We start from the raw sequence: 57,671 nt of genomic DNA, 5'->3' as shown, positions 1-57,671 counted from the left end.
AATTCGGATACGAACAGTTCGAGCCTTATCGCACAAGAGCGTATGAACTTCTATTTGATCACGGGCTACGTGTTCGATCTAAAGAACAACGTAAAGTTTAAACCTGCTGCACTAATAAAGGCGGTAAAGGGAGCACCATTACAGATAGATCTTAGTGCGAACTTTTTGTTCAACGACAAGTTCTCTTTGGGAGCAGCGTACAGATGGGACGCGGCACTCAGCGCACTGTTCGGTTTTCAGCTGAACGACCAGTTCATGTTGGGTCTTGCATATGATAAGGAAACGACCGATCTTGGAGCTACAAGGTTCAACGACGGCTCTTTCGAGATTATGCTGAGATATGAATTTTTGAACAAGTACAAACGAGTGATCACCCCAAGATTCTTTTAATAAAAAACGACATGAAAAAAACAGGATATATTTTTTGTGGCTTGGCGGTAATGGCTATGATGGCGAACGCACAGGACAAGAAGATAAAAAAAGCGGATACAAAATTCACGAACTACGCCTATGCCTCTGCGATACAATCGTACGAGCAACTGGTAAAGGACGGGTATACCGAAGAAGAGGTATACAAGAATTTAGGCAACGCGAACTATTTGAACGCGAACTACGAAGAGGCATCGAGCTGGTACGGTAAACTGTTCGCACTTGAAGGAGCGGATATCGACCCGGAATATATGTACCGCTACGCACAGACACTAAAATCTTTAGAAAACTATACAGAATCCGACACTTGGATGAACAAGTTCAAGAGTGCAAAGGCGAACGATCAACGTGCCATCACTTTTGGAGAGAACCAAGATTACCTGGAACAGATCGAGGAACGCTCGGGCAGGTACGAACTGAAGAACATCGGGCTGAACTCGAAGGTATCGGACTTTGCACCCTCGTTCTATGAAAAAGGACTGGTGTTCTCCACGGCAAGAGACAGCGGACTGCTAACGAAGAACATCCATAAATGGAACAATGGTTCCTTTTTAAATCTATATAAAGCGGAACAGGACGACCAAGGTAACTTTACCGATGTGGACAAGCTATCGAAAAAGCTGAACAAAAAGACCCACGAATCTTCGACGGCATTTACCAAGGACGGACAGACGATGTATTTTACACGTAACAACTCCGATGACGGTAAGTTCGAAAGGGACGAAGAAGGAGTCAGTAGACTTAAGATATACAGGGCGACCAAAGAAAACGGCGAATGGAAAAATATCGAAGAACTGCCCTTTAACGGGGACAGCTATTCGGTAGCACACCCGACCTTGAACAATGACGAGACGAAGCTGTACTTCGCTTCCGATATGCCGGGTACGAAAGGGGAATCCGATATCTACGTGGTAGATATCAACAAGGACGGTACCTTCAGTACACCACTGAACTTGGGAGAACGAATCAATACCGAGGCAAGGGAGACCTTTCCGTTCGTGACCCAAAGCGATATTCTATACTTTTCATCCGATGGACACCCGGGACTAGGAGGACTTGATGTCTTCGCGACCGACCTGAAGAACGAAAGGGGAGAAGTGCTCAATGTAGGACGCCCTTTGAACGGGGAAGAGGATGACTTCTCGTACATCATCAACGAAGAGACCAAGAAAGGCTTTTTCGCATCGAACCGAAAAGGAGGACAAGGAAACGACGATATCTACAGCTTTGTAGAAATGACCCCGCTCGACTTCACCTGCCATACAAATATAACGGGAATCGTAAAGGATCAAAAAACCAATGCACTGTTAACAGATGCATCGGTAACGGTATATGACAAGGATAACAAGGTAGTATCAAGTTCACAGACCGATGCCAACGGAGCGTTCGAGATGGAAGGTAATTGCGCAGAGGGCAGTTATAAAGTAGTAGCGACCAAGCCCGATTATGAGGAAGGCAACAAGACCTTCATGACGGTAAAGGCGGAAGATGCCATGGGCATAGAAATCGTACTGGCACAGGTAGACCCATCGGCACCGATAGGTACCGACCTTGCGAAATACCTGAACATAGAACCGATCTACTTCGATTTTGATAAGTACTTCATCAGGGAAGATGCCAGGATCAGTATCAACAAGGTATTGGCATATTTGAACGAATACCCGACTGTAAACGTACAGGTACGTTCGCATACCGATTCAAGGGCTAATGATAGTTACAACATGCGATTATCGGCGAACAGGGCAAAGGCCACGGCTGATTACCTAATAGCAGCGGGTATCCCTAGCAACAGAATCTCATACGAAGGCTATGGCGAAACGGAACTTACAAACGGCTGTAGCAATGGTGTTCCATGTAGCAAAGAGAACCATCAACTGAACAGAAGATCAGAGTTTATTGTGGTAGAATAACCAACATAAATCAAATCATATTGAAAAGGGAAGGAGCTATGCTCCTTCCCTTTTTTTGTTACATAAGTATAAATATGATATTGGTCATATTTATGTAGGGTACTCAATAATACATTTGTTTAAATCTTAGATTGGTTATTTTAATTTGAATTAAAAGTCAAATACTTCATATTCATTGTTTAAACAATAAATATCTTAGGTGCTATTTTAAGATTTAGTTTGTAATAAGATCTTTCTGATGCTATAAAAATAGATTTTTCAGAAGAATCTACAGATCAATTATAATGGCAGAAAAACTTACAGATAGCGATCTCTTTCAAGGTATATTTGAATCTTCTGTAGAAGGTATTCTTGTTGTAAGCGAGAATGGTAGTATTATAAAAGCCAATTCTTCAGTTGAAAATATATTCGGTTATGAATCAGGAGAACTGAATAACAAAACGGTAGAAGATCTTATTCCTCATCAATTTAAAAAATCACACAAAAACCATAGAAAAGATTTTGCGAAAACACCTGCAAAAAGAGCAATGGGTAAAGGCGGTGATTTGTGGGGTATCAAAAAAGACGGTGCTAAAATACCTTTAGAAATAAGCTTAAGTCCAACTAAAATACGAGATAAAAATGTCGTCGTAGCGTTCATCATTGATATAACCGAAAGGACATTGGCTTTGAAAAAAGCAGCTGTCAATATAGAAAAAATGAATGAGGCTCAAAGTTTAGCCCATGTAGGTAGTTGGGTTTGGAACTTGCAGACAAATGAAAGAGAATGGTCTAATGAGTTTTATAGAATTTGTGGTTTGGAGCCAGGCGATGAAAGACTTACACCAGAAAATGCATCTGAATTTATTCACCCAGATGATCGTCAAGCTACTTTAGAAGCCGTAAACTATGCTATTGAAAATCATTCCTCATTTTCTTTAAAGAAAAGAATAGTTAGGGCCGATAAATCAATAAGATATATAATAGCCAATGGTAAAGCATCTTATGATGTCGATGGTTGTCCATTGCAGTGGTTTGGTACCATTCAAGATATTACAGAGCAAAGAGAAACCGAAAAGCAATTAGAAGATAATTTATCTAAAAATAAGGCATTGTTAGAGGCGCTGCCCGATATGATGTTTATACTAAATCATGATGGTGAACTTATAGATTGTTATACCACAGAACCAGAGAAACTGTTCGCTACACCTGCAACTTTAATAGGAGCTAATATAAAAGAAATATTACCGCATCATATTTATAATGAGGTACGTAGAGGAATGGATAAAACCATTGAGAGCGATGAGCTTCAGTTTATTGAATATGATTTTGAAGGAGAAACCGGTCGACAATTTTATGAAGGTCGTATTGTTCCCATGAACAAAAATCAAGTTTTAACTATTTTAAGAGATATTACTGAAGAAAAAGTAATAGAAAATGTGCTATATGTTCGTAATCGTGCCCTTGCAGTAACTGCTAATGGTATTATTATTTGTGATGCAAGAAAGAAAGATTTTCCCATTATTTATGGTAATGAAGCTTTTACAAAAACTACAGGTTATGAACAGGAAGATTTTATAGGAAAGAATTGTCGTTTTTTACAAGGTGAGGATAAAGGTCAGCCTGAAATTCAACTAATGTCCGATGCTGTTAAAAAGGGCATAGAATGCCGGGTAGTTTTAAGAAATTATAGAAAAGACGGGTCTTTGTTTTGGAATGAGATTAGTATAACTCCTATTTACAATTCTAAAAAAATATTGACTCATTTTGTAGGTATACAGAGCGATGTTACTGCCCATAAAGTTGAAGAGTTTTTCAAAATAGGTCAGTCTCATGTTATGGACATGATTATTCGGCACGAGCCCTTAAAAAGTATTGGCTATAAAATCATAGAAACTATAGAAACGGCTATACCTAATTGTAAAGGTTCTATTCTTTTGTTGAACAATGTTTCTGGTAAATTAGAAAAATTAGCAGCGCCAAGTCTTTCTGATAATTATACGACGGCAATTGAAAAAATGGTCATTGGTCCGGTTAATGGATCTAGTGGTACAGCTGCTTTTTTTAAGGAGGAGGTAATAGTTTCGGACACCATCAATGATCCATTATGGAAAGATTTTCAAGGATTGGTTGTAAAAGATAATATAAAGGCTTGTTGGTCTTTTCCGATATGTTCTTCTAACAAAGAGTTATTAGGAACTTTTGCAATTTATTTCCCCATCTCAAGAAAACCTCTTGATACAGAGAAAGAAATCATCAATATCATAACACAGGCAATAAGTGTGGCAATTGAACAGCATAATGGTAATGTTGCTTTATATGATAGTAGAAAAGAATTAGCCACCTACGCAGAAGCTTTAGAAAATAAAGTTAATGATCGTACGGTAGAGCTAAAAGATATGGTTCAGAAGTTAGTAGAATCTAATCTGAGCTTAGAAGAACAAATTCTATTTACAAAAGAAGCAGAGAATAATGCTATTGCTAGCCGTAAGCTTCTAGAATCTATTTTTATTAATTTTCCTGGTGGTTTTGTTGGTGTTGCAGATTTGGACCTTAAAATTTTATTACACGAAGGAGAAGATTTAGACATGCTTGATTTTAGAGAAAGTATTCATGTTGGTGATACTTTAGATGATTTAAAAGGAGTAGAAATTGAAGTTCGTGAAAAAGTTAAGGAAAAACTTCTTGAAACCTTAGAAGGAGAACATTGCTCTTTTGAATTAATAATAAAGGATAAAACTTATTTAGTAAATACGACACCGCTGTTCAATGAACTACAAGAGGTAGAGCAGGCCTTAATTGTATATAATAATATTACCGATCAGAAAAAGGTAGAAATAGATATTAGAAATACATTATCAAAAGAAAAAGAACTTAATGAATTAAAATCGCGCTTTATTTCAATGGCGTCACATGAGTTTAGAACACCCTTAAGTGCTATTCTTGCTGCTACAAACCTCATGGAAAGGCAAAATGGAGAAGGTCTTGAAGAAAAGAGATTAAAATATATAAGCAAGGTTAAAGTCAGTGTAAAAAACTTAGTATCTATTTTAAATGATTTTCTGTCACTTAGCAAGTTAGAAGAAGGCAAAGTAATAGCAATACCTACTTTATTTAATGTCGTTGAATTTTGTCAAACTTTAGTAGAAGAAATTCAAGGTATTAAAAAACAAGGTCAAGTAATTGAAATAGTGTACAGCCAACATCAAATAGAAGCAGGTTTAGATTTAAAATTATTAAGACATATTGTACATAATTTATTATCAAATGCTATTAAGTATTCTGATGAGAATAAAAGAATAACCTTAAAAATAGCTACCAAAAAATCGAAGCTTCTATTTGAAGTTATAGATCAAGGTATCGGAATTCCTGCTGAAGATCATGATTTTATGTTTCAGCGTTTTTATAGAGCAAATAATGCTGCAAATTATCAAGGTACCGGCTTAGGATTAAATATTGTTAAGCAATACGTGCTCTTAATGGAAGGTGATATAAGCTTTCAGAGTGAACTGAACAAGGGTACAACCTTTACTGTTGAACTCCCTTTAAATCTATTAGAAAATGAAAAAAGTACTACTTATTGAAGACAATCTAGATATTCGCGAAATGACCGCTGAACTTCTAGAACTTGAGCATTATGAAGTTATTACCGCAGAAAACGGTAAAATTGGTGTCGAAAAGGCAAAATCATTTATGCCAGATGTTATTCTCTGCGATATAATGATGCCTGAACTTGACGGTTATGGCGTTTTTAATGAATTAAGCGAAGATTCTAATACAGCCAGTATTCCTTTTATTTTCTTAACGGCTAAATCTGAAAAATCAGACTTAAGAAAAGGAATGACTTTAGGTGCAGATGATTATTTGACCAAACCTTTTGAAGCAGAAGATTTAATCGAAGCTATTGAGGCAAGGATTAAAAAGAGTTCTTTTTTACGTAAAGAGTTTTCTAGAAATACTAAAGGTATTAACGAGTTTATAAAAGAAGCTTCAAAATTTCAAGAATTAAAAGACCTTTCAGAAGATCGAGAACTCATTCACTTTAAAGCAAAAGAAGCCATTTTTTCTGAAGGCGGTATGGCTTATAACTTATATTTTATACAGCGTGGTGAAGTCAAAACATACAAGCACAACGAAAATGGTAAAGAGTATATAACGGGTATGTTTAAAGCAGGAGATTTTATTGGGCAGCTTTGTGTTTTAGGCAGCTCTGGCTTATATACAGAAACTGCTGTAGCACTTAGCAATTGTGAAGTATGTTGTATACCTAAAAAAGAATTTACACAGTTATTGTTCAATAATAAAGAGGTGTCGAACAAATTTATTGGTATGGTGTCTAATAACGTACTACATATGCAAGAGCAGTTAATGGGTATGGCTTTTGACACGGTTCGTAAAAGAGCAGCTACGGCATTATTAGAACTATATGATAAAGGTCTCGTAAAAGACGAAGATTTGGGTATAAGTATTTCAAGAGAAGATTTTGCAGGTTTAATTGGTACCGCTACTGAGACTGCCATACGTGTACTCTCTAGTTTTAAAGAGAAGGGAATAATTGAATTAGGAACTTCTAGGAGTATTATATTGGCAGATAGAAAACAACTGCAACAAGTGGCAGATTTTGGATAAAATTGACCTTTTTAATTCTTTAAAATTTTATAATTAAAAATTAATATATTTTTTAGTGTACTGACGTAGGTCAGTCCTATTCAGAGTGTGTACTTGTAATTTAGCTATAGAGAATGACCAATTTAAAATTTGATGTCTCTAAATAGTTAGCATAATGAATATCCCACAGTCAGAATTAAAAAAAACTTTTCTAAACTCCTATACTAATTTTTCAGAATTAGAAAATGCATTATTAGCAATTCGTGAAATGAATGATAATGGCATTGGTATTTCTGTAATCGGTAATGCGAACGATATTGATGTTGCTCATCAATCTGCATTACATAAAAATGACATTCAAAAATTGCTAAAAAAAATAGTAGGAGAAGAAACGGAATTTGATTCGTTCTATAATCGCGAATTAGGTCATTTGTTTGTCTCCGGATTTTTAGTTTCAACATTTCTTAATCCCGTAGGTAAAAGTAATATAGGTATTCTCTCTGGCGGACCTTATGGTGTTTTAAGAGGATTTGGCATAAGTGAGCAACACGCAGCTGAAAGCGTTAAAAATCTTAGCAATGGTGACTACCTACTTGTCATTAGAGGAAATAACAGCGCTGTTGAGAAAATAGCATCAATATTGGTTGATTAAATAAAGACTCTTCATTTTAGCAATACCAAAGGTCTTTCTCTTACCCATAACAACTAATCCAATTATTCTATATTTTTTTTGTTAGACTGACTTAGGTCATGGTATTCTTTTACATATATCCGCATTTTTATATGGTATTTAAATAAAAGATATAAAATGGACACGCTTGAGTATTATGAAAGTAAGAAAGAATTTAATGTATTTGTAGCAAGTACATATTCAGATTTAGCTCTTTTTAAGGAACAGGACGAGCGAGCTTTATTTAATGATTTATTACTTAATGATCTTTATCAAGTAAAAAAATATACTTCTAAAAGATTGATTATAGCATTATCAAAAGGGACGCTACCTAAAGGTAAATATAAAGTTGATGATTTTATAGATCAGCTTTTTATAGTTGTTTTTGATGATTTTAATCAAATTCAAACTGCAGAAAACTTACATCCTTGGTTGTTTAAAAAAGTAGACGAACTTTTAGAAGAAAGTATAGTAGATGAAGAATTTGATGATAATTTTCTTAAGAATATTGACGACTATTCTAAACCTGAATGGGATGAAATGGAAGAGAAATTTAGCACAGATGCAGGTGGTGATTTGGTCATGATAGATGAACTAGATGATATTTCTTACCCAAAGAATGATTATGTGTTAAACCATGTTTTTGTAGAAAATGACCAGAAAGAATTCTTTGAGAAGTTAGATAAAGATTTGAGTGACGAAAGCAAGAGAAAGCATACTAACATGGTATTGTATTATTTGCCATTACCTGTGCGTGCTGTGTTCGAATTGGCAGCTGAATATCAATTCTCACTTACTGATATTGCAACTATTAGAAATCAGAGTTTAGAAGAAGTAAAAGAGCTATTAGAAATAGCTAGAAAAACTATAGAAGCTAGTTTTATAAATCGATTTAATACGAAAGATTAAGTTGGGTCTGATCTAAACGCTTACTACTTATAAGAAAATTAAAAGATTATTAAACTTTATGATTAACATTATGAAAACAAAAACAACAAATCCGAAGGCAGAATTATTACTAGGTGCAGGTTTAGATGTACTTCATTTTGAAAGTGAAGAATGGCTTAGTAACATAGCATTTTATAAATATGAAACTACATTTTTTGCTGACTTGTTAGAAAAAAACAAACCGAAAGATGATGCGCAAAAATCGTTTGGTAAAATACTTAAAGACTTAGATAAGGTACATTCAGAATTGTTCGGCTATCTAGCACATGATATTATAGAGCATGAAAAAGTATTATCATATTTAGAAATGGGTGAACGAGGTCTTTCTGATTCTGATTACAGAGAAAAGCATCGTCAGCTAAAGGCACGATTGGAAAGCTTTACAAGCAATTTTCGTCAGTTTAAACTTATGGTTTTTGATTATGTAAAAAGTCTTTAGTTTCTAATTTTTGGGTGATAACTATTCTGAATTTTGCAATTAATTCAGCGTAGTTGTTACCCTTATTTATACAAGCAGATTTACTTTAAAAATGTTTCTGCTATATCTTCAATTAATTCTTTCAACACTTAAAACTGGTTCTATTATGCAAGTCTCAATATATAAGTTAGAACACCAATATGCAGACAGTATCACTAATTTTATGGATTTCTATTATGGGTTACGATTGTATTATTTTGCAAGCGACCTGCTGTATGACGGACTTTCACCTAAACAAATTAGTGAGGCTGTTACAAAAGCTATGAATGTAGCTAAGTATGCCAAATTAAATTTAAAAGAACATTTTAAACCGGTTTTCAGTAGTATGGATAATGAGGTTATAAGTGATTGTAAACTGTCTCGATTAGGGTATGGTCTCGTATTAATGAATGCAGAAACCAAATTATTAGTAGTGGGTAAGTGGCAACTTAAAGTATTAGAGCGCTTTTTAGATGGTGATCATATTCATTAGAAATATTCTCAATTGTAATCTAAAAAAAAGTTTTACATTCTTTAAATTTTAAGAATGAAATACTTTATGTCTTATAAGAAGTGTATTCTAAGATTTTACCTGCTTAAGAAATTCTTGCTCATATATCATTTCGCGTTTTTTTACTCTTGGTGTTTAATATTATTTTGGAGTAAATTCGAATCTTCTATGGTTATATTTCATTTGCCATTAAACGCTGTATTAAAATAAAAAGCATGAAAAAATATTTATTAATCACCTTTGGTTTATTTGTATTTAGCCAAAGCAACTACGCACAAACAAAATTTGATGTTGTTGTAGAAAAAAAGATAGACTCCTTAATGGAACTAATGACTCTTGAGGAAAAGGTTGGTCAAATGAACCAGTATAATGGGTTCTGGAACGTTACAGGCCCTGTGCCTGAAGAAGGTGATGCCTCTAGTAAATATGAGCATCTTAAAAATGGTTGGGTAGGTTCTATGTTAAACGTTACGGGCGTAAAAGAGGTTCGTAAAGTACAGAAGATAGTCGTAGAAGAATCACGATTGGGTATTCCTTTAATCATCGGTTTTGATGTTATACATGGGTATAGAACCCAAAGTCCTGTTCCATTGGCAGAATCTGCTAGTTGGGATATGGCTGCTATAAAAGCATCTGCAGCAATGGCTGCCGATGAAGCATCTGCAACTGGTATTAACTGGACATTTGCCCCAATGGTAGATATATCTAGAGATGCCCGTTGGGGTAGGGTTATGGAAGGTGCAGGGGAAGACCCATATTTAGGTAGTCAAATTGCAAAAGCAAGAATTACAGGGTTTCAGGGTGATGACCTTTCTGCCCCCAATACCATCGCTGCAACAGCCAAACATTTTGCAGGTTATGGTTTTTCAGAAGCAGGTAGAGATTACAATACTGTAGATGTGGGTACTTCAACATTGTACAATACTATCTTTCCTCCGTTTATGGCAGCGATAGAGGCTGATGTAAAAACTTTCATGAATTCATTTAATGTAATTAATGGCATACCGGCTACTGGTAATTCCTTTTTACAACGGGATGTTTTAAAAGGGGAATGGGACTATAAAGGCTTTGTAGTTTCTGACTGGGGTTCTATGACCGAAATGGTTGCTCATGGGTATTCTAAAGACGGTAAAGCAGCTGCAGAAAGTGCGGCAAATGCAGGTAGTGATATGGATATGGAATCTTATTTATACGTCAAGCATTTAAAAGATTTGGTAAATGAGGAAAAAGTTTCTGTTGATAAAATTGATGATGCCGTAAGAAGAATTTTAAGGGTAAAATATGAACTAGGTCTTTTCGACGATCCTTATAAATATTGTAATGAAGAGCGAGAAAAAGCGGTTATCGGAAGCGACAAAAACAAAGCCATAGCTTTAGATATGGCAGAAAAATCTATTGTACTTCTTAAAAATGAAAATCAATTGTTGCCTTTAAAAAAGAAAGGAATGAATATAGCGGTTATCGGTCCGTTAGCAGCTGACAAGAATAGCCCGTTAGGAGGTTGGCGGCTTGCCGCGGAAGATAATTCTGCAGTATCGGTTATGGAAGGTTTAAAGAAATACAAAGGAAATAAATTATACCATGAAAAAGGAGTAGAATTTGTAAAGGGTAAAGAAGCATTTGTCTTTGAACTTGATATAAACACTACAGATAGATCTGGTATTGCTGAGGCTGTAGCAGTTGCTAAAAATAAAGATGTAGTCGTCATGGTATTAGGAGAGCATGGTTTTCAGTCTGGCGAGGGTAGAAGTAGAGCTAGTTTAGATTTACCTGGTTTACAGCAAGAATTATTAGAAGCGGTGTATGCTGTAAATAAGAATATAGTTTTGGTTTTAATGAACGGAAGACCGCTAGCTATAAATTGGGCAGATGAAAATATACCTGCCATAGTAGAAGCTTGGCAATTGGGTTCAACTAGTGGCGATGCTATTGCTAAAGTACTTTATGGCGATTATAACCCAAGTGGTAAATTGCCTATGACTTTTCCTAGAAACGTGGGTCAGGTACCATTGTATTATAATTATTTAAGTACGGGTAGACCTACTAACCCTGGTAATGACCTTGTTTTTTGGACGCACTATTCAGATGAAGTAAACACGCCTCTATATGAATTTGGTTACGGATTAAGTTATACCTCATTTACCTATGATAATTTAAAGTTGAGTGCAGAATCACTAAGAAAAACAGGCAATTTGCAGGTTAGTTTTGATTTATCTAACACCGGAAAATACGAGGGTAAAGAAGTTGCTCAGCTATACATACAAGATTTATTTGCCAGTAGAGCTAGACCAGTAAAAGAATTGAAAGATTTTAAAATGGTTTCTCTAAAACCAGACGAGACTAAAAAGGTGAGTTTTACTATTTCTGCGAAGACCCTAGAATTCTATTCTGCAAATAATAAATGGGAAGCTGAGACAGGTGATTTTAAAGTCTTTGTTGGCGGAAGTTCTGCCACCAAATTGGAGTCCGGTTTTATATTGAAGGACTAAATAAAAAGCTTCTAATTTTCAGTGTCTGAAAATTAGAAGCTTTTTTATAAACTAATAAGTGGTTTTAAAATCCATTTGTAATGAAAACTATGCTAAATGTGATCTAAGCATCCAAGCAGTTTTCTCGTGTTGTTCCATTAAGCCAGTAATATAATCGCTTATACCTTCAGCCTTCCATTTGTCGGCTATTGGTGCGATTTCTTCTCGTATAAAAATTATGATACTTTCATGGTCTTCTAATAACTCTGCAAAGATGCTTTGGCTATCATTTTTACCTTTTGTTTTTTCGGTAAGATGAGTCAATTGAGAATAATCTTTTAACGTTGCAGGAACATAATGACCTATAGCACGTATTTTTTCAGCTACGGTATCAACAACCTCTTGTTGCTCTTCATACAAGGTTTCTAAATAAAGATGTACAGAATGAAAATCAGGACCTTCTATATTCCAATGAAAGTTTAATGTTTTTGAATAGAGTACAAATTCATCTGCTAATATTTTTGCTAGCTGATCTGCGATTTCTTGTCTGTTTTCTGCTGAGATTCCTATGTTCGGTGTTTTCATTTTTATAAGTTTTTTTAAATAATATACCAAAGGTATTCAGATTCAAAAACGATTAAACTGATACAAATCATGTTATCGTTTTTTAAGAAAACTTTACAATTGCAGTACTAGCCGAAGAAAAGGCTAAGCTTAATTTGTGCAGAAACCGGAAACGGGAATATGCTTTAAATGAGGTTTTTAGCTGTCAGTATTAGCTAAAGCCTGTGTAATTTCTTTTACAGTTTGGCGAGCTGTTTTACCCACGCCGTAAATTGTGGCAGAGGCAAAACCTGTCCAATTACCATAACCCACAAGCCATAGATTGGGTTCTTTTGTTGAGCGGGTATTTGTAGTTTCTACTTTATTGTTTTCGACAACAGCTAAAGGTTCTAGGTGTTTTAAATTTGCCTTAAAACCGGTACACCAGATAACAGCATCAAACTGTTCTTTGGTACCGTCTTGCCAGATAACACCATGTTCATAAAATTCTTTGAACGGGCGAACGGCATGAAGCACATTTCTGCTTCGTGCTTCTTTTACACTGGCTACCATAACAATATTAGCTAGGGAAATACTATGGTTTTTCTCGGATGTGTCTTTTGGTTTACCTAGAAATTTTTGAGTTGCTTCATTAAAAAGGTAGCGCCCATCAATATCATCAGGTAGAAATTGCGGTTCTTTTAATGTTACCCATTGAGTGTTTGTCACTTTTGATACTTCTGCTAATATTTGTGCTCCAGAATTTCCTCCACCTATAATCAAGGTTTTTTTCTCTTTGAAAATATCCGGATTCTTATAATCCGCAGAATGCATTTGTATACCAGAGAATGTAGTGCTTTTTGTGTAATCGGGTATAAACGGATTTTCTGCCGTCCCAGTAGCGCTTACTAATGCTTTTGAATAGAAAACACCTTTGCTGGTTTCGGTTTTGAAGAGTCCATTTTCTTTTTCGACTTTGAAAACTTCGGTTTGCCTTTGAACAGTAAAACCGTATCGTTTTTCATAGGCTGATACATAGTCTATAAATTCTGATTTGGTCGGATATTCCGCATCACTTTTAGACATCGCCCAACCAGATAAGGAACTATAGGTTGAAGGTGAAAATAATTTTAAACTATCCCAGGTTTTTAACCAAGAACCGCCAGCTTCTTTTTGATTATCCAATATCAGGTAGCTCAAAGAGCTTCTTCTCAAAAAATAGCCAACGGATAACCCTGCTTGTCCGCCACCTATAATTATGATATCGTATATTTTCAAACCAAATAATTTTTAAGATTTCACTTATTACAGCAAATCTAAAAACTATCCTATTGGTTAAAAACCAATGGGATAGTTTTTGCTATACTTACAAGATAAGTAAACTGCTTTAAAAATTAATGCGTAAGCTCTTTTGCCCAGCCTTTAATTTTATCTAACTGTTCGGTGAAAAAAGAATCATGCTGCTCTTCACCTTCTACTCCTTCAGGTAATATATGCTCAAAATAGGTGTCTTTTAGCACGCGTTTTAAAACACTTTCTCCGGGGAATGGTTTGTAATCGTTTATAGCCTTAGCTGCTTTTAGTAACTGACGAATATCATACTGACCAGCAGCAATATCGGGTACTTGCTTATTAAGATTCAATAGTTTGTAAACAGCGGTTCTAGCAGTTCTAACCGAAGTTTCTACCGTAAACACAACGTCATTGTTGGTTTCAACAAACTGCCCTACAAGTCCTAAATTTTTACAACCCTCTGGTACTATTTCTGGTCTGTCTCCTGTTGCTCTAGGCATAAACATAGAAGTTATGTATGGCATAAAACTAGTTTTAACAATGGTGTTTTTAATAATGCTACCAATTTCATCTTCTAGACCAATATGAAAACACAATTCAGCTAATATTTCATTACCTGTACTTTGTGGCATTGTTTTTCTAGTGTAATTACCGTCTTTATGCATATACAAGGCATACACCCAGATTACCAAAACATCATCTGGTTGATCAGGAAAATGGGGTTGACGATTAATTGTAAAGCTCATTAACCAGTTAGAATCGGTGATAGATACAATTCCGCCAGTGGCTGCTTTCCCAGAATATGGATCGTTTACACAGTATTCCTTAATTTTCTCAGTTAAAGCAGAAGGGCGACAAGTTAATGTAGCAGACTCCCAAGAAGATTTTTCAATAGAACCACAGAATTTTTCTGGGTTACCAAATACAGTAGATTTTGCTGCTAGGTTTTTCCATAACAACCAACCAGAACTCTTACCACTTGTGGTGTTATCAATTGCTTTAATAGGTGCATTTGTATTATCGCCGTAATGTGTGTCTTCGGTCATGGAAGCCGTGGTAACAATTACAAAATCGTTTTGAGTTACGGGAATAGTAACTTCTTTACCTTCTTGTTGGGTGATAATGCCTTTAACAACTTTACCTTCAGTATTGATCTGTACATCTAAATCTTTAACCAAGGTGTTGAACTCTATTTTAACACCTTTAGATTTTAAATGATCGGTCAATGGTTTTACGAAAGTATCATACTGATTGTATTTTGGAAACACCAAACAAGACAGGTCTTTAAAACCATCTATAAGATGCAAGAAACGGTGCATGTATAATTTGCATTCTAGTAAACTATGCCAGTTTTCAAAAGCGAACATGGTACGGAATAAAATCCAAAATTTACTGGTTAGAAAAGAGTTGCTGAAATAACTTTCAACGGTCATATCATCTAAATCTTCTTTCTTTTTCAGTAAAAGCTTTACAATAGCTAGTTGATCTAATTTGTCTAAATCAAACTTGCTAAAATCTCTTACTTCTCCATTATTATGAATTAACCTAGCTTTTGAATAATTAGGGTCATTATCATTCAATAAACGAAATTCGTCTAAAACACTATATGGTTTTGGCATTTCTAAAGCAGGAATATCTTGAAAAATATCCCATAGATTCTCATAAGTCATTTCCATTTCTCTACCACCTCTTACAATGTAACCGTCTTTAGCATTACCTGAGCCGTCAAGAGAACCACCTTCTACAGCTACTTTATCAAGAAAAACAATGTTTTTTCCGGGAATGTGCCCGTCACGTATAAAGTAATATGCAGCAGATAGACCCGCAATACCGGTGCCTACAATGTAAACCTTACTGTCTTTAAAAGATTTAGAGGGTATACCTTTATTACGTTGATAGTTACCGGTAAGATCAGCAAAAGGCATAGGTTGATCTTTAGAATTATGTACTACTTCTTTGTTTGCATCTGGGGCGTGATTTACATGCCCTGGGAATTGCGATGCGTTTAATACTTTATCGAATTTCTCTGTTATTTTTCCCATGGTTTCTAACTTTATTTTTAATTATGATACATCATTAGTTTATACTGAAACACCCTAATGATTGCATTAAGGTGTTTTGTGAAAATGTCTTATAGATTTTTACCAATTTTTTTAAGATTAATTCCAAGAAAAACTCTAAAAATACCAGCTGTTATCAAAGCGAAAGCAGTCATGTAAACAATGCTTAAGCCTGCTAAAATTGGATTAAACAAGAGTAAAAATGAAAACAAGAGCGTAATAACACTCCAAAACAACAACCAGCCCCAACCTAGTGTTCCGAACGATTTTAGCTGAAAAGAGAGACCAATAGATAACATACTTTGAAAAAGTAACCAAAAGCCAATATAGAGTGGTAAAATAGCCATGGTCATCATTGGGTGGGTGATGAGTAATATGCCGATTAATAGATCTAATACACCACCAGACAAATACCAGCCCCAATCTTTCATGTCACTTTTATTGGTAACGGCAAAAGCAATTTGAAATATACCAGAAATCAAGATGAAGGTGCTAAATATAATACTTAGCGATATGTAACTTTCTAGAGGAGTTTGCATAACCCACACTCCAATACCAACATATAGAATACCTACTAATATGGATATCCACCAGTTTTTTACAGCCTTTTGAGCTGAATCTAATATTGTGTTCATAATTCTCGTTTTACGATTTTTATATTTATTCCTCTTAACTCTTAGAGTTTCAATCAATATTCAAATGTATTGTAAGACGTTGTAGCATAGGATGACCTAGGTCAGGTGCAAGAAAAAATCTATTATTTTTTTGATTTTAAACTTTGCTATGGCAATGAGACTAGTATTTTTAATAGTATAAATCTGCTATTGAGATATTTCTGAACAGTAGTTGTAGTTGATTTTTTGCATGATAAAGTAATTAGCATAGCATGAAAGTGATCTATTAATTCTACAAAAAAAGCACCTTATTAATTTCTGCAATAGAAACTAATAACGTGCTTTTTTCAAACCTTTTTAGTTAAGATTGCTGAACACAACCCTTACTATGTTGTTTTACATATATTTTGATAAAAACTTAAAGAACTCTTTTTTGAGATCAATATAAATCTGTCTTTCAGCTTCCATTTTATTTCGAACATCCATGTGCGTGTTCGTCATTGTTATATCTAATGAAGATTCATGATTTGCGATATTCAATTCATGCTTTTCAATAGCCTCTTGTAAATCTTCGATAACATTACCATGAAGAATAAATTCATTTTGATAATGTTCAAGTTGCTTTAGTACGTCTTTATCTGTCCAACGAGCTGCTAGTTCGCCTAATCTGTCATTGAATGTTTTTAATTCATCATTCCAAAAGGCTAGCTCAGACTCCCATTGTTTGTGTTCAAAATGTAAATCTGAATTGTTAATTGTTGCTTTCATAATACTATATTTTAATTAGTCTTCTAATACTATAAATTGATTTAATGCTTCTAGGGCTTCACAACCATACATAAGAGCAGGTCCGCCACCCATCATTACAGCAACACCTATAGTCTCTATAATTTCTTCAGAACTAGCGCCGGCTTTTATCGCGTCATGTACATGAAATGCAATACAACCATCGCAACGAACTGTAATAGCAATACCTAAAGCAATAAGCTCTTTAGTTTTAGAAGTCAATACACCTTCAGCTGTGCTAGCCTTGTGCAAGCTATTGAAACCACCTATAGTTTCAGGTATTTTTTCACCTAGTTCCCCTATTAAATGAACTAGATCATTATAATGTTTAGAATGGTCTTTTATCATGATTCAATATTTTAGAAATTAAACTAGTTCAAAATTATTTTAAATCTTTAGGCTTGAATATGATTTAGGTCAGTAGTACTGAATATCGATAGAAATTAAAATCAATAACCCTTATACATGGGTGTTCTGCGGTATAAAAAAGTCTAATTCTGTTTTTTAATAACCTTCTTTTTAAAGATTCTTTATCTAAAAGAATGCAACTGACCCAAGTCATTCTATTTTTCAAATGATAGACATAATTTTGAATGAACCTTAAAATAATAAATGATGAAACATGTACTAAATATTGCATTGTTGCTATTGATACCCTTAATGGGAATTTCGCAATCGATTGAAGAAATTAATAAGTCTATAGTAGGGGACTTAGATGAAATTGCACCATTTAGTGAAGGATTGGCTGCCGTTAAAAAAGGTAATCAATGGGGCTTTATTAATGAAGAAGGTGAGTTGGTAATTGGGTTTAGAGATGATTTAGTTTGGAATAAGACTCCGAATACTAAGAATATTGGTATTGAAGGTATTGGTTCTCCTCAATTTAAAAACGGACTCTGTTCTATAAAGAAAATGCAAGATGATGGTATCGCTAGATATGGTTTTATGGACAAAACTGGTAAAGTAGTTGTTGCTGCAGAATTCTTAAATGTAAGTCAGTTTAATGATGGTTATGCTGTTGGCATCTATGAAAGTAAATCGTTACGAGGTAAGAATCCTTTTCAATTGAAAATATACGATTATGCCTTTACTGAAATTGTTGTCAATGAATCAGGTGAACTATTATGGCCAATTCAAGAAAGGGACAATATCGTTATGTCAAAAAAGCTATACAATTTGCCAGAATTACAAGCGCAGATGATTAGTTCAGATTTATTGAAAGTTAAAAACGATAATAATAACTGGAAGATTGTTAAACCTAAACTCGATAATTAAGCTAATTCGTCATATTGATTTTGAGCATGCCTAAATGAATGCTATTAAAATTATATGACAGCGATATTTTATACAAACGGAATCTATTTTTAATTAAATGACTAAAAAAAAGTCATTTCTAAATTTTTAAATCATGGATAAAATTAAAACTATAATGATACCATTCGATTTTACGAAAGCTTCAAGAAATGCTCTTGAATATGCTGTAAAATTTGTAGGTAGACTAGATCACATTAAAATCGTTTTGGCATATGTTTCTGGAAACTGTAATCTACAGTTGTCGCCAGAGAATTTCGAAAATTTAGAAAAAAAGTATGCAGGTCTTCTTCAGAATAAACTGGAATGGGAAATACAGGAAGGAAAACTTGTTGATACGTTACTAGAAATCAAGAAAAAAGATAAAATAGATCTCATAATAATGGGAACAGCTGGTGATGATAAGTTAGGTGATAATCAGCATACCAATACTGCCAAACTGGTTTTAGCATGTAATTGTCCGGTTTTAGTCGTTCCTAAAAGTTACAGTGAATACAACCTGGTAAATATTGCCTTAGTGATAGGGAAAGAAGAAATTGATGATACTAAAAGGCTAGTTACTCTTTTAATGATTGCCCGTAAGTTCAATGCTAAAGTTCATGTGTTAACCGTTGAGAACGAGCCTGTTTTGTATGGTTATAGTAAAGAAGAAGAAAAGAACGAGAGTGCCATAGAATATTATTTAGAAACGTTTTATCAAGAACGCGCTTTCATAAAAAACGATGATATTTTAGACGGAATAAATACCTATGGCATAAAAAATGAAATTGATCTTGTAACTATTCTTCCTAGAAACCATGCTGAAAGTGGTAAACCATCTGAAGCTGAATTAACGCAAAGACTCATTTTAAACTCTAAAATACCTTTGTTGATTCTAGAATAAGTTTTGATTAAAGAACGCAAATAATGGTTTAAATAAGTAAGCTATATGGAGTATTTAAGAAGTAGACCTAAAGGAGATTTTATAGATGAAGGAAGTTTAGAAGAGCTTTATCTTTTGACAGAGCATTGGCAATCTGAATTGTTGTTTTATAAAGACGACCTTAAATTTTTACGTCATCTAGAAGATAAATATTTCACGTGGACAACTGCTAAAGTTAATTTAGATAATATAACTAGGGTAGGGGAAAGTATTCTAAAAGATACAAGAGATTGTGATGAGCTATTACAAAGAATTAAAAAGCATTTGGCATATTTAGCTCAGATTATAGATGATAGTGAACATCAAGAAATTAAATCATTTAGAAGTGAACATAAAGAACTTGAAGAAGATATTGTTCAGTTTATAGCAAATACGAAGACCAATAGAAGACAACTTTTTAAAGTCATTGAGTTTGATGTAAATGCCGATAAATTTTAAACTCAGACAAGAGCTATAATTTAAAACTACTTTAGGTATTAAATCCTAAAGTAGTTTTTCGTTTTATTCTATTGACATTGTAGCATAATACGCAGCTCCCAATAAAGCTGTGTTTTCATTGAGAATAACATTTACCGGTACCATTTCTAAAAGAGAATTCAATCGACCAGATTGCATGAAGTTATCGGTAAATACCTCTCTATTCATTCCTTTAATTATTTTTGGCATAATGCCACCACCAATATAAATGCCACCTGTAGCTTTAAATTTTAAAGCAAGTTGAGATGTTTCTATTGCTAAAAATCGAATAAACAGCTCAAGCGTTTCTATGCATACCGGGTCTGTGCCGGCTAATGCAGTTTTGGTTATAACCGCGGCAGGATCTTCTTCTGCCATTCTAGCCCTAAAAGCATCACTTTCTTTTACTCCGCTCACATTACGTATAAGTTGGTAGGTATCTCTAATGCCTTGACCAGATAATAAACGTTCCCAACTAACATGACCATATTTCTGTTGAAAGTACTTCCATATCTCAAGGTCAAAATCGTATCTGGGGCTAAAATCACAATGCCCGCCTTCTGTAGCAAATGGATGATACGCTTTGCCGTCCCAATATAAGCCTGCTTCACCCAAACCGGTACCTGGAGAAATAATAACTGCATTACCTTCTATTTTAGAACCATACTTTAAAGGGTCTAAATCTTTTTCTTCGAGTGCTGCCAGCCCATACGCATTGGCTTCCATATCGTTTATAAGATAAATAGATTTCAGGTCAAGAGCTTTTACAAGCTCTTCGGTATCAATATCCCAAGGAAAATTAGTGCCGTGAACTTTACCTTTTGTGATAGGACCTGCAACACCAAAACAAATACTATCGATTTTGTTCATTTCACTTATTTCGAATTCTTTGATGATTTCTAACAGCGAAGTGTAATCTTTAGTTTTATATGAGTTTTTCTTTATTTGAAATAGTTGACCCTCATTATATTCGAAAAGTGCAAGGTTGGTTTTCGTACCTCCAATGTCACCAGCTAGCACAAAACTATTTTTTGCGCTTATTTTATATTTATTACCTACTGCTAATGGTATTAAAGAGTTTTGGCCGATAGGTATAGAAAGTCTTTCTGTCATTTTCATATGATTTTATTAGGCGATTGTAATTGCTGGATCTAAATAAATGTCTTGTATAAGATTTAGTAATTGTACCCCTTCTTTCATAGGTCTTTGAAAAGCTTTTCTACCAGAAATTAAACCCATACCACCAGCTCTTTTATTAATTATAGCTGTACGTACTGCAGCGGCAAAATCATCATCACCGGATGCACCGCCAGAATTAATAAGTCCGGCTCGCCCCATATAGCAATTTGCAACTTGGTATCTTGTTAAATCTATTGGGTGGTTGGTAGTGAGCTTACTGTAAACAAGGTCACTGGTTTTTCCAAAATTTTCTAATGCTAGAAAACCACCATTATTACTTGGCTGTTTCTGTTTTATGATATCTGCCTCAATGGTAACACCAAGGTGGTTTGCTTGCCCCGTTAAGTCTGCACTTAAAGCATAGTCTTTGTCTGTTTTAAATGCATCATTACGTAAGTAACACCAAAGTACTGTAGCCATACCTAGCTCATGCGCCCTTTTAAAAGCTTTAGAGGTTTCTTGAATTTGGCGGTCAGATTCTGTAGAGCCAAAATATATAGTTGCACCAACGGCTACGGCACCCATATTCCAAGCTTGTTCTACTTGTGCAAAATAGATTTGATCAAAAGTATTGGGGTATGTAAGTAACTCGTTATGGTTCAGTTTAACTAAAAAAGGAATTTTATGTGCATATTTTCTAGAAACGGCCCCCAATACACCTAATGTTGAGGCAACAGCATTACAACCACCCTCCATAGCAAGTTTTACAATATTTTCTGGATCAAAATATGCAGGATTTGGTGCAAAGCTAGCACCTGCAGAATGTTCTACACCTTGATCTACAGGTAATAGGGAAAGGTGCCCTGTACCTGCCAGTCTACCATGATTGAATATTTGTTGTAAACTGCCTAAAACTTTATTTGATCGGTCTGTTGATGCCATTATTCTATCCACAAAATCAGGACCTGGTAGATGAATATTTTCTTTTGGAATAGTAGTACATTCATGATCTAGTAAGTAGAAAGTTTCTTCTTTTAAATATTTTTCAAGTTCCATACCGCGTATTTTAATTTATTCTTTGATGGATTTTTGTTTTTTAATCCATTCATATAATTTGTCTGCATCTTTTTTAAAACACAGCTGTGTACCGTGGTGCATTGTAGCTGCGGTGCCACATGCTACACCATACCTAACCATATCGCTAAAAGACCTTTCCCAAATAAGACTCATAACCATGCCTGCAACCATACTGTCACCTGCACCAATGGTACTTTTTTGGTGAACTACAGGAGCTGGTATTTGTATCATTTCTTCTTTAGTGGCCAGTAAGGCTCCTTTTGGACCGAGAGAAACAACAAGAATTTTACAATCATTATGCTCTAAAAAAGTTTTGGCTAATGATTTTAGTTTTAAGTCTGTAATAGAGGGTTCGTTACAAAGCATGCCAAGTTCAGCTAAGTTTGGTTTAAGCATATAAACTTTAGAATTGGCAGCTTTTAATAAAGGTTCGCCAGAGGTGTCAAGAATAAATTTGGCTTCTTTTTTTTCTGCTATTTGGCTAACTTTTACATAAAAATCATCGGGTACATTGGGTGGCAACTTACCGCTGGCAACCAAATAATCATCTTTTTCGAGCTGTAATTCAAGTTGTTTTAATCCGTTTTGCCATTCTACTTTTTTAATGGAAGGACCTGGCATTCCGAATCTGAATTGTTGATTGGTGCTCGTATCTGTTACTGCTAGATTTTCACGAGTAAAGCCTTCTATTTCAATGATAGATTGTTCTATGTTTTTTTCATCTAAAAGATGTTTTAAGAATGCTCCGGTTGGTCCACCGGCAAAGTAGCTGCAGAGTGATGAGCCTCCTAAATTCTGAATGGCTCTAGATACATTAATACCGCCACCACCTGCGTCAAAAGTGGGTTCGGTACATCGTAATTTTGAATTAGGCCTAATACCTGCAACTGTTGTGTTTTTATCAATTGCCGGGTTTACGGTTAGTGTTATTATGCGTGACATAATTATTTTTTATTGTGCTACTTATTTTAGCTGGTGGTGATCAATTACATTTAGTTTGGCATCAAACTCATACAAATGAGGTATGCCTGTAGCCACTTCTAGTTTGGCAATATCTTCGGTCGAAATATGTTCTAGAAACTCAATGAGTGCTCGTAATGAGTTACCATGAGCGGCTATTAAAACAGTTTTACCTTGAGCTAATTCTGGTGCAATAGCTTCAAAAAAATAATTGATTACTCTTTTCGAAGTGTCTTTGAGCGATTCTGCCAAGGGTAAAATAGAAGAATCTAACGCTTTATAGTTCGAATCATATTCAGGACATCTTTTGTCAAAAGTCGGAAGGCTAGGGGGTGGGGTGTCATAACCTCTTCGTACGTTTAGAAAGAATTCTTCTCCATACTCATTTAGTACTTCGTCTTTATTTTTTCCCTGCCAATCTCCATAATGTCTTTCGTTCAGCTTCCAGCTATACTTGCAGTCTACATGCATCATTTCTGCTGTTTCTAATATAATCCAAGCAGTTCGTATAGCTCTTTTTAGATATGAGGAAAAACAAATATCAATATCTATAAGGTTAGATTTAATAAGTTCTCCGGCTATTTTAGCTTCCTCGATTCCTTCTGGTGCCAAGTCAATATCTGTCCATCCCGTAAAAACATTTTTTACGTTCCAGAGACTTTTACCATGTCGTACCAATACTAATTTTCCCATGTTAAGTTATTTTAATTTCATTTTTACAATCAGCACCTTTTTCCATGCATTCTAGATTTTCAAAGGTTATTCGTGAGATGTTTTGCAATGCTGTCTCGGTTAAAAATGCCTGGTGACTACTTATCAATACATTTCTAAGTGTCATTAAACGCGCCATGGCATCATCTTGAAGAATATCTTCAGAGTGGTCTTCAAAATAGAGTCCTTTTTCTTCCTCATACACATCCATTCCAAAGTATCCTACTTGTCCGGTTTTTAATCCATTTATGACATCTTGTGTATTTACCAAACCACCACGACCTGCGTTGATTAGCATTACGCCTTTCTTCATCTTTGCTATTCTATCTTTATTAATAAGATGATGTGTCTTTTTATTAAGAGGGGCATGCAGGGTGATAATATCAGATTGCTCGACTAAAGAATCTAAATCGGTGTATGTTGCTCCATATTCTTCTATTAGAGCTTTGTTCTCAAAAATGTCATAAAGCAATAGTTTACAACCAAAACCGTGTAAAATTTTAGCAACAACGCTACCAATTTTACCAGTACCGATGATACCTACTGTTTTACCGTTCATGTCAAAACCAACAAGGCCGTTCAATGAAAAATTCATTTCCATAATTCGGTAGTGGGTTCTTACTAATTTTCGGTTAAGAGCAAGCATGACACCTACTGTAAACTCTGCAATTGCATAAGGCGAATATTCGGGTACTCGTGCAATACGAATACCCAGTTTCTGTGCATGCGGCACATCAATATTGTTGAAACCTGCAGAGCGCAATGCCACGTACTTAACCCCAAGTTCATGTAATCTATCTAGAATAGGTGCAGATGCATTGTCTTCAGTAAAAATACAGATGGCATCACAATCTTTAGCTAAATCTACAGTGTCTATGGTTAAGTAGGTGTCAAACATTTTAAGATTATGCTTGTCTTTACTGGCACTTTGTAAATAATCTTTCTCCCAATTATGAACGTTGAATATTGCTATTTTCATTTTTATATTCTAAAGGGGCATTAATTGCTGCTTTCAGCCATGCCGTATTCAACAATATTTTTCTCTGCCTTATTTATGTTTTTGATACCTGAAATCAACGCATCTGGATTAAAGGATATGGAGTTGATCCCTTTCTCTACAAGAAATTGGGCAAACTCAGGATAATCGCTTGGTGCCTGACCGCAGAGTCCGATTTTAGTATTGGTTTTATTCGCAGATTCAATAACCATGGCAATCATTTGTTTTACCCCTATATCATTAATATCAAAAATATCGCTCAACAATTCAGAATCTCGATCTACACCTAAAGTTAATTGGGTTAAATCATTAGAACCAATTGAAAACCCGTCAAAATATTTGGCAAACTGTTCGGCTAGAATAATGTTGTTAGGGATCTCGGCCATCATATATAGCTGAAGTCCGTTTTCGCCTCTTTTTAAACCATTTTTCTCTAAAACGGCTACTACTTTCTCAGCTTCTTTTAACGTACGGCAAAATGGAATCATAACTTTTACATTGTTTAAACCCATGGTTTCTCTTACCCTTTTCAATGCTTTACATTCTAATTCAAAAGCATCTTGATATTTTGGGTTGTAGTATCTAGAAGCTCCTCTAAAACCGAGCATTGGGTTTGATTCTACTGGTTCAAACTCTTTACCGCCAATAAGGTTTGCATATTCATTTGTTTTAAAATCGCTAGTACGAACAATAACATCTTTAGGGTAAAAAGCAGCAGCAATAGTACCGATACCTTCTGCAAGTTTGTGCACAAAATAATCTGCTTTGTCTGGGTAGTGGTGCGTTAACTTTTGAATTTTATCTTTTACCGCCTGATCTTTTAAAGTGTCAAAATGCTTTAAAGCCATTGGGTGAATTTGAATGGAGTTGTTGATGACAAATTCCATACGCATTAACCCTACACCTGCAGAAGGATAGAATGAGAATTTAAACGCTTGATCTGGATCAGCCAAAATAAGCATAGGCTGAGTATGAGGCTTGCCTAGGGTTGATAAGTCCACTTCATTTTCTTCCCATTCTAAAAGTCCGTCGTACACAACACCGGTATCTCCTTCAGCACACGAAATGGTTATTTCTTGACCATCTTTTATTACCTCGGTGGCATTGTTACTACCAACAATTGCGGCAGCACCTACTTCACGAGCAACTATTGCGGCGTGGCTAGTTCTACCACCTTGGTTGGTGATAATACCTGCTGCTTTTTTAAGAATGGGATCCCAATCTGGGTTGGTACGTTCTGTAACCAATATTTCGCCTTCTTGTAATTTATCAGATTCTTCTGGGCTATGTAAGATGCGTGCTTTTCCAGAAGAAATTTTGTTGCCCAGACCCATGCCATGAGTAATTTCTTTACTCTTGTTGCGTAAGGTGTACGTTTTAATTTTTAGTTTGTCCTTCTTATTACTTTGAACGGTTTCTGGTCTAGCCTGAACAATGTAGAGTTCATTGGTAATACCATCTTTTGCCCATTCAATATCCATAGGGTGTTGGTAGTGATCTTCAATAATCAGCCCCCATTTTGCAAGTTTTACAACCTCTGCATCTGTAAGTACATATTGTTCTTGTTTCTCTATTGGAGTGTCAAGATTTATAATGCCACTACCAGATTTATCATAGACCATGGTTTTTTCTTTACTACCCAAACGTCTAGAAATAATCGGCTGTTCTACGCCATTTTTTAAACTAGGCTTATAAACAAAATAGTCATCGGGGTTAATACTACCTTGAACAATGTTTTCGCCGAGTCCGTATATACTAGAAACCATTACAACTTGGTCAAAACCAGTATCGGGATCTAGAGTGAAGTTTACACCAGAAGCTGCTAAATCTGAACGAACCATCATTTGTATACCAATAGATAGCGCAACTTTTGTGTGGTCAAAGCCATTATCTTCTCTATATTTTATAGCCCTATTTGTAAATAAAGATGCGTAACATCTCTTGCAGGCATCAATTAAATCTTTTTTTCCTTTTACGTTTAAATAGGTGTCTTGCTGACCCGCAAAACTTGCGGTAGGTAAATCTTCAGCTGTGGCGCTACTTCGTACTGCTAATGATATGTCGCCTTTATATTTACTGGCTAAAGCATCGTAGCCCTCATTAATAGATTCTTGTATGTCTTCAGGTATTTCTGTTGCTAGAATTGTATTTCTAACGCTTTCTCCAATTTCTTTTAAATTAGAGAAATCTTTCTTGTCTAATTTTGCTAAAAGATCAAAAATCTCGTTTTTAATATGTACTTCTTGTAAAAAATGCCAGTATGCTTCTGATGTAGTAGCAAAACCATCTGGCACCTGTACTCCTTTAGATGTCAGCTTTTGAAACATTTCTCCTAAAGAGGCATTTTTACCTCCTACCGTAGGTACATCGTTGATGTTAATTTCATTGAAATGACGTATGTAATTTTTCATCGCTAAAGATTTATAAGGTCTTAAAGACCAAGATTTCTGAATACGAATTTCAACTGTTTACTTAGTAATGCAAATGACCTACGTCATGGGTAAAAAATAATCATTACTGACCTAGGTCATTTACTATCATGCGAATGAGAAATACTTTTACTACTTCATTTACAAGAACAGTAGTATGGCAACGACCTTAAAAAGGAATAATGGTAATTTAAACTTGGGTAGAGTAGTTGCTGTACGTGGTAGTGTGGTAGATATTTGGTTTGATAAGAATTTGCCATCTATAAATACTTTAATACACACCGGACCGGATAATGCTATAGCCATTGAAGTACTATCTCAGTTAGATGATAATAGAATTAGAGGTATTGCACTAACGCCCACCCAAGGTTTGGCTAGAGGTATGCAGGCACAAACAAATGGGGGACAGTTGACCGTACCTGTCGGAAAGGAGATTATGGGGCGCATGTTCGATGTTTTTGGTAATACTATTGATCATGGAGATGCGTTGCCAGAAATGAAACGAAAGAGTGTACACCAATTACCACCGCCCTTATCAAAACGATCTACAAAATCAGAAATTTTTGAAACAGGGATAAAGGCTATTGATGTAATGGTGCCGCTACAACATGGTGGTAATGCGGGTTTATTTGGTGGGGCAGGTGTTGGTAAAACTGTATTGCTTACAGAGATGATTCATAACATGGTCGGGTATCACCAAGGTATAAGCATGTTTTGCGGTATTGGAGAACGTTGCCGAGAAGGACATGAGCTGTACCACGATATGAAAAAAGCCGATGTGTTAAAAGATATGGTAATGATGTTCGGGCAAATGAACGAACCACCTGGAGCTCGTTTCAGGGTAGGACATGCCGCCTTAACCATGGCAGAATATTTTAGGGACGAAGAGCACCGCGATGTTCTTTTACTTGTTGATAATGTGTTTCGTTTTATTCAAGCGGGTATGGAGGTTTCAGGTCTTATGGGGCAAATGCCATCAAGACTAGGTTACCAACCAACCTTGGGTACCGAGCTTTCAAAATTTGAAGAACGAATAGCAAATACCAATACAGGGGCTATTACTAGTATACAGGCAGTTTATGTACCAGCAGATGATTTAACCGATCCTGCAGCTGTGCATACATTTTCTCATCTCTCAGCTTCTATTACCTTATCAAGAAAGAGGGCTGGCGAAGGACTTTTTCCTGCTATAGATTTATTGCAGTCTAGTTCTAAAATGGCAACACCTGGTGTTATAGGTGAGCGGCATTACCACCTTCTACAGCAAATAAAACAAACATTAGCGCAATACGAAGAGCTAAAAGATATTATTGCCATGCTTGGTTTAGAACAACTTTCTGTTAAGGATCGTGCAACGGTTAATAGAGCTAGACGTTTAGAACGCTTTTTTACACAGCCTTTTTTTACAACAGAGCAGTTTAGCGGACTTAAAGGAAAAGGTGTAAAATTAGAAGATGCCCTGGATGGCTGCGAGCGTATTCTTAAAGATGAATTTAAAGATTTGCCAGAGTCTGCTTTTTATATGATCGGTACTATTGAAGAGGCAATAGAAAAAGCCAAAAAAGAACAGAAGAAAGAAGAAAAGAACCCCGACGCTGATAAAAAAGAAACTGCAGAGGTATAGACTTAAAACTAAAAATAATGGAGCTACATATTCTACTTCCGTTTAAGATATTTCTGAAAATCTCAGATGTGCAGCGCATAGTAGTAGATACCAATGCTGGTTCGTATGGGTTTTTACCACAAAGGTTAGATTGTGTAGCTGCTTTGGTACCTGGTATATTAACCTATGAGACAAAAGAAGGGAAAGAACATTTTGTAGCTATGGATGAAGGTATACTAACAAAGCGTGACGGTTATGTTGAAGTATCGGTAAGGAATGCAATAGCTGGTGCAGACCTAGGCGAACTTAGAAATGCGGTAGCGAACCAATTCGTGAATTTAGATGAAGAGGAAAGAGATATGCGAAAAGCTGTAGCCAAATTAGAAAGTGAATTTATTCATGGTATTAAAAAACTTCGTCAATCATGAACAAGACTAGCGATGATAATAAGAGCGACTTTTTAGATGAGGTAGATAATAAAGAACGGCAAATGTTATATGCCAGAAACGAAGAGAAAAGAAGTGAATGGAGAGGCTTTGGAACTTTTGGTATGGTGGGTTGGTCTGTTGCAGTACCAACCGTATTAGGTGCCGTATTAGGAGTTTGGTTGGATAAGGAATATCCGCAGACTTTTTCTTGGACACTAACCTTATTAATAGCCGGTTTATTTGTTGGCTGCGCACTTGCTTGGCAATGGATAGACAAAGAAAATAAATCAATGCACGAACATAAAAATAAAAAAGATGAATGATTTACTTATGACTTTATTGGTACTGTTGGGCGGCTCTTGCTTAGGGCTCCTGTTTTTTGGAGGACTTTGGTTTACTTCAAAGAAAATGCTTGATTCGAAAAATCCTGCGCTATGGTATATAGGGAGTTTGTTTATACGAGTAGGCATTACGCTATTGGGCTTTTATTATATGGGTCAACATAATTTAAAATATATGCTGATTTGTCTTTTGGGTTTTATAATAGCTCGGTTTGTCGTTGTTCGTATGACAAGAATAAAAGAGATGAAACCGATAACAGTAGACAAACAATAGTAAGATGGAACTTAGCCCAGACGAAACAATATTTTGGCAGAATGGTTTTATAACCATCAATCTAACATTGGTGACCACTTGGGTATTGATGCTGGTGTTGGTTCTTACAGCTGTTCTGATAACCAGAAAACTACAAACAGGTTTAAAAATATCGCGATGGCAGTGCATTTTAGAAATGCTTGTAACGGGTATGAACCAACAGATAAAAGAAGTTGGTTTAAAGAAATCAGAGAAATTTCTTGGTTTTATAGGCACGCTGTTCATTTTTATTGCTTTTGCCAATTTGTGTATCATTTTCCCTGGTTATGAACCGCCTACAAGTTCGTTATCTACAACGGCAGCTTTGGCGCTATGTGTTTTTCTGGCAACACCCATTTTTGGTATAGCAGAGAATGGTGTTTTGCAATATTTGAAAACATTTATAGAGCCAACATTCATTATGCTACCTTTTAATATCATTAGCGAAATATCACGTACGTTGGCATTGGCTGTTCGTCTGTTTGGTAATATTATGAGCGGTGGTTTAATTGTTACTATTCTATTAAGTATTGCGCCGTTATTTTTTCCGGTGTTAATGACTGTATTGGGATTAATTACAGGAATTATACAGGCATATATCTTTAGCATTTTAGCAACAGTTTATATCGCTGCGGCAACTGAAGAATCAGATAAGAAGAAGTCACTGCGAAAGGATAGGACCGAAAATTTAATAGTAGCAGAAACTAAATAAGAAGGTAATCTCATTTCAAAATTTAAATTAAAAACAATAAAATTTATTACTATGGATAATACTACAATAATAGCAATGGTGTCAATCATTACTGCCGGCTTAACAACAGGAATTGGTTGTATGATACCAGCTCTTGGTCAAGGTAAATCTATTTCTACTGCCTTAAGTTCTATGGCACAGCAACCAGATGCTAGTCAGACTGTAACCCGTACTTTGTTTGTGGGTCTGGCGATGTTAGAATCATTGGCAATTTATTGTTTTGTGATTTCAATGATTTTAATTTTTGCCAATCCGTTTTGGAACCATTTCATCGCATAATACTATAGATATGAAAATCGACTGGTTTACCGTAATAGCCCAAATCATCAATTTTGTGGTGTTGATGTGGTTGTTAAAAAAATTTCTTTATCGACCCATTTTAGCTGCAATAGATGAACGGGAATCGAATATTAAGAAACAACTTTTAGATGCTGAATCTCAGAAGAAAGAAGCAGACCAAGCTAAGGCTGAATTCAACCATAAAAATGAAATTTTTAATAAAGAGAAAGATGTATTAATGCAGAATGCCGCTGCTGAAGCCAAAGCAGAAGCAGATAAGTTAAAGGCAACAGCTAGAGATGAAGCTAACGAGCTTAAAACTAGTTTAGAAAAAGCATTTACCGAAGATCAAGCTACCAAAAATGATAACGTGGCTAAAAGGTTAAAAGGCGAAGCTTTAGACATTGCAAGAAAAACATTGGCAGACCTTTCATCTGTTAGCTTAGAAGACCAGACTGTTACCGTTTTTATAGAAAGATTAAATGGTCTGAAAGTTGATGAGAAAACAAAATTTTCAGAAGCTCTAAAAGGTGGTAAAACTATACTAGTTCAAAGCGCCTTTGTTTTATCTAAGGAGCAACAAGCTCTCATACAAAAAACAGTAAGTAGCTTGTTGAAACCCGATAGTACTTTTGAATTTAAGGTACAACCAGAGCTGATTAGTGGTATTGAAATTTTAACCAATGGTTACAAATTATCTTGGAGCGTTGCAGAATATTTGGGATCGTTTGAAGATGATGTTGAAGTAGCAACCAAATAAAAATTATAATGAAATGGGCGTAACAGACTACAAAAGCTTATTAGATGATACGTTCAATGAGCTTGCGAAAAATAGAACCAATCACGAGTTTAAATTAGCCCCAAAAGAAGTTGGTAGGGTTACCAGTGTTTCAGCCGGTGTGGTTAAAGTATCTGGTTTGCCAAGTGTGGGTTATGAGGAGTTATTAAAATTTCCTGGTAATTTATATGGTATCGCTTTTAGTATTGAAGAAGAAGAAATCGGCGCTATTCTTTTAGGTGAAGATTCAGATTTAAATGCTGGTGATCTAGTAGAACGCACCAATCGTGTAATGGATGTTCCTGTGGGTAAAGCCCTTATAGGTAGGGTAATAGGTCCGTTAGGAGAACCAATGGACGAAAAAGGTGCTATCTCTTTTGATAAAAGACTTCCTATAGAGCGAAATGCCACGCCAATTATGGATCGTTCTGGGGTAAGTATGCCGCTACAAACAGGTATTAAGGTTATAGATGCACTAATACCAATAGGTCGCGGACAACGAGAATTAATATTAGGGGATCGCCAAACGGGTAAAACTGCTATTGCGTTAGATACTATCGTTAATCAAAAAGACAAAGATGTTATCTGTATTTATTGTGCTATTGGGCAACGAGCCTCTGCGGTTGCCAAGGTAGTTGCAGATTTAAAAGAAAATGGGGCAATGGCATATACTGTTGTGATGGTAACAGAAGGTAATAATAGTCCTGGATTACAATATATTGCTCCGTATGCAGCTACTAGTATCGCTGAATATTTTATGGAAATGGGTAAAGATGTACTCATTGTATATGACGATTTAACAAACCATGCCAGAGCATATCGCGAACTATCCCTTTTATTGAAAAGACCACCAGGTAGAGAGGCTTTCCCCGGAGATATTTTTTATATACATTCTAGATTATTAGAACGTTCTACTCATTTAAGTGAAGCACTCGGCGGTGGTTCATTGACTGCGCTACCTATAATAGAGACCGAAGCGCAGAATATGTCGGCATATATTCCTACTAATTTAATTTCAATTACCGACGGTCAAATATATTTGTCGCCTAAACAATTCGAACTAGGTATTTTACCAGCTGTTGAGGTAGGTAAATCTGTTTCTCGTGTTGGTGGTAAAGCTCAATTGTCGGCTTATCGATCAATAGCGGGCGCTTTGAAACTAGGATTTTCACAGTTCGAAGAATTAGAAACTTTTGCCCGGTTTGGGTCTCATTTAGATGAGGAAACAAAAAAGGTTATTGAGCATGGTAAGCGTATTCGTGAAATTTTAAAGCAGAATGAACTTCAACCTTTATCTGTTGCAGAACAAATAGGTGTTCTTTTAGCATTAACAAACGGATTCTTTGACGACATTACAATAGAAAACATGAGTAAAGCTGAAAAGGCGGTTATTAAAAGTATAGCCACTTTACCAGATGCTATTCATAAATCTTTGTATACCGATAAAGGTTTAGATGATGCAGCTATAGAACTTGTTTTAAAGACTACAGCGGCTACACTCAAAGAATTTCAACAAGCATCGTAATCACATAAATATTTAACTATGGATTCGTTAGAAAGCTTAACAAGACAAATTACCGGAGCCAAAGATCTGAATTCTATAGTACGTACTATGAAGGCAATGGCTGCTGCCAATATTGGTCAATATGAAATGGCAATGGAGTCTTTAGGTGATTATTGGAATAATGTTTCTTTAGGATTAGTAGCTTATTTAAAACACGTTAGATTAGAGAATCAGCAGAATAGCAAATCCACCAATACTAATAAAAGTGAAAAATCTATTTGCGCAATTGTCTTTGGATCAGATCAAGGGTTTGTTGGGCAGTTTAATGATGCGCTTTCGCAATATGTTCAAGATTCTTTATCTACTCATGAGGGTACATTAGAAATTTGGACTGTTGGTGTTCGGGTACCTTTATTATTAAAAGATATGGGGATGTTGGTGACCAAGGAGTTTAATCTTCCTAATTCTATTAACGCCATTACTTCTCTTATTGGTTCAATTTTAGTTCAAGTTGAAAAAAACAGAGAAAGCGGAAGTATAGATGAATACTACCTTTTTCATAACCACTTGGTTAATGAGGGTTCTTATGAGCAAGAGAAATTACGTCTGTTTCCGCTAGATGAAAAATGGATTCAAGAAAAGTCTCAATTAAAATGGCCTACCCAAAAACAACCTCAAGTAATTGGAAATAGTAATGAACTTATACATCGTTTAATACGAGAGTATCTTTTTGTTACGCTCTATAAAACCTGTACAGAATCATTGGCTAGTGAAAATTTAAGTAGGTTGAACGCTATGCAACGTGCAGAGAAAAATATTGAAGAATTGTTAGACGAGATAGGGCATACCTATCATAGGTTAAGACAGAGTTCTATTGATGAAGAACTTTTTGATGTTGTTTCTGGATTTACGGCATTAAAGAAAGACGAATACTAAAAACGTAGTATTAAGTATATATAAAAAGGCTATCGTAACTTACGATAGCCTTTTTACTTGTATTTATAGCTTTATGGTTAATTAAGTATAGTCTATTTATAATAACGACAAATGGATAACTCTGTCGATTTTTTAATCCTTTTTATTAAAGATATATAGTGAAAGGGCCAAAGTAGCAACTGTTAATCCAGACACTTTTAAGAGATCGGGTAAAATATCTCTTAAGCCACTACCTTTAGTTATAACTAAGTGAATCATACGAGAATAATAGGCTTGAGGATTTAATTCGGCCATGGCCTTGCCCCATGCAGGCATATTATCTATAGGAGTTATAAAGTCACCAAAAATCACAAATATCATGATGATGAAAAAAGTAAAAAACATTGCTTGTTGTTGCGTATTTGATATTACCGAAATTAAAACTCCCACCGCTAAAAGTAGAAACATTACAACACCAGATAAAAAGAATACTAGCCAAAGGCTACCTACTACAGGTACGTGAAATACAACTCTACTAAGAATTAAACCAATACCCAAGAGTACAATATTAATAATCCAAACCGGAATGATTTTCCCCATTATAAAATGAGTTTTTCTCATTGGGGTTACATTCAACTGCTCCATTGTGCCAATTTCTTTTTCCTTTACAATGTTCATTCCTGATAATAGAATGGTAATCATAACAACCATGGCAACGCACATTGCAGGTACCATTATATATTGGCTAATAAGTGCTCTGTTATACCAGTAAGAATATGGAATGCTAATGGTTGATGCTTTGCTGGTGGTGCTTTTTGTGCCCCATTTTATAGCCACATCTTTATTTACGGCACCTATAATTTCACTTGAGTAAGCATAGGTAAGGCTAGCCGTAATAGCATCAATGGCATTGGTAACCAATTGCACTTTGCTGCTATGTTCTTTAAGTAGTTTTTTCTCAAAATTTGGAGGAAAATGTACAATCAAATTAATGTTCTTGTACTCCATTACTTTAAAAGCTTCATCCATAGTTAAAGAAGCCCCTCGAATATCAAAGAAATCTGAACCCTCCATTTTAGAAATGATTTCTCTAGAAGTAGACGATAAATCTTCATCTACAACATACACACTTGCATAGTTAATGTCACCACCTGCAGTACCTAATAACAGTACTTGTATAAAAGGTTGAGACAAAATAATGAGTACCAACAGAGGATTTCTGAAAATCTGAATAAATTCTTTGACAATAATGAATCTTATGATACGCATTGGTCTGTATTTTAAACTATTAATTGTTATTGGAGTCTGGGTTTAAAGCGTATTACACTCCAGAAATAAAATACCATTACCATTATCACAAGTATGGTAGTCTCAAACAAAAGATTATCTGCTTTAGCACCTTGAAGTAATATGCCCTTACTTATAATGTTGAACCAAGTTGAAGGCAATAGTTTGCCCATCCATTGTAACACTACGGGTAAACTGTCTGTAGGGAAGGTCATTCCCGACAGTACTTCAGTAGGTAACATTAATAAGGTCATCGTAATCATCATAGCTGTAAGCTGTGAATTTGCGAAAGTTGATATCAATAACCCCAATGCAAGAGCTGTAAGAATGTAGAGAACGGTATTCAATAGCAAAAGCCCCATACTACCAGATACTGGTACTTCAAATACATATTTTGCTGCCCAAATTATAGATAAGGCGCTTATGAACGAGGTGACTAAGTAAGGCACTATTTTCGCGAACATTATAAGAAAACGATTAATAGGTGTACTTAATAGTAGTTCTAAAGTTCCTAATTCTTTTTCTTTAGTAATTGAAAGTGAAGTCATTAGTGCGCCTACTAATAAAATAACGGTTGACATAATACCAGGTACCGTCATATACCTACCATTAAGATTTTTATTATACATCATGCGCACCGTTGGTATAATATAATAACCGGCAGCACTTGGCGGATTTTTACTGGCGATGTGTTTATTGATTATAATTTTACCATAAGAGATTAGGCTAGGGGAGGTCAATATTTTGGAGCCATCGGCAATTAATTGTATTTGAGCATGACCCTCATGGTGTAGTTTATAACCAAAGTCTTTATCAAAAACAAAGGCCATACGAATGGTACCTTTTTTAAATTCTTCATCAATTTCATCAGAAGTATCTAGGTATTTTACCAACTTGAAAAATTCAGAAGTGCTAATTAAATTGATCAGTTCTTTAGAATCGTGGTCTTTTGCATGATCTACAACAGCGATATTGGCATCTTTAATTTCCATGGTCATTACAGAACCAAACAGTAATACCAAAACAATAGGGATGCCCAATAGCATTGTTAAGGAACGCCAATCTCTTAAAATATGGAGAAACTCTTTACGAACAAGTCCTTTAAATATTTTGAAATTTTTCATTTTGCACTTTTATATCTTTAATGATCTAAACCAATTTAGCTTTCGGTAATCGCATGTTCTTTTTCATAGCCTTTTGCTAAATGGAGAAATACTTCTGCCATTGTCTCTAGTTTATACTCATTTTTTAAATTTTGGGGCGTATCTACTTTGATCATCTGTCCGGCTACCATCATAGATATTCGGTGGCAATATTCAGCTTCATCCATATTATGGGTAGTTACTAATACCGTAACACCGTCTTCTGCAGTTTCATAAATCATTTCCCAAAACTGTCTTCTAATAGAAGGGTCAACACCACTAGTTGGTTCATCTAAAAAAATTACGTCGGGCTTATGCATTAAAGCAGTACAGAATGCTAATTTTTGTTTCCAGCCCAGGGGTAACGAGCTTACGCGTTCTTCTTCAATATGTTCCATTTTAAAATGGGTCAAAAGCTCTTTAGTGCGATTTTTAATTTCTTTATTTGAAAGTCCGTAGATTCCTCCAAAAAAACGCATGTTTTCCTTTGCGGTCAAATCATCATACAATGAGAATTTTTGACTCATATAACCGATATGTTTTTTAAGCTTTCGAGAGTTTTTGAAAATATCGTAACCTGCTACTTCGCCTTTGCCACTAGTTGGTTCTAAAACACCAATAAGCATTCGCATTGCGGTAGTCTTACCAGCACCGTTAGCACCCAAAAAACCGAATATTTCTCCTTTTTTGACATTAAATGTAATTTTGTCTACGGCCACAAAATCATTAAATTTTTTGGTAAGATTTTCTACATAAATGCTAAATGGTGTCTCAGGCTGGCTCATAACTTTTGTTTTTAGAAGTAAGTGACATATAGCAATCTTCAACACTTGCTTTTATTTGTTTAATTTCTATATGGGGAGTGTCATTATTCTCCAAATAAGATTTTATTTCTGTAGGATCGATGGTATCACGTTGGTCTGTATAATGAACCCAATCTCCAAAGGGATAAACAGAGTTGGCAGGCTCATAAGCCTTAAGTTTTTTAATGATCTTAAATGAATTGCCAGAGCGTATAGCATACAAAGGTTTTTCAAAATCAGCAATGAGTCCTTCTGGGCTGTTGGTAGCCAGTATTTTGCCATGGTCCATTAATGAAATTCGGTCGCAAAGCAGCGCTTCTTCCATATAAGCCGTAGAAACCAAAATGGTAATATTTTCTTTCTTTAAGCTTTGAAGCATATTCCAAAGTTCTTGTCGAGATACCGGGTCTACACCTCTGGTAGGCTCATCTAAAAACAAGACTTTAGGCTTGTGAATCAAAGCGCACGAAAGCGCTAGTTTTTGTTTCATTCCGCCAGATAGCTTACCTGCTCTTCTTTTTTTAAAAGGTTCGATTTGTTGGTAAATACCTTTGATGAGGTCATAGTTTTCTTCTAGCGTGGTTCCAAAAATCGAGGCATAGAAATTTAGATTCTCTTCAACAGTTAAATCTTGATAAAGTGAAAATTTACCAGGCATATACCCAATTTGTCGGCGTATATTTTGATACTGCTTTACAACATCCATACCTTCAATTTCGGCTTTACCGCTATTAGCCAGTAAGAGGGTAGCTAGAATTTTGATAAGACTTGTTTTTCCAGCACCATCAGGCCCGATAAGTCCAAACAATTCCCCTTTTTCTACCTTTAAAGAAACTGCGTCTAATGCATTGACCTTACCGTAATTTTTTACAATATTTTCTGCTGAAATTGATGTCATCTTTACCTATTAGTGGTTACATTTATTTTCCCTCGTCCGTAGAGGTACTTATGAAGTTAATTTCGCCTGGCATACCAATTTTTAGATAACCATCATTTTGTACTAATACTTTAACCGCATACACCATATCTACCCTTTCGTCTTTGGTCTGAACAATTTTAGGTGTAAACTCAGCTTCAGAGGCTATCCACTTTATTGTTCCTTTTAGAGCACGGTTTTCCTTTTTAGTGTCATCGATCAATACTTCAACTTCTTGCCCAATTTTTATATGAGAAAGTTGATCACCACTTACATAAACTTTGAGTGTAATTTCATCTAGCCCGGCAATTTTATATAGAGGGGTTCCATAACCCGCTAACTCCATTTCTTCTGAATACTTGGTAAGTACCGTTCCAGACACAGGGTTCATTATTAGACTTTTATTTATTTGGTCATTTACTTGGTCTATTTGTCTTTCTATAGGCTCTATTTGGCTTAGAATACCTCTGTTGTTGGTTTCTAATTTTTTTCGAGCTGCTTCTATCTCACGGTTTACCACCTCAATATTCCCAGTTATATTGTCCAATTCTTTTTGGGTAGCAGCTTCATCTTTCAACATATGTTCTACTCTACGTTGTTCACGTAGAATATTATTTTTCTGCTCTCTATAAATATTCAATTGGCTTTGTACATCTAAGGTCTGTGCCGATACGGCGTTAATACTTGCAACCAATTGTTGCTTTTTAAGCGATAACTGCATAGTGTCTATGTACCCGACAATCGTACCCGCTTGTATTTGCTCTCCTTCTTTTACATTAAAAGAAAGTATTTTACCTTGACCTTCAGAGCCAACAATAACTTCGTCAGCTTCAAAATTGCCATATGCGTCAGATAATTTGTCGCCAGAGCAACTTGTTAGTGCAGAGCATAAAATGATAAGGGCTATAAAATATTTCATTTTCATATCTATTTAATTGTTATAAATTTCCTTTCGTGGTCAGGTAATTAATTTCTGACTGTATTTTTTGAATACCGTGTATTTGCAGATTCAATTGTGCTTCTGTTCTTTTGTTAATCTCTATGATATAATCTGTTGAGGTGATGACACCATTTTGAAACTGCGAATAACTTTTTTGAACAATATCTTCTTGTAATTCTAGTATCTTTTGGTCCTTTTCAATAAGTTGTCTGTAGGTTTCAATACTAGATTGATCTCGAATAGCTGCTATTTTAATTTTCTTTTCAAAATCTTCTTTTTTGCTCGACAGAATGTCTTGGTTAATTTCAAGTACTTTCTTTTTTCGTGATGTTTGTTTCCAATCCCAAAAGTTCCATTTCAATCGTGCTCCAACGATATAATATTCAGTGGCATCAACTTCAAAATAATTTAAAGGATTGGGGCTTCCAATACCTAACTGAGCAATACCTGATAGATTAGGTAATACTTGTGCGTTCAATATCTTTTTTTGAGATTCAAGATTGTCTTCCATCAAATCAAAATATTGCTGTTCTGGTCTATTAATATCTTGTGCGAGATCTTGTTCAGCTATTAATGGAAGTCTAAATTCGGTGTCTGGGGCGATGGGTTCTCCGATCCAATCACTCAGCATATCAATTACTGCTTTACGCCCAAGTTGTACTTCTAGAATTTGTTGTTGAATTCGTAAAATTTGTTGATTAAGAATGTTGGCATTACTTTTTAGCATAGCACCATTTTCAACCAAAGACATTAATTTTTTGAGTTGTTTTTGCAACTCATCAACTACCGTTGATAGTAATTTTTCATTTTCTTGATATACTAAGGCGTTGAAATAAAGGGTATTTATCATTCCTTTTATCTCAAACAAGTCAACCTCCATACCCTTTATATTAGCAGCCATTTGTGCTTTTTGCATTTTTTTGGCATTTTTTATATAACCGCCATCATAGATTTTTTGAGATACATCTAAGGATAGCGTGTATTGACTTTGAGGTATTTCTGCGATATCTAAACCAGGTAAATCAATTCCGATATTTAGTACGTCTGATAGGTAGTTGTACTCACCATTTAAACGTGATTGAGGAAGGTTAAAGCTATTTAAATTTTTGATGTTCATTGTAGCTTCAGCCTCATATAATAATTCTTGTTTTTTAATAGGACTAATAGATCTAGCTCTGTCTTGGCAGTAGTCTAATTCTAGAGTTTGAGCGTAGCTCCAACTTACTGGTAAGAGCATTATAACCATTAAAATTATAGAACAATGTTTCATTTTATATAGACTTTTATAATGTGACGTCTCTACAGAAGACAATCTTAATTCTACACAAAATTAGCACGTTGACTCAACCTCTTTTATGATTCAGGTCATGTAGCAGTAGATTGTCATAAAAAAAATAAAAGGGGTGATTTTTATCATATTTGGACAAAACAGCAGTTCGATATTTTTTACTTCTATAGCTGTTTAAAATCGCTTTTTTAATAAAAAAAAATGGGTAGAATTAATTTTTGGTAAATGAACAACCCAACATCTGAATGAAAATAACTTCACTTGTTGGGTTGAATATTTAATATATAGGTGCATTAATGTACTAAGAACTGTGCACCGTTTTTTTAATACTTGAGTTTAATGAAATTGCATTCCTCCATCAATAATTAAAGTTTGCCCTGTCATGTAATTAGAATCGGGGCCTGCTAAGAAAGATACGCCTGCGGCTACATCTTCTGGTTCTGATAATCTACCCAGCGTAACATTTTTAGCGAAAGTTTCCATTCCCCATTCGTCAGATTTTCCAGCTGCCTGACCTACGTCGTGGGCTATGCCGAACATCATAGGTGTTTTTACAATACCAGGGGCATAGGCATTCGATGTTATTCCGTCTTTTGCCAAATCGCGAGCAGCTACTTGAGTAATACCCCTTATGGCAAACTTAGTTCCGCAATATAGCGCTAAGCCTGGGTTACCTACAACACCTGCTTGAGAGGTAGCATTTATAATTTTGCCTCCATGACCTAATTCTTTAAACATCTTTTGAGCAGCTTGAATTCCCCATAACACACCGGCCACATTTATTCGATAAACGTTATCGAATTGTTCGGGAGTTATAGAATCAATTGGTGTAATTGGACCAACGCCTGCATTGTTTACAATAACATCAAAACCGCCAAGTTTGGTTGTAGTTTCTTTTACAGCAGCGAATACACTATCGCGGTCTGCGACATCAACCTTAACGGCAATTGCGTTTCCGCCATCATTATTAATGGCTGTGGCGACTTTATTGGCATTAGCTTCGTTCAAATCAGCTACAGATATTGCGAATCCGTCTTTTGCTAATCTTTTGCAAATGGCTTCTCCAATTCCTTGTCCGCCTCCAGTAATCATTGCGACTTTAATTGATGTTGTACTCATTGTAACTTTTTTAGAATAGTACTATTATTTCTTGATCAGATACTTAATAGGTGAATTATTAAATATTGAAGTTTATTGGTTTGATGTCAAAAACAGACTATATCTCACGACGTTTTCCAGTAACTTTTTCAATATTTATTTTATAAACTATAGGTGTACCTCTAGAATAAGATTTGCTTGAGAATTCATTGATAAACTCAATATTTTTATTTTCCTTTCTTCGGATAATTGCCTTTATGCCTTCTGTAAATTGATGTAGCTTTTCTTTAGCAGTACTACCTTCTAATTCTTCAAAAGTTCCATGAACAAGGGCAGATTCCCAATTTACCATTGATTGTATCTGTTCTACAACGACAGAAACATCGTTGTTTTTTCGCATGGCATTAATTTTATGACCTTCAGCAGTATAGCTAATTATACTATTGTCTCCAGCATCGAAAAAATAGGTTATGGGAATTACGTAGGGTTTACCATCTGCTATATATGCTAAATGCCCATTATAATTTTCTCTGAGAATACTAGTGCTTTCGCTAACTGATATATCTGTCATAATTCTGATTTGTTATAAATATGAATTCTAATAACTAGTGTTATGTATTATTAATAATATGTCTCTACTTATGTAGTAAAAGAGTACGTTCTATTTCCAGCGATATTCTGATCGACCATTAAGTTCGTGCTCTATTTCAAGTAGTCTATTGTATTTAGCTACACGTTCTCCTCTACATGCTGATCCAGCCTTTAAATGTCCGCCATCCATTGCCACGGCAAAATCAGCTAAAAAAGTATCTTCGGTTTCACCAGATCGGTGAGAGAGAAAGTAGCGCCATCCTGCTTCACGACACATGCGTACGGCTTCTATGGTTTCTGTTACCGACCCAATCTGGTTTAATTTAATAAGCGCTGAATTGGCAGACTTTTCACTGATTCCTCTGCTGATATATTTTCTATTAGTAACAAAAATATCATCGCCGACCACTTCTATTTTATCTCCGAATTTTTTGGTGAATTTTGAAAAACCTTCCCAATCACCTTCAGAAAGAGGGTCTTCCCAAGAGATGATTGGATATTTATTAATCCATTCGCCAGACAGGTCAATTAATTCATCTGTTGTCATTTTACCAGCACCAGATTTGGTAAGGTCATACTTGTTATCTAAATGAGGAGAAAAAGAATTTGCAGCACTATCAATAGCGATTGACAAATCTATACCAGGTTGATAACCTGCTTGTTCTATTGCTTCGATAATAAATTCTATAGCACTTTCATTGCTAGCACAATTAGGGGCAAACCCACCTTCATCACCAACACTGGTAGCAAGACCTTTACCTTTTAATATTGTTTTTAATACATGAAATGTTTCTGCAACATAGCGGAGCCCTTCTTTAAAAGTTGGAGCACCATGCGGTACTAACATAAATTCTTGAAAATCTACACTATTATCTGCATGTTCGCCACCATTAAGAATGTTCATGCATGGTACTGGTATGCGTACAGTATTAGAACCACCCAAATATCGATAAAGAGGAAGATTAGATGATATAGCTGCCGCTTTTGCCACTGCCATAGATACCCCTAAAATAGCATTGGCACCAAGCCTAGATTTATTTTCGGTGCCATCTAGTTCGATCATGGTGTAGTCAATGTTTTTTTGATAAACGGCATCCATTCCTTTTAGGGCAGTAGCTATTTTTGTATTTACATTATCTACTGCTTTTTGCACCCCTTTTCTTTGGTAGCGCTTTTCATTATCACGTAATTCTAAAGCTTCATTTTGACCAGTAGATGCACCTGAGGGTACCGAGGCAGAAGCTTTGGTACCATCTTCTAATGTTACATATGCTTTTAAAGTAGGATTGCCACGAGAGTCTAATATCTCTAAAGCTGAAATAGATGTAATTTTTGAATTCATTTTATTGAATTTATAATATTGTATTATTCCTTTTACATTAAAGAAAATCATTAAAATCAATAGTGGAGCGTGCTTATTTCTACCCCATTATTGTTTTAAGAGTATGAAGGTATGGTGGTATTCAAAAATGATATATGATACAAATCATGAAAGTTTAAATTTTAAACCTCGCTAGTTTTCTACCTCTTTTAGATCTTTTGCTTTTTGCTTTTCTTGTTTTTTGAAATATCCGCGGGTCAAGAAATTATGTTTAAGAGCTTCCATGTTTTCATTGAATTTTAAGATGCCTTCATCAACATTCTTCATTGAATTTTGAAGCTGGTTAACTAAAGTAGTATCCGTAGATAAATAATTAATTGCGCCATCACCATTATTAATATTGCCGATTACGGTATTAAGATTTTTAGTTGTCTTTTCAATTTCTATAGAAGAGTTTTCAAGATTTATGAGAACGTTTTTTATTTTTCTACCTGAGAGCGAATCGCCAAATAAAGTAGCAGCTACACTTTCTTTATTATCTAAATGTTTTACAAGATCATCTAGTTTTTTCATCGTTTTTTGAGCATTGTAGGTGGTGTTTTTTAGGTTAATTACCGTTTGGTTTAAATTATGCCCTAATAGGGTGTCATTTAATAAACGGCCTATAGTACCTTTTCCTTCATTTATAGAACGTGTAATGTTTATAAGTTGCTCTGTAAATACTGCTGCATTTTCGTTGGTTACGTTCAATGTATTCATCATGTCAGAAGTGGCAACATTACTAAATGACTTAATTTCATCATTAGGTTTTACATATGCAGCTTCGCCAATACCAGGTACAATATTGATGATCATACTGCCAACTAAACCATCTGATCCTATATTTGCGACAGAATTATTTTTAATATGTTTCTGCATTTTATTGTCAATTAACATACCTACTTGTATTGTAGTATCGTTAATCATTTCTATGTCTTTTACCGTACCAATGTTTATGCCTGCATATCGTACATTATTACCGTTTTGCAGTCCGCGTACATTGTTAAATGTAGCATAGAGGGTAAAGGTATTGCCAAACATATTTTGCTTGTTGCCAATTAAATAAATGACAAGTATTGACAAAATTGATCCGATAAGAACAAAAACGCCTAGTTTCAATTTTTCAGATGCTGATTTTTCCATAATTTATTTTTTAAAAAAAGCTTCTACCTTCGGGTCTGTTGATTGTATTAAATCGGTGTATTTGCCTTCAATGTAGTTTATACCGTCTACGAGTAAAATCATTCGGTCAGATATTACTCGTGCACAATCAACATCGTGAGTGATAATTAATGAAGATGTGCCATATTTTACCTGTATATTTCGCATTAATTCAATAATTTCCTTTGATGTGATAGGGTCTAAGCCTGTGGTAGGTTCATCATAAAGAATAATTTTTGGTTTCAGAATTAATGTACGCGCCAAAGCAATTCTTCGTTGCATGCCGCCAGATAATTCTTGAGGCATAAGATCCATAGTATGTACTAGACCAACACTTTCAAGGGCATCGGTTACCAATGGGGTAGTATCTTTTATTTTACCGAATTTTTCTCTGTGACGTCGCATGGGAAATTCTAAATTTTCTCGTACGGTCATAGAATCATAAAGTGCACTCCCTTGAAATAAAAAACCGATATCAGACCGAAGTTTATCTAAATCTTCTCGATCTAATTTGTCTATTTCTTTTCCTAAAACAGAAATATACCCACTGTCTGGCTGCATTAAACCGACTAAACATTTTATCATTACCGATTTTCCAGAACCAGATTTACCCATAACTACAAGATTCTCACCTTTATATAGTTCCATATGAAATCCGTTCAGCACAGTATTGTCACCAAAAGTTTTATATAGATCTTTAATCTCTATAATAATTTCTTTATGGTCATTAGATTTTTCTTCTGCGTGTATGTTATTTTCAACTTTCATTATGCATCAAAAAATATGTTAGATATAAATACCGCCACAAAATCTATTAAGAATAAAAGTAGCGAGGTCATTACAACTGCCGTATTTGCAGCTACGCCTACACCTGCCGTTCCTTTTTTACTGTAATATCCTTTAAAGCAACCTACTATACCGATTGCAAAACCAAAGAAGAAGGTTTTTACTAGTGCCGGTATAATATCTGAATAAGACAAAACATCGAATACGGTATTAAAATAAAGTTGAAAAGAAACATTACCCTTTATGTTTTCAATTAATGCAGAGCCAAAAAGAGCAACGGCATCACTTAATATTACTAATAACGGAATCATTAATATTGAAGCCATAACCCTTGTGACTACTAAATATTTAAAGGGATTGGTGCCAGAAACTTCCATGGCATCAATCTGTTCGGTTACTCGCATAGAACCTAATTCTGCTCCAATACCAGAAGAAATACGCCCTGCGCAAACCAGAGCTGTTATCACAGGTCCTAATTCCCGTACTATTGAAATACCGACCATATTAGGCATCCAAGAAACAGCACCAAATTGAAGCATTGTTGGTCGTGATTGTAAATCTAGAACCAACCCAATTATAAAGCCTGTAACCAAAACTAAGGTTAAGGATCGATACCCAATTTGATAACACTGCCTAACAAATTCATTAAATTCAAAAGGAGGCCGAAACGCTTCTTTGAAGAAACGACCAGAGAAATAAGAGAGATCTCCTAATTCGATAAGTGATTGCTTTATATTTTTTGGAATCTTGAGTTTCACTCTTTTTTGAATTTGTAACTATATACAAGTTCAAAAGTATGCGCTCTACCGCACACTAAGAATGACTTGCGTCATCTGTACTTCAACTGAATATTATTTGCCTTTGCTGATTTGGGTCATGCAAAAGGCTGTGCGAGCTGATTAATATTGTAATGACATATTTAATAGTATGCACTTTAGGTATAGCAAAATGAAAAGTAAGAGAGAAATTAGTTTTATTAAAAGGTTAGTGCCAGCAGACACAAGTCGAAACAAAGTTCTATTGTATGCCCTTTTAGTAGGTTTGGTTACAGGTTTGTTAAGTTCACTATTTAGGCTCTTACTTATTCGTTTAACTACACTACGAACAATTTCGAAAATGGTGGGTATAGATCAGTATGGGCTTGACTGGATTTTTCCAATAATCTTCACTTTTATAGGTGTATGGTTTTCCGTTTTTTTGGTGAAAAAATATGCGCCTGAGACTGCGGGTAGTGGAATTCAAGAAATAGAAGGTGCTTTAGATGGTTTTAGACCAATACGATGGCGTAAGGTTTTACCTGTTAAGTTTATAGCATCATTATTTTCTTTAAGTAGTGGTTTGTTGCTCGGTAGAGAAGGCCCAACCGTGCAAATTGGTGCCAATGTGGGTAAGATGACCGAAGATATTTTTAAGCAGCCGGCAGAAGAAGATAACCCTTTAATTAGTACAGGTGCCGCAGCAGGGCTGGCAAGTGCTTTCAATGCCCCTTTTGCCGGTATTATTTTTGTTATTGAAGAGATGAATGGGCATTTTAAATTCAATTTTTATTCTTTAGCAGCGCTCATGATCGGGGCAGGTTCTGCAGATTTGGTTGTTAGGTTACTAGTAGGTAGTGGTCCAGTTCTTAAAACGACCATTTTTACTTTTAATGAATTATCGGGTATTTGGTTGTTTGTTCTCTTCGGACTTATACTTAGTGTTGTAGGGCTCGCTTTTAATAAGCTTTTGATTATATCGCTAGATTTTTTTAAAAAATTAAAAGTGAATTTTGTTATCATAGCTTTGGTCATAGCATTGGTTATAACTGGGGTAGGCTTATTTTCTGAAGATATGATTGGATCAGGGTACAGTACCATTACCAATGTGTATAGAAATTCATTTACGCTAAAATTTCTCTTAGTATTATTTGTGGTTCGTTTTGCCCTTTCTATTGTTAGTTATGGCTCTGGTGTACCTGGTGGTATTTTTACGCCTTTGATTACATTAGGGGTTATTTCAGGGATGCTTTTTGGAGGTCTGGCACAGTATTTTTTCCCTGACCTGGTTACTGATCCGGCTATTTTCGGTGTTGCAGGTATGGCAGGTATTTTTGCCTCTACTATTCGAGCTCCATTAACGGGGTTGGCACTTTCTGTAGAGATGACCGCGAATTATGAATTAATACTACCCTTAATTTTTACTGCAGTAACAGCTTCTGTCTGTACAACTATTTTAGGTAATGGCCCTATCTATTCAATTTTGCTAAAACGGGTTTTGAATAAACAATGATTATTGTTTTTTTTCATCAGCTAAGATTTATATCACCAATTCGTTAAAATAATATTAAAATTCATAGAACTGATGTAGGTCAGTGTTGTCACTTTTAGAACTGTATACTTTTAACCTATCATAGTATGAATTATAAGTTTAACTATTAAATAGAATAGTATGAAAAAAGAAGTAACTGTTGCAATATGCGACTCGCATGAGAAAGCTGAGAAGGTGGTTAAAGAACTACAAGAATCTGGCTTTGATATGAAAAAACTTTCTATAGTTGGTAAAGATTATCATGAGGAAGATAAGGTCATTGGTTTTTATAATACCGGTGATAGAATGAAAAATTGGGGATCTGCAGGTGCTTTTTGGGGAGGTATTTGGGGATTTGTTTTCGGAGCAGGTTTTTTCTTGATACCTGGTTTAGGACCGGTAATGTTAGCAGGACCTATAGTTTCATCATTAGTTGGCGGTCTTGAAGGAGCTGTAGTAGTTGGTGGATTATCTGCCCTTGGTGGTGCCCTTTTTGGTATTGGAATACCAAAAGATAGCGTACTACAATATGAGACGGCTTTAAAAGCTGATAAGTTTTTAGTTATAGCTCATGGTACTACTGAAGAATTAGAAAAAGCAAAAAAAATAATGTCTGGTACGTCGGGTACTAAAGTTGAAATGGAGTCGAAAGAATCTGTGGAAGCTTAAAGATTAATAGTAGATAACGAGAACTGAAGTTTATTTTAAATTTTAAAAACATGAAAACAATAGTTTTAAGTGCAGTATTAATGGGGTTGGCTTTACAATCTAATGCACAAGACATGCTCTTTAGAGCAAAATTAGAAATAGAAGATGTACCAGAATTAGTGGTAACTGCTTTAGAAGAAGATTTTCCTGATTATACCATTGTGGAGTATAGTGCGATACCAGTAGAGTATGTAGAGGGTGATGTATATATAAACCCGAATATAGATACTAATGCTGATTATGACACCTTTGAAATAGATATGCATACGGCAAGTAAAGAAGTTACTGCAACTTATGATAGGGAAGGTGAACTTATTAAAATAACAGAACATTTTAAAAATGTAGCGCTACCATATAGCGTAAGTAAATCTCTTGCAAAAGAATACCCGAATTGGAAATTAGTAAAAGATTCTTACGAGATGGTACAAGTGGGTAATGATAAAGCAAAAAAGAGATTTAGAGTAGTTTTAGAGAATCATGGTAAAAAAATTCATGTGCACACCAATGAAAAAGGTAAAATCTTAAATCATCATAAACGAGTATAAAGTTGAAAAAATACCATTTATTTTTAATCAATGGTATTTTTTTAATTGGTTGGTTTTTGATAGAACAGGCAGTAATAGGGTTGGGGAACATCTATTACTGTCTGTTTTTTTATTCTTCTTAACTTTGACTATGTCCAATAGTCTTTATGTTTTTTTCCCTTTGTTGCTTTTTGTTATCCTTATAGTATGGAGGGTTTGGTTCTACGAGAAAACCATTAACCTGAATAACTTTAATCCTTCTTGGCGAAATATTCTTAATAAAGAAGTTTCGTTTTATGCAGATTTGTCTGAAGCCGATAAGCTGCGTTTTGAACAAGAACTATTATATTTCTTTGATGATGTAACGATAACAGGGGTAAAGATTGAAATTAATGATACGGATCGCTTGTTAGTAGGTGCAAGTGCAGTGATACCCTTATTCGGATTTCCTGAATTACGGTACCGTAATATAAATGAGGTTTTATTATATGAGGGTAGTTTTAATGATGAAAACCAAACTGAAGGTGATGGACGTAATATTTTAGGAAAAGTAGGTAAAGGCAATATGAATCGTTTAATGATTTTGTCATTGCCCGCCTTACGTGCAGGATTCAAGAATGAGAATTCATCTAGTAATGTTGGTATTCATGAATTTGTTCATTTAATAGATATGGCAGATGGTGCCGTTGATGGTATTCCTGAAAGTCTTATGCAAAAACAATATGTAGCCCCTTGGTTAAAATTGATGCACAAAGAAATAGAAAGTATCAAAGAAAATGAATCTGATATCAATCCATATGGTGCAACCAGTGAAGTAGAATTTCTGAGTGTCGCAAGCGAATACTTCTTTAATAACCCAGAGGAATTTCAAGAAAAGCACCCAGAGCTTTATAGTTTAATGAAGAAAATGTATCGATATTCTTCTTAATTATAAATTGATTATTAATCATTAGTTACTGTAACTGAATAATTTTCTCCTTCCCATTTGTTAGCTTGATTCCAGTAAAATGTGAATTGTATTGTTGTCGCTTCTTCATTTTTAAGCTTTATATCGGTCACAAATAATCCGAAGGTTAAATCATTAGATACAACTTTATAGGTTGTTTCCCAATTGTCATCCGTCCAAAGAACATTACATTGTGCTAAGGTTTCAATTCGTAAAATTTTTGCTTTTGATAGTGTTTTTGCACCATTATCAAAACGCCAGATAACAATGTTAGAACTATTCTTATTCTTGAGATATCGTTCGCAGGTATTAACTGGCATATCAAAAACTTTCTTATATTCTATGGATATACATAGCTTTATATATTCTGCATGAGCCCATGTTAAAGGCATCGCAGATCCTGTATGTTCACCACGGTATAATCCTTTTTCTGGTATATTATCTTCATCCCAAACCTGTTCAGGTATTAAACCTTTGTTCGCGAATGCCTCCATTGCTATTAAACAATTATTGGCTTTTTCAATATTACCAGCGGCTATTTCATAATGACCTCTTTCTCCGGTTAATAGAGGCCAAGCTCTGCCTTTTCCAGTGCCATTATAAGGTTCTCCGTTATCATGCTCTCCATATCCATCATTGTTATAGCGATACCAACAATCTCCATTGGGCGTGCTTACCTTTAATTCTTCATCTATAATCTTTAAAGTGTTTATTATTTTAGGGTCTTTAGCATCACGAAGTCCAAACCTTACCAATGCCAAAGCATCTACACTTATTAATTCGTTTATTTTGGTTTTGCCATGGTCTGCATGATGATTTTTTAAATTGATGGTTCTATCGCCTAATTCTGATGCAGCAATATCTGAAAACGGATTTATGCGTATATAATACCCGTCAACTCCGTGTTTTTTTGCTAGGGGAGTGCCAGTGACATAGGTGCGGTGATCTAGAGTATCGTTCCAGCAATCTGCAGTCTCGCGGCAATAGTTAGCAAAATCTTTTTCATCATTTAAGTCTGCCAGTTCGGCGCCTGCCAATAATGCTGCAATTTCGGTAGCCATTGTAAAAGGCGAAAATCCGCTTTCTTCTTCCCAGCGATCTTGATCGGTATAAGGGCCGTTGACCAGAAGAAATACAATAGCTTTTTTTGCCAATGGCCAATACCTTTTTTGTCGGCTTTTACTCATGGTATTACGTAAGTAGCCTTTTAAAATCTCTAATATTGGTAGTGCAATTTGATCCATTTGTAGCCCCGTCCAATTTGGCTCTCCTTGAAGCCACATGTTCTGAGGCCAACTACCGTCTGCATTTTGTGTTGACATTAAATAATTTACAATTCGAGATACATCTGCTTTTGTTTCTAAAGCATTGAACCCCCCTGCTGTCTCTACTAAATCTCTAGGCCAAACAACATGATATCCACTTTTGTCAGCATCACCTTTTGTACCACCCCATGGTATAGATAAGCTGGCTATTATACCACCCGGAAAATTTTTAGCCTCGTGCATGCGTAGTATTGCAGCACTCATTTTAAAATTTTTAGCAGATATTTTGGGTAATGTATTCTGCCAAATTTGCCATTCTTGTATATATCTTTTTTTAGCGGTATCAAAACCATTTAGAATACTTGCTCTAGCATGGTTAGCAGCTTCGATGTGTGTTCTGCCAAAGCTTATCGCCAATACAAATTCTTTTTCTGTTACCTCAATCTCTCCGGTACACGCTACATTTCCCTTTGTAGCTGTGTCATATTGGTACTTTAATTCTCCGTGTTGCCTTATATCGCGCCAACCGTCTGAAGTACCTACAAACCCCACAGAACGTTTTACCCATTTAGAAGAGCATGCCATGGCTAATGCGATATCTCCGTTCTCGGCAAAAAACATATCTACTCCTTTATAATTTCCTAACCACGCTGTATTATTGCCACCTTCATTATTTAAGTGAGGGGCAAGCAAAGCAAATAGTCGTAATGGAAGATCTGGGTCTTTTTGTTCAAAAATAATATGTTGTAGAATAGTATTTCTAAAAGGGTCAACAATAACTTCTTTAGTAATTTGATATTTCTGAAACCTATCTGTATTTACAATTCGGTAGGCTGGTATACCATCTTTAAGTGTTTCTATAAAGTGTTGTGTATCTCGTTTCTCTTCTGAGAAGAACTCGTGCCCGTCTGTAACTACAAAACCCATATCGCGTAGACAAGCAATATCTTCACGAGGATAATAGGCTTCGTTAAGAATACCGTGACTAAGGGTGAAAGTAACATCTGATGCGGGGTTAAGCGCCTTTCCAATACCTGACTTGGTACTAGATGTCCATCTGGCATCTATACCTGGTTTGCCTGGTGCTTCTAAGTTTTGAGACATATTTTGAATTGAAATTACCTATTTCAGTTATTTAAGGATAGTATTAATATTATCCTCAATTAATTAAAAGGGTAAAGTTATCTCATGTACTAGGTTTAGTATATGACTTGTGTCAGTCGAAGAGTATGTAAAAGATGTCTTGAATTTAGATAAGTAGTATTGAAGAAATTTGAAATAAAATTTCTGAAGAGATGAGTAGAAACAAAAAAACCTCCAAATAATAAATATTTGAAGGTTTAAAAGTGACCGGGCTGGGGCTCGAACCCAGGACCCTCTCCTTAAAAGGGAGATGCTCTACCAACTGAGCTACCAGGTCAAAAAATCTTAAGAACGTTAGCGCTAATTACTTATAAAATAAGTTTGAACGCTTAAATAAAAAAGCCTCTTTTTGGTGAAGAGGCTACTATTTATTGGTGACCGGGCTGGGGCTCGAACCCAGGACCCTCTCCTTAAAAGGGAGATGCTCTACCAACTGAGCTACCAGGTCAAAAGCAAATTTGGAAAATAATTCCCTCAATGCGGGTGCAAATATAAGTCGATTACTTTATTTTACAAACCCTTTTCAAGATAAATTTATTTTTTTTTGAAAACCGTATTAATTAGTCCAATTTTGTACCAATGAAAAATCTGAAAATAGTATTGTTAGGGTATATGGGTAGTGGCAAATCTACCGTTGGTAGAATTGTAGCTAACCATTTGAATATTAAATTTTTAGATTTAGATGACTATATTGAAGAAGGTGAGTCGATGTCTATTGCTTCCATTTTTGAGACCAAAGGTGAAATCTATTTTAGAAAAAAAGAAATAGAATATTTAAATGAAATTTTTTCAAGTGAAGACAATTTTGTCCTTTCTTTAGGTGGTGGTACTCCTTGTTTTGGTAATAATATGGCCTTTATAAATGAAAAAACTGCTAATTCTTTCTATTTGAATGTGGGTATAAATGAACTTTTTGATCGCCTGGTAAAAGAAAAAAGTCATCGCCCTATGATTTCTCATTTACAAGATGAAGAGCTGACAGAATTTATTGGTAAGCATTTATTCGAGCGAAGCTACTTTTACAATCAAGCGCATCAAAAGGTGAAAAGTAATAATAACACTCCGACTGAGATTGCTGAAATGATTGTAAACAAACTAGTCTAAATAGACTCTATCGTTTTTAGTTTCAAAATGAACGTTTACATGCTCTTGTAGCGAGGTAGATAATGAAATGCCTTTATAATCTGCCTTTACCGGATACTTCTTATGATTTCTATTCACCAAAACAGCAGTTTTAAGTTGCTTTAATGGAGTTTTTAGAAAATGGTGCACACCATATATTAAGGTGGTGCCAGAATTTAAAACATCATCAACGATAACTACCGATTTATTGACGAAGTCAGCATCGGGTAATGATGTGGTTACACCGCTAGATAACGGGTCTGTTTTATCCATAGACAATTTGCACAGTACAATTTTCGCCTCGGTAATCTTTTTAAGCTTAGCGACAATTTTCTTAGCAAATGCTAGTCCGCCGCCTTCTATACCTGCAATAATAATTTCTTCTTCAGAAACATTTGCCTCATAGATTTGGTATGCGATACGTTCTATTTTATGTTGAATCTGTAGATGTGAAAGTATGGTCTGTTGCATGTGTTGTTCTTAAAGCAATAAAGATAGGTATGTTTTTAAAAGTTTTGGTTAATCTTCAACTTCTTTACTTTTACTATCTGGCTCTATTGTGCTAGTTTCATCATTTTTGGTATCGCCATCTAAATACTCATCAATATCTCTTCTGTCTTTTTTGGTAGGTCGACCAATACCTTTTTTACGATAATAATCTTTAGAGTATTGTAAGAGCTCGTTATGTTCAAAGGCTTCTTTCGGCGTAGTATCTTTTCTATAAATGTCTACTAGTTTAGCACCAACACGACTTGGTGGTATGTCAAGAACCGTAAATTTATAATCTATCTGATTTTTGCGAACCACAACTTCATCCATCGGAAAAACTTCTTTACCTGGTTTTGCAGTAATACCATTAATTTTTGCATGCCCTTTTTTACATGCTGTTGATGCTATGTTACGGGTTTTAAAATATCGTGTGCTCCACAAGAATTTATCTATGCGCATTACGGGTTGTATTTCTTTGTTAACTTCCAAACAAAAATAAGGGAAAATTGTATCTTGCGCGTTCAAAATAAATTATTGATGAAATTGAGAAATGCCTATTTGCTAATAGCAGGTTTACTAATAATAAGTTCTTGTAAGAATGATGATGATGCTATCGGTGAAGTTGTGCCGCCAAGGTTATTAAGTGAAGTATCCGTTGAGGATGATGCTGAAATTGTAGAATTTTTAAAGACACACTTCTATAATAAAGAAGAGTTTGATACCCCACCAGAAGGATTCGATTTTAAAATAAAATTTGGTGTTATTGCTGGTGATAACAGTACGAAACAATCTCTTTTTGATAGTCCGAATTTAATTACCCAAACTATTTCTGTTGATTCTGAATCATTAGGACGAGCAGATGATGATGAGACAATTGATCAAAAGCTATATACTTTAGTTGTAAGACAGGGTGTGGTAGCAGGCAAACCAACTATTGGTGATAATGTTATTTTGAGATATGAAGGTTCATTTTTAGACGGTAGTTTGTTCGATGCTTCTTCAAATCAACCAATACCTCTTAATTTATCTGGTGTTGTACGAGGATTTGGTAATGGTATGAAAAACTTTCAAACTGGTAACGGTCCAATTGAAAACGGAGATGGTACTATTAGTTATGAAGGATATGGAATAGGAGCTATTTTTATACCATCAGGTCTTGGTTATTTTGATTCTAGTACAGCGAGTGGCAATATACCTACATATTCACCATTGATTTTTAAAATTGATGCATTCGAATTTGAAGCTAATACAGATTTTGATGGCGATGGTATTCCTTCTATTTTAGAAGACTTAAATAATGATGGAAATTTAAATAATGATAATACTAATGAAGAAGCAGAAGCCTCTGCTAGAGTATATATTGCAAATTATACTGATCCAGATGATGACGGTGATGGTATATTAACGATTGATGAAATTGAACTAGATGCAGATGGTAATTTTGTTGGTTTCTTAGATACGGATGGTGACGGTACACCTGATCATCTTGATAATGACTTATAGTATTTCACTTTAAAGCATAAAAAACCTCTTAAGAATTCTTAAGAGGTTTTTTGTTTCTTGTTGTTTCGTTTATAGTGCTAAAGACAGACTCAATATTAACTGGTCTGGTCTTGTGTCGATTCTACTCGGACCTAAATTTGTAATATTAGTATTAATAAAAGAAGCTTCATTATCGCTAAATCCTCTTTCGTAGCGTAAATCTATCCCTAGTTTACCAAGGTTAACTCCGGCACCAATATTCATCCCTACTGAAAAATCATTTTCTACGTCATCAATAGTAACACCATCAAACTCGGTATCTAAAATATATTGAAAACTAGGACCGGCAAAAACGTGTAGTGGACCAATTAGGTTAATACCTAATAGTACAGGTACATCTAATTTGCTCATGTCAAAATCGGCTCCGTCATAGTCAGACTTTGTTTTGGTATACACCAACTCTGGTCGAACATATACTTTAGAAGCTCCGAATTTTCCGAAGACACCTACATGATATCCTACGTTTCTATCCGGATTTTTTGCTACATCACCGGCAGATTCAAAATAATCTCCGTTAGCATTGTAGTTTAATCCCCCTTTAACTCCAAATCCCGAATCACTCTGTGCTATTCCATAAAACCCAGAGAGCGCCATAATGGCAACTAAAATTGTTTTTTTCATAATCATTGTTGTTTTGAGTGAAATTGGTATCAAATACAATACCAATTGTTCCCTTTCTCGTTATACCATCAGAACGGAGGTAAAATATCTTTATTGTTTACAGGTGTTTTTGGGTCAATTTCCATTTTATGAAGTTACAATTACCAATGTCTAAGTTTATTACTTTCAGTAATATCTTTGCTTTTTATTAAGTTTTTCCCCCACACAGTTCATTATATTTGCAGCTAGAATTAGAAAATTTGAAGTTTACACTACATAATACCGATTTACAATCAAAGGCTAGGGCAGGTACTATTGTTACTGACCATGGTACCATTGAAACCCCAATTTTTATGCCGGTGGGTACGGTAGCATCTGTAAAAGGAGTGCATCAAAAAGAATTAAGAGAAGAGGTCAACCCAGATATTATTCTTGGTAATACCTATCATTTATTTCTTCGACCGAAAACAGAGATTTTAAAGAAAGCAGGCGGACTCCATAAATTTATGGGTTGGGATAGAAATATTCTTACCGATAGTGGTGGGTACCAAGTATACTCTTTATCAGCGAATAGAAAGATTAAAGAAGAAGGGGTGAAATTTAAATCGCATATAGATGGATCTATGCATTTGTTTACACCAGAGAATGTTATGGAAATTCAGCGTGTAATTGGCGCAGATATTATCATGGCATTTGACGAATGTACACCTTACCCTTGCGATTATAATTATGCTAAGCGTTCAATGCATATGACGCATAGGTGGTTAGATAGATGTATTAATCATCTTGAAAAAACACCTTTTGAATACGATTATGAACAAACGTTTTTCCCTATAGTACAAGGGTCTACCTATAAAGATTTAAGAAGGCAATCTGCTGAGTATATTGCTAATGCTGGCGCAGAGGGTAATGCCATTGGCGGATTATCTGTTGGTGAACCTGCAGAAGAAATGTATGGCATGACCGAGGTCGTTTGCGAAATTTTGCCAGAAGATAAACCACGATATTTAATGGGTGTTGGTACACCTATTAATATTCTTGAAAATATTGCCTTAGGTATAGATATGTTCGATTGTGTGATGCCTACAAGAAATGCAAGAAACGGAATGTTGTTTACTGCACATGGTACCATAAATATTAAGAACAAGAAGTGGGAAGATGATTTTTCACCTATAGATGAAATGGGTACTACCTTTGTAGACAGAGAGTATTCTAAAGCATATTTAAGACATTTATTTGCCGCCAATGAATATTTAGGCAAACAAATAGCAACAATTCATAACTTAGGCTTTTATATGTGGTTGGTGCGAGAAGCTCGTAAGCATATTATTGCAGGCGATTTTAGAGCTTGGAAAGATATTATGGTAAAACAAATGGATAAAAGGCTATAATGCTATCAATAATAGATAAGTACATTCTAAAACGGTATCTAGCGACATTTTCGTTGATGCTTTTGTTGTTTATTCCCATTGGTATAATGGTGAATTTAGCAGAGCAGATCGGTAAAATGATCGATAACGAAGCA

The 57,671-nt window shown here is 35.2% G+C and carries 57 protein-coding genes and 2 tRNA genes (2 of these 59 running past the window's edge); 29 read left to right on the top strand and 30 right to left on the bottom strand.

The genetic code is table 11. From position 1 onward, the window contains the following. From QSV08_RS09575 to bglX, 9 genes are all read left to right on the top strand, one after another. Positions 1–390, top strand: partial view of a type IX secretion system membrane protein PorP/SprF gene (locus QSV08_RS09575; RefSeq protein WP_324028155.1) — the end only. The gene continues 543 nt to the left of window position 1, outside the view; the window shows 390 of its 933 coding nt (coding positions 544–933); the start codon falls outside the window, past its left edge; its stop codon occupies positions 388–390. Positions 391–401: 11 nt separating this feature from the next. Continuing rightward, on the top strand, positions 402–2,339 hold the full coding sequence (locus tag QSV08_RS09570; RefSeq protein WP_324028154.1) for an OmpA family protein: 1,938 nt from the start codon (positions 402–404) through the stop codon (positions 2,337–2,339). A gap of 284 nt (positions 2,340–2,623) precedes the next feature. After that, positions 2,624–5,902, top strand: coding sequence for a PAS domain S-box protein (locus QSV08_RS09565; protein WP_324028153.1), 3,279 nt, complete (start codon positions 2,624–2,626; stop codon positions 5,900–5,902). Beyond that, positions 5,880–6,947, top strand: coding sequence for a response regulator (locus QSV08_RS09560; protein WP_324028152.1), 1,068 nt, complete (start codon positions 5,880–5,882; stop codon positions 6,945–6,947). Before QSV08_RS09565 ends, QSV08_RS09560 begins: the two co-directional genes overlap by 23 nt. 154 nt (positions 6,948–7,101) lie before the next feature. Further along, entirely contained in the window at positions 7,102–7,578 is a 477-nt protein-coding gene (locus tag QSV08_RS09555; protein ID WP_324028151.1) for a hypothetical protein, read from the top strand. A 156-nt stretch (positions 7,579–7,734) separates the two neighbouring features. Then, the gene (locus QSV08_RS09550) at positions 7,735–8,505 is read left to right on the top strand and encodes a sigma-70 family RNA polymerase sigma factor (protein ID WP_324028150.1); all 771 of its coding nucleotides are present in this window, start codon (positions 7,735–7,737) and stop codon (positions 8,503–8,505) included. A gap of 70 nt (positions 8,506–8,575) precedes the next feature. Continuing rightward, a complete protein-coding gene (locus QSV08_RS09545; protein ID WP_324028149.1) occupies positions 8,576–8,983 on the top strand; it encodes a hypothetical protein in 408 nt (135 codons plus the stop codon). Between the two features lie 145 nt (positions 8,984–9,128). Then, positions 9,129–9,494, top strand: a complete 366-nt coding sequence (locus tag QSV08_RS09540) for a hypothetical protein (RefSeq protein WP_324028148.1) — start codon at positions 9,129–9,131, stop codon at positions 9,492–9,494. A gap of 233 nt (positions 9,495–9,727) precedes the next feature. Next, entirely contained in the window at positions 9,728–12,001 is a 2,274-nt protein-coding gene (bglX, locus tag QSV08_RS09535; protein WP_324028147.1) for a beta-glucosidase BglX, read from the top strand. An 87-nt stretch (positions 12,002–12,088) separates the two neighbouring features. Here bglX and QSV08_RS09530 read toward each other — a convergent pair whose 3' ends face one another. The 6 genes from QSV08_RS09530 to QSV08_RS09505 form a co-directional block, all read right to left on the bottom strand. Beyond that, positions 12,089–12,565 (bottom strand): Dps family protein, encoded by a 477-nt coding sequence (locus tag QSV08_RS09530; RefSeq protein ID WP_324028146.1) that lies wholly within the window; start codon positions 12,563–12,565, stop codon positions 12,089–12,091. Between the two features lie 177 nt (positions 12,566–12,742). Beyond that, positions 12,743–13,801: an ArsO family NAD(P)H-dependent flavin-containing monooxygenase gene (locus QSV08_RS09525; RefSeq protein WP_324028145.1), complete on the bottom strand. Its 1,059-nt coding sequence runs from the start codon at positions 13,799–13,801 to the stop codon at positions 12,743–12,745. Between the two features lie 116 nt (positions 13,802–13,917). Next, positions 13,918–15,858, bottom strand: coding sequence for an oleate hydratase (locus tag QSV08_RS09520; protein WP_324028144.1), 1,941 nt, complete (start codon positions 15,856–15,858; stop codon positions 13,918–13,920). Between the two features lie 89 nt (positions 15,859–15,947). Then, complete coding sequence (locus QSV08_RS09515) at positions 15,948–16,511, bottom strand: HdeD family acid-resistance protein (protein WP_324028143.1); 564 nt, start codon at positions 16,509–16,511, stop codon at positions 15,948–15,950. A 375-nt stretch (positions 16,512–16,886) separates the two neighbouring features. Next, complete coding sequence (locus QSV08_RS09510; protein ID WP_324028142.1) at positions 16,887–17,258, bottom strand: hypothetical protein; 372 nt, start codon at positions 17,256–17,258, stop codon at positions 16,887–16,889. A gap of 15 nt (positions 17,259–17,273) precedes the next feature. Next, entirely contained in the window at positions 17,274–17,624 is a 351-nt protein-coding gene (locus tag QSV08_RS09505) for a carboxymuconolactone decarboxylase family protein (protein ID WP_324028141.1), read from the bottom strand. A gap of 267 nt (positions 17,625–17,891) precedes the next feature. On the opposite strand from QSV08_RS09505, the gene QSV08_RS09500 reads away from it, so the two are divergent. From QSV08_RS09500 to QSV08_RS09490, 3 genes are all read left to right on the top strand, one after another. After that, positions 17,892–18,551: a WG repeat-containing protein gene (locus tag QSV08_RS09500; RefSeq protein WP_324028140.1), complete on the top strand. Its 660-nt coding sequence runs from the start codon at positions 17,892–17,894 to the stop codon at positions 18,549–18,551. A 133-nt stretch (positions 18,552–18,684) separates the two neighbouring features. Further along, complete coding sequence (locus tag QSV08_RS09495; RefSeq protein ID WP_324028139.1) at positions 18,685–19,470, top strand: universal stress protein; 786 nt, start codon at positions 18,685–18,687, stop codon at positions 19,468–19,470. Positions 19,471–19,515: 45 nt separating this feature from the next. Then, positions 19,516–19,947: a hypothetical protein gene (locus QSV08_RS09490; RefSeq protein WP_324028138.1), complete on the top strand. Its 432-nt coding sequence runs from the start codon at positions 19,516–19,518 to the stop codon at positions 19,945–19,947. Positions 19,948–20,010: 63 nt separating this feature from the next. Here the strand turns inward: QSV08_RS09490 and glk are convergent, their stop codons facing one another. From glk to ppsA, 6 genes are read right to left on the bottom strand one after another with little or no spacing between them, the layout of a single operon-like run. Then, complete coding sequence (gene glk, locus QSV08_RS09485) at positions 20,011–21,084, bottom strand: glucokinase (RefSeq protein WP_324028137.1); 1,074 nt, start codon at positions 21,082–21,084, stop codon at positions 20,011–20,013. A gap of 9 nt (positions 21,085–21,093) precedes the next feature. Next, positions 21,094–22,140, bottom strand: a complete 1,047-nt coding sequence (locus QSV08_RS09480; protein ID WP_324028136.1) for a class I fructose-bisphosphate aldolase — start codon at positions 22,138–22,140, stop codon at positions 21,094–21,096. A gap of 15 nt (positions 22,141–22,155) precedes the next feature. Continuing rightward, positions 22,156–23,103 carry a 1-phosphofructokinase family hexose kinase gene (locus QSV08_RS09475; RefSeq protein WP_324028135.1) on the bottom strand — a complete coding sequence of 316 codons (948 nt, stop codon included), beginning with the start codon at positions 23,101–23,103 and terminating at the stop codon, positions 22,156–22,158. 21 nt (positions 23,104–23,124) lie between these two features. After that, complete coding sequence (locus tag QSV08_RS09470; RefSeq protein WP_324028134.1) at positions 23,125–23,814, bottom strand: 2,3-bisphosphoglycerate-dependent phosphoglycerate mutase; 690 nt, start codon at positions 23,812–23,814, stop codon at positions 23,125–23,127. A gap of 1 nt (position 23,815) precedes the next feature. Then, positions 23,816–24,811 (bottom strand): 2-hydroxyacid dehydrogenase, encoded by a 996-nt coding sequence (locus QSV08_RS09465; RefSeq protein ID WP_324028133.1) that lies wholly within the window; start codon positions 24,809–24,811, stop codon positions 23,816–23,818. Positions 24,812–24,831: 20 nt separating this feature from the next. Next, positions 24,832–27,240: a phosphoenolpyruvate synthase gene (gene ppsA / locus QSV08_RS09460; RefSeq protein ID WP_324028132.1), complete on the bottom strand. Its 2,409-nt coding sequence runs from the start codon at positions 27,238–27,240 to the stop codon at positions 24,832–24,834. Positions 27,241–27,415: 175 nt separating this feature from the next. Here ppsA and atpD point away from each other — a divergent pair, with 175 nt between their 5' ends. From atpD to QSV08_RS09415, 9 genes are read left to right on the top strand one after another with little or no spacing between them, the layout of a single operon-like run. After that, positions 27,416–28,882, top strand: a complete 1,467-nt coding sequence (gene atpD / locus QSV08_RS09455; RefSeq protein ID WP_324028131.1) for a F0F1 ATP synthase subunit beta — start codon at positions 27,416–27,418, stop codon at positions 28,880–28,882. A 17-nt stretch (positions 28,883–28,899) separates the two neighbouring features. Beyond that, the gene (locus QSV08_RS09450; RefSeq protein WP_324028130.1) at positions 28,900–29,289 is read left to right on the top strand and encodes a F0F1 ATP synthase subunit epsilon; all 390 of its coding nucleotides are present in this window, start codon (positions 28,900–28,902) and stop codon (positions 29,287–29,289) included. Continuing rightward, entirely contained in the window at positions 29,286–29,612 is a 327-nt protein-coding gene (locus QSV08_RS09445; RefSeq protein WP_165748490.1) for an AtpZ/AtpI family protein, read from the top strand. Before QSV08_RS09450 ends, QSV08_RS09445 begins: the two co-directional genes overlap by 4 nt. Continuing rightward, entirely contained in the window at positions 29,605–29,904 is a 300-nt protein-coding gene (locus tag QSV08_RS09440) for an ATP synthase subunit I (RefSeq protein ID WP_324028129.1), read from the top strand. Before QSV08_RS09445 ends, QSV08_RS09440 begins: the two co-directional genes overlap by 8 nt. A gap of 4 nt (positions 29,905–29,908) precedes the next feature. Beyond that, the gene (locus QSV08_RS09435; protein WP_324028128.1) at positions 29,909–30,634 is read left to right on the top strand and encodes a F0F1 ATP synthase subunit A; all 726 of its coding nucleotides are present in this window, start codon (positions 29,909–29,911) and stop codon (positions 30,632–30,634) included. 51 nt (positions 30,635–30,685) lie between these two features. After that, the gene (locus QSV08_RS09430) at positions 30,686–30,952 is read left to right on the top strand and encodes a F0F1 ATP synthase subunit C (protein ID WP_165748493.1); all 267 of its coding nucleotides are present in this window, start codon (positions 30,686–30,688) and stop codon (positions 30,950–30,952) included. Between the two features lie 10 nt (positions 30,953–30,962). Next, positions 30,963–31,712: a hypothetical protein gene (locus QSV08_RS09425; protein WP_324028127.1), complete on the top strand. Its 750-nt coding sequence runs from the start codon at positions 30,963–30,965 to the stop codon at positions 31,710–31,712. Between the two features lie 13 nt (positions 31,713–31,725). After that, complete coding sequence (locus tag QSV08_RS09420; RefSeq protein WP_324028126.1) at positions 31,726–33,255, top strand: alternate F1F0 ATPase, F1 subunit alpha; 1,530 nt, start codon at positions 31,726–31,728, stop codon at positions 33,253–33,255. 18 nt (positions 33,256–33,273) lie between these two features. Beyond that, positions 33,274–34,170, top strand: a complete 897-nt coding sequence (locus QSV08_RS09415) for a F0F1 ATP synthase subunit gamma (protein ID WP_324028125.1) — start codon at positions 33,274–33,276, stop codon at positions 34,168–34,170. A gap of 132 nt (positions 34,171–34,302) precedes the next feature. On the opposite strand, the gene QSV08_RS09410 is transcribed toward QSV08_RS09415, so the two are convergent. The 12 genes from QSV08_RS09410 to QSV08_RS09355 all read right to left on the bottom strand — a co-directional run bounded on the left by QSV08_RS09410 (position 34,303) and on the right by QSV08_RS09355 (position 46,279). Further along, positions 34,303–35,418: an ABC transporter permease gene (locus QSV08_RS09410; protein ID WP_324028124.1), complete on the bottom strand. Its 1,116-nt coding sequence runs from the start codon at positions 35,416–35,418 to the stop codon at positions 34,303–34,305. Between the two features lie 26 nt (positions 35,419–35,444). Continuing rightward, complete coding sequence (locus QSV08_RS09405; RefSeq protein WP_324028123.1) at positions 35,445–36,560, bottom strand: ABC transporter permease; 1,116 nt, start codon at positions 36,558–36,560, stop codon at positions 35,445–35,447. A gap of 35 nt (positions 36,561–36,595) precedes the next feature. After that, complete coding sequence (locus tag QSV08_RS09400; RefSeq protein WP_324028122.1) at positions 36,596–37,363, bottom strand: ABC transporter ATP-binding protein; 768 nt, start codon at positions 37,361–37,363, stop codon at positions 36,596–36,598. Further along, complete coding sequence (locus tag QSV08_RS09395; protein WP_324028121.1) at positions 37,350–38,279, bottom strand: ABC transporter ATP-binding protein; 930 nt, start codon at positions 38,277–38,279, stop codon at positions 37,350–37,352. Before QSV08_RS09395 ends, QSV08_RS09400 begins: the two co-directional genes overlap by 14 nt. A gap of 22 nt (positions 38,280–38,301) precedes the next feature. After that, the gene (locus tag QSV08_RS09390) at positions 38,302–39,216 is read right to left on the bottom strand and encodes an HlyD family secretion protein (RefSeq protein ID WP_324028120.1); all 915 of its coding nucleotides are present in this window, start codon (positions 39,214–39,216) and stop codon (positions 38,302–38,304) included. A 19-nt stretch (positions 39,217–39,235) separates the two neighbouring features. Next, positions 39,236–40,507 (bottom strand): TolC family protein, encoded by a 1,272-nt coding sequence (locus tag QSV08_RS09385; RefSeq protein WP_324028119.1) that lies wholly within the window; start codon positions 40,505–40,507, stop codon positions 39,236–39,238. A gap of 354 nt (positions 40,508–40,861) precedes the next feature. Next, on the bottom strand, positions 40,862–41,644 hold the full coding sequence (locus QSV08_RS09380; RefSeq protein WP_324028118.1) for a (S)-acetoin forming diacetyl reductase: 783 nt from the start codon (positions 41,642–41,644) through the stop codon (positions 40,862–40,864). Positions 41,645–41,741: 97 nt separating this feature from the next. Beyond that, positions 41,742–42,194, bottom strand: coding sequence for a pyridoxamine 5'-phosphate oxidase family protein (locus QSV08_RS09375; RefSeq protein ID WP_324028117.1), 453 nt, complete (start codon positions 42,192–42,194; stop codon positions 41,742–41,744). 90 nt (positions 42,195–42,284) lie between these two features. Next, positions 42,285–43,556, bottom strand: a complete 1,272-nt coding sequence (gene eno, locus QSV08_RS09370; protein WP_324028116.1) for a phosphopyruvate hydratase — start codon at positions 43,554–43,556, stop codon at positions 42,285–42,287. Between the two features lie 171 nt (positions 43,557–43,727). Further along, a complete protein-coding gene (locus tag QSV08_RS09365; protein WP_324028115.1) occupies positions 43,728–44,717 on the bottom strand; it encodes an MlaD family protein in 990 nt (329 codons plus the stop codon). Between the two features lie 3 nt (positions 44,718–44,720). Then, positions 44,721–45,503: an ABC transporter ATP-binding protein gene (locus QSV08_RS09360; RefSeq protein ID WP_324028114.1), complete on the bottom strand. Its 783-nt coding sequence runs from the start codon at positions 45,501–45,503 to the stop codon at positions 44,721–44,723. Next, positions 45,503–46,279 carry an MlaE family ABC transporter permease gene (locus QSV08_RS09355; RefSeq protein WP_324028113.1) on the bottom strand — a complete coding sequence of 259 codons (777 nt, stop codon included), beginning with the start codon at positions 46,277–46,279 and terminating at the stop codon, positions 45,503–45,505. The genes QSV08_RS09360 and QSV08_RS09355 overlap by 1 nt, the downstream gene beginning before the upstream one ends. 190 nt (positions 46,280–46,469) lie before the next feature. Between QSV08_RS09355 and clcA the strand changes: the two genes are divergently transcribed. From clcA to QSV08_RS09335, 4 genes are all read left to right on the top strand, one after another. Further along, positions 46,470–47,789 (top strand): H(+)/Cl(-) exchange transporter ClcA, encoded by a 1,320-nt coding sequence (gene clcA, locus QSV08_RS09350; RefSeq protein WP_324028112.1) that lies wholly within the window; start codon positions 46,470–46,472, stop codon positions 47,787–47,789. 159 nt (positions 47,790–47,948) lie between these two features. Then, entirely contained in the window at positions 47,949–48,476 is a 528-nt protein-coding gene (locus QSV08_RS09345; RefSeq protein ID WP_324028111.1) for a general stress protein, read from the top strand. Positions 48,477–48,526: 50 nt separating this feature from the next. Continuing rightward, positions 48,527–49,060, top strand: coding sequence for a hypothetical protein (locus tag QSV08_RS09340; protein WP_324028110.1), 534 nt, complete (start codon positions 48,527–48,529; stop codon positions 49,058–49,060). Between the two features lie 130 nt (positions 49,061–49,190). Further along, the gene (locus QSV08_RS09335; protein ID WP_324028109.1) at positions 49,191–49,967 is read left to right on the top strand and encodes a zinc-dependent peptidase; all 777 of its coding nucleotides are present in this window, start codon (positions 49,191–49,193) and stop codon (positions 49,965–49,967) included. A gap of 14 nt (positions 49,968–49,981) precedes the next feature. Here the strand turns inward: QSV08_RS09335 and QSV08_RS09330 are convergent, their stop codons facing one another. The 3 genes from QSV08_RS09330 to QSV08_RS09320 form a co-directional block, all read right to left on the bottom strand. Beyond that, positions 49,982–52,354 carry a glycoside hydrolase family 15 protein gene (locus QSV08_RS09330; protein WP_324028108.1) on the bottom strand — a complete coding sequence of 791 codons (2,373 nt, stop codon included), beginning with the start codon at positions 52,352–52,354 and terminating at the stop codon, positions 49,982–49,984. A 243-nt stretch (positions 52,355–52,597) separates the two neighbouring features. Continuing rightward, positions 52,598–52,670 (bottom strand) — tRNA-Lys (locus QSV08_RS09325). A 95-nt stretch (positions 52,671–52,765) separates the two neighbouring features. Beyond that, positions 52,766–52,841 (bottom strand) — tRNA-Lys (locus tag QSV08_RS09320). Positions 52,842–52,981: 140 nt separating this feature from the next. Between QSV08_RS09320 and QSV08_RS09315 the strand changes: the two genes are divergently transcribed. Continuing rightward, a complete protein-coding gene (locus tag QSV08_RS09315; RefSeq protein WP_416382057.1) occupies positions 52,982–53,497 on the top strand; it encodes a shikimate kinase in 516 nt (171 codons plus the stop codon). Here the strand turns inward: QSV08_RS09315 and QSV08_RS09310 are convergent. Then, positions 53,489–53,986, bottom strand: a complete 498-nt coding sequence (locus tag QSV08_RS09310) for a phosphoribosyltransferase family protein (RefSeq protein WP_324028106.1) — start codon at positions 53,984–53,986, stop codon at positions 53,489–53,491. The two genes, QSV08_RS09315 and QSV08_RS09310, sit on opposite strands and share 9 nt — an antisense overlap. A 48-nt stretch (positions 53,987–54,034) precedes the next feature. Further along, a complete protein-coding gene (locus QSV08_RS09305; RefSeq protein WP_324028105.1) occupies positions 54,035–54,463 on the bottom strand; it encodes an RNA-binding S4 domain-containing protein in 429 nt (142 codons plus the stop codon). 78 nt (positions 54,464–54,541) lie between these two features. Between QSV08_RS09305 and QSV08_RS09300 the strand changes: the two genes are divergently transcribed. Then, positions 54,542–55,507: an FKBP-type peptidyl-prolyl cis-trans isomerase gene (locus tag QSV08_RS09300; RefSeq protein ID WP_324028104.1), complete on the top strand. Its 966-nt coding sequence runs from the start codon at positions 54,542–54,544 to the stop codon at positions 55,505–55,507. A gap of 69 nt (positions 55,508–55,576) precedes the next feature. Here the strand turns inward: QSV08_RS09300 and QSV08_RS09295 are convergent, their stop codons facing one another. Beyond that, positions 55,577–56,167, bottom strand: a complete 591-nt coding sequence (locus QSV08_RS09295; protein WP_324028103.1) for a porin family protein — start codon at positions 56,165–56,167, stop codon at positions 55,577–55,579. A gap of 239 nt (positions 56,168–56,406) precedes the next feature. Here QSV08_RS09295 and tgt point away from each other — a divergent pair, with 239 nt between their 5' ends. Together tgt and QSV08_RS09285 are read left to right on the top strand one after the other, a co-directional pair. Continuing rightward, entirely contained in the window at positions 56,407–57,537 is a 1,131-nt protein-coding gene (tgt, locus tag QSV08_RS09290) for a tRNA guanosine(34) transglycosylase Tgt (protein WP_299801285.1), read from the top strand. After that, positions 57,537–57,671: the beginning of an LptF/LptG family permease gene (locus QSV08_RS09285; RefSeq protein ID WP_324028102.1), read on the top strand. The gene runs 948 nt beyond the window's last position; only the first 135 of its 1,083 coding nucleotides appear in the window; the start codon lies at positions 57,537–57,539; the stop codon falls past the right edge of the window. Before tgt ends, QSV08_RS09285 begins: the two co-directional genes overlap by 1 nt.

This window comes from Maribacter sp. BPC-D8, from assembly GCF_035207705.1.
In the GTDB taxonomy this organism is placed as follows: domain Bacteria; phylum Bacteroidota; class Bacteroidia; order Flavobacteriales; family Flavobacteriaceae; genus Maribacter.
The sequence above is the reverse complement of the archived record's forward strand: the minus strand, read 5'-3'. Positions and strand labels throughout refer to the sequence as shown.

Excerpts from the sequence above, each read along its gene's own strand:
- QSV08_RS09520 (WP_324028144.1), bottom strand. The coding sequence starts at position 15,858 with ATGGGAAAAATAACAGAGAAATTCGATAAAGTATTAAACGCATCGCAA.
- QSV08_RS09505 (WP_324028141.1), bottom strand. The coding sequence starts at position 17,624 with ATGATAAAAGACCATTCTAAACATTATAATGATCTAGTTCATTTAATA.
- QSV08_RS09330 (WP_324028108.1), bottom strand. The coding sequence starts at position 52,354 with ATGTCTCAAAACTTAGAAGCACCAGGCAAACCAGGTATAGATGCCAGA.
- QSV08_RS09415 (WP_324028125.1), top strand. The coding sequence starts at position 33,274 with ATGGATTCGTTAGAAAGCTTAACAAGACAAATTACCGGAGCCAAAGAT.
- QSV08_RS09450 (WP_324028130.1), top strand. The coding sequence starts at position 28,900 with ATGGAGCTACATATTCTACTTCCGTTTAAGATATTTCTGAAAATCTCA.
- QSV08_RS09435 (WP_324028128.1), top strand. The coding sequence starts at position 29,909 with ATGGAACTTAGCCCAGACGAAACAATATTTTGGCAGAATGGTTTTATA.
- eno (WP_324028116.1), bottom strand. The coding sequence starts at position 43,556 with ATGAATTCAAAAATTACATCTATTTCAGCTTTAGAGATATTAGACTCT.
- QSV08_RS09395 (WP_324028121.1), bottom strand. The coding sequence starts at position 38,279 with ATGACATCAATTTCAGCAGAAAATATTGTAAAAAATTACGGTAAGGTC.
- QSV08_RS09420 (WP_324028126.1), top strand. The coding sequence starts at position 31,726 with ATGGGCGTAACAGACTACAAAAGCTTATTAGATGATACGTTCAATGAG.
- bglX (WP_324028147.1), top strand. The coding sequence starts at position 9,728 with ATGAAAAAATATTTATTAATCACCTTTGGTTTATTTGTATTTAGCCAA.
- QSV08_RS09300 (WP_324028104.1), top strand. The coding sequence starts at position 54,542 with ATGAAATTGAGAAATGCCTATTTGCTAATAGCAGGTTTACTAATAATA.
- QSV08_RS09340 (WP_324028110.1), top strand. The coding sequence starts at position 48,527 with ATGAAAACAATAGTTTTAAGTGCAGTATTAATGGGGTTGGCTTTACAA.
- QSV08_RS09365 (WP_324028115.1), bottom strand. The coding sequence starts at position 44,717 with ATGGAAAAATCAGCATCTGAAAAATTGAAACTAGGCGTTTTTGTTCTT.
- QSV08_RS09375 (WP_324028117.1), bottom strand. The coding sequence starts at position 42,194 with ATGACAGATATATCAGTTAGCGAAAGCACTAGTATTCTCAGAGAAAAT.
- QSV08_RS09530 (WP_324028146.1), bottom strand. The coding sequence starts at position 12,565 with ATGAAAACACCGAACATAGGAATCTCAGCAGAAAACAGACAAGAAATC.
- QSV08_RS09425 (WP_324028127.1), top strand. The coding sequence starts at position 30,963 with ATGAAAATCGACTGGTTTACCGTAATAGCCCAAATCATCAATTTTGTG.
- QSV08_RS09405 (WP_324028123.1), bottom strand. The coding sequence starts at position 36,560 with ATGAAAAATTTCAAAATATTTAAAGGACTTGTTCGTAAAGAGTTTCTC.
- QSV08_RS09470 (WP_324028134.1), bottom strand. The coding sequence starts at position 23,814 with ATGGGAAAATTAGTATTGGTACGACATGGTAAAAGTCTCTGGAACGTA.
- ppsA (WP_324028132.1), bottom strand. The coding sequence starts at position 27,240 with ATGAAAAATTACATACGTCATTTCAATGAAATTAACATCAACGATGTA.
- QSV08_RS09400 (WP_324028122.1), bottom strand. The coding sequence starts at position 37,363 with ATGAGCCAGCCTGAGACACCATTTAGCATTTATGTAGAAAATCTTACC.
- clcA (WP_324028112.1), top strand. The coding sequence starts at position 46,470 with ATGAAAAGTAAGAGAGAAATTAGTTTTATTAAAAGGTTAGTGCCAGCA.
- QSV08_RS09440 (WP_324028129.1), top strand. The coding sequence starts at position 29,605 with ATGAATGATTTACTTATGACTTTATTGGTACTGTTGGGCGGCTCTTGC.
- QSV08_RS09560 (WP_324028152.1), top strand. The coding sequence starts at position 5,880 with ATGAAAAAAGTACTACTTATTGAAGACAATCTAGATATTCGCGAAATG.
- QSV08_RS09410 (WP_324028124.1), bottom strand. The coding sequence starts at position 35,418 with ATGCGTATCATAAGATTCATTATTGTCAAAGAATTTATTCAGATTTTC.
- QSV08_RS09380 (WP_324028118.1), bottom strand. The coding sequence starts at position 41,644 with ATGAGTACAACATCAATTAAAGTCGCAATGATTACTGGAGGCGGACAA.
- QSV08_RS09565 (WP_324028153.1), top strand. The coding sequence starts at position 2,624 with ATGGCAGAAAAACTTACAGATAGCGATCTCTTTCAAGGTATATTTGAA.
- glk (WP_324028137.1), bottom strand. The coding sequence starts at position 21,084 with ATGAAAATGACAGAAAGACTTTCTATACCTATCGGCCAAAACTCTTTA.
- QSV08_RS09385 (WP_324028119.1), bottom strand. The coding sequence starts at position 40,507 with ATGAAACATTGTTCTATAATTTTAATGGTTATAATGCTCTTACCAGTA.
- QSV08_RS09295 (WP_324028103.1), bottom strand. The coding sequence starts at position 56,167 with ATGAAAAAAACAATTTTAGTTGCCATTATGGCGCTCTCTGGGTTTTAT.
- QSV08_RS09345 (WP_324028111.1), top strand. The coding sequence starts at position 47,949 with ATGAAAAAAGAAGTAACTGTTGCAATATGCGACTCGCATGAGAAAGCT.
- QSV08_RS09335 (WP_324028109.1), top strand. The coding sequence starts at position 49,191 with ATGTCCAATAGTCTTTATGTTTTTTTCCCTTTGTTGCTTTTTGTTATC.
- QSV08_RS09500 (WP_324028140.1), top strand. The coding sequence starts at position 17,892 with ATGAAACATGTACTAAATATTGCATTGTTGCTATTGATACCCTTAATG.
- QSV08_RS09430 (WP_165748493.1), top strand. The coding sequence starts at position 30,686 with ATGGATAATACTACAATAATAGCAATGGTGTCAATCATTACTGCCGGC.
- QSV08_RS09495 (WP_324028139.1), top strand. The coding sequence starts at position 18,685 with ATGGATAAAATTAAAACTATAATGATACCATTCGATTTTACGAAAGCT.
- QSV08_RS09570 (WP_324028154.1), top strand. The coding sequence starts at position 402 with ATGAAAAAAACAGGATATATTTTTTGTGGCTTGGCGGTAATGGCTATG.
- QSV08_RS09545 (WP_324028149.1), top strand. The coding sequence starts at position 8,576 with ATGAAAACAAAAACAACAAATCCGAAGGCAGAATTATTACTAGGTGCA.
- QSV08_RS09445 (WP_165748490.1), top strand. The coding sequence starts at position 29,286 with ATGAACAAGACTAGCGATGATAATAAGAGCGACTTTTTAGATGAGGTA.
- atpD (WP_324028131.1), top strand. The coding sequence starts at position 27,416 with ATGGCAACGACCTTAAAAAGGAATAATGGTAATTTAAACTTGGGTAGA.
- QSV08_RS09475 (WP_324028135.1), bottom strand. The coding sequence starts at position 23,103 with ATGTCACGCATAATAACACTAACCGTAAACCCGGCAATTGATAAAAAC.
- QSV08_RS09540 (WP_324028148.1), top strand. The coding sequence starts at position 9,129 with ATGCAAGTCTCAATATATAAGTTAGAACACCAATATGCAGACAGTATC.
- QSV08_RS09550 (WP_324028150.1), top strand. The coding sequence starts at position 7,735 with ATGGACACGCTTGAGTATTATGAAAGTAAGAAAGAATTTAATGTATTT.
- QSV08_RS09390 (WP_324028120.1), bottom strand. The coding sequence starts at position 39,216 with ATGAAATATTTTATAGCCCTTATCATTTTATGCTCTGCACTAACAAGT.
- QSV08_RS09310 (WP_324028106.1), bottom strand. The coding sequence starts at position 53,986 with ATGCAACAGACCATACTTTCACATCTACAGATTCAACATAAAATAGAA.
- QSV08_RS09305 (WP_324028105.1), bottom strand. The coding sequence starts at position 54,463 with ATGCGCATAGATAAATTCTTGTGGAGCACACGATATTTTAAAACCCGT.
- QSV08_RS09515 (WP_324028143.1), bottom strand. The coding sequence starts at position 16,511 with ATGAACACAATATTAGATTCAGCTCAAAAGGCTGTAAAAAACTGGTGG.
- QSV08_RS09465 (WP_324028133.1), bottom strand. The coding sequence starts at position 24,811 with ATGAAAATAGCAATATTCAACGTTCATAATTGGGAGAAAGATTATTTA.
- QSV08_RS09555 (WP_324028151.1), top strand. The coding sequence starts at position 7,102 with ATGAATATCCCACAGTCAGAATTAAAAAAAACTTTTCTAAACTCCTAT.
- QSV08_RS09490 (WP_324028138.1), top strand. The coding sequence starts at position 19,516 with ATGGAGTATTTAAGAAGTAGACCTAAAGGAGATTTTATAGATGAAGGA.
- QSV08_RS09480 (WP_324028136.1), bottom strand. The coding sequence starts at position 22,140 with ATGGAACTTGAAAAATATTTAAAAGAAGAAACTTTCTACTTACTAGAT.
- QSV08_RS09510 (WP_324028142.1), bottom strand. The coding sequence starts at position 17,258 with ATGAAAGCAACAATTAACAATTCAGATTTACATTTTGAACACAAACAA.
- QSV08_RS09360 (WP_324028114.1), bottom strand. The coding sequence starts at position 45,503 with ATGAAAGTTGAAAATAACATACACGCAGAAGAAAAATCTAATGACCAT.